General features: G+C 71.3%; 50 protein-coding genes (1 of these 50 cut by a window edge). 28 read left to right on the forward strand and 22 right to left on the reverse strand.

What is annotated here, in order from left to right:
- Nucleotides 1-97: 97 nt before the first annotated feature.
- Nucleotides 98-520, reverse strand: coding sequence for a SufE family protein (locus E8A49_RS17085; protein WP_293384139.1), 423 nt, complete (start codon nt 518-520; stop codon nt 98-100).
- 58 nt (nt 521-578) lie between these two features.
- On the reverse strand, nt 579-1,373 hold the full coding sequence (locus E8A49_RS17090; RefSeq protein WP_293384142.1) for a HAMP domain-containing sensor histidine kinase: 795 nt from the start codon (nt 1,371-1,373) through the stop codon (nt 579-581).
- Between the two features lie 247 nt (nt 1,374-1,620).
- On the opposite strand from E8A49_RS17090, the gene E8A49_RS17095 reads away from it, so the two are divergent.
- On the forward strand, nt 1,621-3,237 hold the full coding sequence (locus E8A49_RS17095) for a HAMP domain-containing sensor histidine kinase (RefSeq protein ID WP_293384145.1): 1,617 nt from the start codon (nt 1,621-1,623) through the stop codon (nt 3,235-3,237).
- Here the strand turns inward: E8A49_RS17095 and E8A49_RS17100 are convergent.
- On the reverse strand, nt 3,234-4,097 hold the full coding sequence (locus E8A49_RS17100; RefSeq protein ID WP_293384148.1) for a hypothetical protein: 864 nt from the start codon (nt 4,095-4,097) through the stop codon (nt 3,234-3,236). The genes E8A49_RS17095 and E8A49_RS17100 overlap by 4 nt on opposite strands.
- A gap of 136 nt (nt 4,098-4,233) precedes the next feature.
- Between E8A49_RS17100 and E8A49_RS17105 the strand changes: the two genes are divergently transcribed.
- The 8 genes from E8A49_RS17105 to E8A49_RS17140 all read left to right on the forward strand — a co-directional run bounded on the left by E8A49_RS17105 (nt 4,234) and on the right by E8A49_RS17140 (nt 11,379).
- A complete protein-coding gene (locus tag E8A49_RS17105; protein WP_293384151.1) occupies nt 4,234-4,566 on the forward strand; it encodes a DUF1491 family protein in 333 nt (110 codons plus the stop codon).
- 104 nt (nt 4,567-4,670) lie between these two features.
- Complete coding sequence (locus E8A49_RS17110) at nt 4,671-5,051, forward strand: hypothetical protein (RefSeq protein ID WP_293384154.1); 381 nt, start codon at nt 4,671-4,673, stop codon at nt 5,049-5,051.
- Nucleotides 5,052-5,113: 62 nt separating this feature from the next.
- On the forward strand, nt 5,114-5,515 hold the full coding sequence (locus E8A49_RS17115; RefSeq protein WP_293384157.1) for a VOC family protein: 402 nt from the start codon (nt 5,114-5,116) through the stop codon (nt 5,513-5,515).
- Between the two features lie 47 nt (nt 5,516-5,562).
- Nucleotides 5,563-7,170: a peptide chain release factor 3 gene (locus E8A49_RS17120; RefSeq protein WP_293384160.1), complete on the forward strand. Its 1,608-nt coding sequence runs from the start codon at nt 5,563-5,565 to the stop codon at nt 7,168-7,170.
- 5 nt (nt 7,171-7,175) lie between these two features.
- A complete protein-coding gene (locus E8A49_RS17125; RefSeq protein ID WP_293384163.1) occupies nt 7,176-8,081 on the forward strand; it encodes a class I SAM-dependent methyltransferase in 906 nt (301 codons plus the stop codon).
- A 23-nt stretch (nt 8,082-8,104) separates the two neighbouring features.
- Nucleotides 8,105-8,824: a 16S rRNA pseudouridine(516) synthase gene (locus E8A49_RS17130; protein ID WP_293384167.1), complete on the forward strand. Its 720-nt coding sequence runs from the start codon at nt 8,105-8,107 to the stop codon at nt 8,822-8,824.
- 399 nt (nt 8,825-9,223) lie between these two features.
- Nucleotides 9,224-10,609, forward strand: coding sequence for a hypothetical protein (locus E8A49_RS17135; RefSeq protein WP_293384170.1), 1,386 nt, complete (start codon nt 9,224-9,226; stop codon nt 10,607-10,609).
- 92 nt (nt 10,610-10,701) lie between these two features.
- Complete coding sequence (locus E8A49_RS17140) at nt 10,702-11,379, forward strand: TonB family protein (RefSeq protein ID WP_293384173.1); 678 nt, start codon at nt 10,702-10,704, stop codon at nt 11,377-11,379.
- Between the two features lie 18 nt (nt 11,380-11,397).
- Here the strand turns inward: E8A49_RS17140 and E8A49_RS17145 are convergent, their stop codons facing one another.
- The 5 genes from E8A49_RS17145 to E8A49_RS17165 form a co-directional block, all read right to left on the reverse strand.
- Nucleotides 11,398-12,156 (reverse strand): ABC transporter permease, encoded by a 759-nt coding sequence (locus E8A49_RS17145; protein ID WP_293384345.1) that lies wholly within the window; start codon nt 12,154-12,156, stop codon nt 11,398-11,400.
- 5 nt (nt 12,157-12,161) lie between these two features.
- On the reverse strand, nt 12,162-12,899 hold the full coding sequence (locus tag E8A49_RS17150) for an ABC transporter ATP-binding protein (protein WP_293384176.1): 738 nt from the start codon (nt 12,897-12,899) through the stop codon (nt 12,162-12,164).
- An 8-nt stretch (nt 12,900-12,907) separates the two neighbouring features.
- Nucleotides 12,908-13,903, reverse strand: coding sequence for an ABC transporter substrate-binding protein (locus E8A49_RS17155; RefSeq protein WP_293384179.1), 996 nt, complete (start codon nt 13,901-13,903; stop codon nt 12,908-12,910).
- Between the two features lie 509 nt (nt 13,904-14,412).
- Entirely contained in the window at nt 14,413-16,233 is a 1,821-nt protein-coding gene (locus tag E8A49_RS17160) for an ABC-F family ATP-binding cassette domain-containing protein (RefSeq protein WP_293384182.1), read from the reverse strand.
- A gap of 60 nt (nt 16,234-16,293) precedes the next feature.
- The gene (locus E8A49_RS17165; protein ID WP_293384185.1) at nt 16,294-16,632 is read right to left on the reverse strand and encodes a hypothetical protein; all 339 of its coding nucleotides are present in this window, start codon (nt 16,630-16,632) and stop codon (nt 16,294-16,296) included.
- A 93-nt stretch (nt 16,633-16,725) separates the two neighbouring features.
- Between E8A49_RS17165 and E8A49_RS17170 the strand changes: the two genes are divergently transcribed.
- Nucleotides 16,726-17,187, forward strand: a complete 462-nt coding sequence (locus tag E8A49_RS17170) for a YcgN family cysteine cluster protein (RefSeq protein WP_293384188.1) — start codon at nt 16,726-16,728, stop codon at nt 17,185-17,187.
- Here the strand turns inward: E8A49_RS17170 and E8A49_RS17175 are convergent.
- Nucleotides 17,184-17,624, reverse strand: a complete 441-nt coding sequence (locus tag E8A49_RS17175) for a DUF805 domain-containing protein (RefSeq protein WP_293384191.1) — start codon at nt 17,622-17,624, stop codon at nt 17,184-17,186. The two genes, E8A49_RS17170 and E8A49_RS17175, sit on opposite strands and share 4 nt — an antisense overlap.
- A 161-nt stretch (nt 17,625-17,785) precedes the next feature.
- On the opposite strand from E8A49_RS17175, the gene E8A49_RS17180 reads away from it, so the two are divergent.
- The 13 genes from E8A49_RS17180 to E8A49_RS17240 all read left to right on the forward strand — a co-directional run bounded on the left by E8A49_RS17180 (nt 17,786) and on the right by E8A49_RS17240 (nt 32,222).
- Nucleotides 17,786-18,733 (forward strand): DnaJ C-terminal domain-containing protein, encoded by a 948-nt coding sequence (locus tag E8A49_RS17180; protein ID WP_293384194.1) that lies wholly within the window; start codon nt 17,786-17,788, stop codon nt 18,731-18,733.
- Between the two features lie 108 nt (nt 18,734-18,841).
- Nucleotides 18,842-19,138, forward strand: coding sequence for a PepSY domain-containing protein (locus tag E8A49_RS17185; protein ID WP_293384197.1), 297 nt, complete (start codon nt 18,842-18,844; stop codon nt 19,136-19,138).
- Between the two features lie 13 nt (nt 19,139-19,151).
- Nucleotides 19,152-19,844, forward strand: coding sequence for a response regulator transcription factor (locus E8A49_RS17190; RefSeq protein ID WP_293384200.1), 693 nt, complete (start codon nt 19,152-19,154; stop codon nt 19,842-19,844).
- The gene (locus tag E8A49_RS17195) at nt 19,844-21,238 is read left to right on the forward strand and encodes a sensor histidine kinase (RefSeq protein ID WP_293384203.1); all 1,395 of its coding nucleotides are present in this window, start codon (nt 19,844-19,846) and stop codon (nt 21,236-21,238) included. The genes E8A49_RS17190 and E8A49_RS17195 overlap by 1 nt, the downstream gene beginning before the upstream one ends.
- A gap of 82 nt (nt 21,239-21,320) precedes the next feature.
- Nucleotides 21,321-22,727, forward strand: coding sequence for a hypothetical protein (locus E8A49_RS17200; RefSeq protein WP_293384205.1), 1,407 nt, complete (start codon nt 21,321-21,323; stop codon nt 22,725-22,727).
- A 79-nt stretch (nt 22,728-22,806) separates the two neighbouring features.
- Entirely contained in the window at nt 22,807-23,931 is a 1,125-nt protein-coding gene (ccmI, locus tag E8A49_RS17205; protein ID WP_293384208.1) for a c-type cytochrome biogenesis protein CcmI, read from the forward strand.
- A gap of 1 nt (nt 23,932) precedes the next feature.
- Nucleotides 23,933-24,448, forward strand: coding sequence for a cytochrome c maturation protein CcmE (gene ccmE, locus E8A49_RS17210; RefSeq protein WP_293384211.1), 516 nt, complete (start codon nt 23,933-23,935; stop codon nt 24,446-24,448).
- Nucleotides 24,445-26,508, forward strand: coding sequence for a heme lyase CcmF/NrfE family subunit (locus E8A49_RS17215; RefSeq protein WP_293384214.1), 2,064 nt, complete (start codon nt 24,445-24,447; stop codon nt 26,506-26,508). Before ccmE ends, E8A49_RS17215 begins: the two co-directional genes overlap by 4 nt.
- Entirely contained in the window at nt 26,505-26,957 is a 453-nt protein-coding gene (locus E8A49_RS17220; RefSeq protein WP_293384217.1) for a cytochrome c-type biogenesis protein, read from the forward strand. Before E8A49_RS17215 ends, E8A49_RS17220 begins: the two co-directional genes overlap by 4 nt.
- Nucleotides 26,958-27,104: 147 nt before the next feature.
- A complete protein-coding gene (locus tag E8A49_RS17225) occupies nt 27,105-28,694 on the forward strand; it encodes a Do family serine endopeptidase (protein WP_293384219.1) in 1,590 nt (529 codons plus the stop codon).
- 29 nt (nt 28,695-28,723) lie between these two features.
- Nucleotides 28,724-29,395, forward strand: coding sequence for a response regulator transcription factor (locus E8A49_RS17230; protein WP_293384222.1), 672 nt, complete (start codon nt 28,724-28,726; stop codon nt 29,393-29,395).
- Nucleotides 29,396-29,413: 18 nt separating this feature from the next.
- The gene (locus E8A49_RS17235; protein WP_293384226.1) at nt 29,414-30,814 is read left to right on the forward strand and encodes a HAMP domain-containing sensor histidine kinase; all 1,401 of its coding nucleotides are present in this window, start codon (nt 29,414-29,416) and stop codon (nt 30,812-30,814) included.
- Between the two features lie 106 nt (nt 30,815-30,920).
- Nucleotides 30,921-32,222 (forward strand): hypothetical protein, encoded by a 1,302-nt coding sequence (locus E8A49_RS17240; protein WP_293384229.1) that lies wholly within the window; start codon nt 30,921-30,923, stop codon nt 32,220-32,222.
- On the opposite strand, the gene E8A49_RS17245 is transcribed toward E8A49_RS17240, so the two are convergent.
- The 6 genes from E8A49_RS17245 to E8A49_RS17270 form a co-directional block, all read right to left on the reverse strand.
- Nucleotides 32,195-32,599 (reverse strand): response regulator, encoded by a 405-nt coding sequence (locus E8A49_RS17245; protein WP_293384232.1) that lies wholly within the window; start codon nt 32,597-32,599, stop codon nt 32,195-32,197. The two genes, E8A49_RS17240 and E8A49_RS17245, sit on opposite strands and share 28 nt — an antisense overlap.
- 12 nt (nt 32,600-32,611) lie before the next feature.
- Nucleotides 32,612-34,771 carry an ATP-binding protein gene (locus E8A49_RS17250; protein ID WP_293384235.1) on the reverse strand — a complete coding sequence of 720 codons (2,160 nt, stop codon included), beginning with the start codon at nt 34,769-34,771 and terminating at the stop codon, nt 32,612-32,614.
- A gap of 151 nt (nt 34,772-34,922) precedes the next feature.
- The gene (locus E8A49_RS17255; protein ID WP_293384237.1) at nt 34,923-35,543 is read right to left on the reverse strand and encodes a histidine phosphatase family protein; all 621 of its coding nucleotides are present in this window, start codon (nt 35,541-35,543) and stop codon (nt 34,923-34,925) included.
- Between the two features lie 103 nt (nt 35,544-35,646).
- Nucleotides 35,647-36,417 (reverse strand): SDR family NAD(P)-dependent oxidoreductase, encoded by a 771-nt coding sequence (locus E8A49_RS17260; RefSeq protein WP_293384240.1) that lies wholly within the window; start codon nt 36,415-36,417, stop codon nt 35,647-35,649.
- Nucleotides 36,418-36,474: 57 nt separating this feature from the next.
- Nucleotides 36,475-37,674: an arabinose transporter gene (locus tag E8A49_RS17265; RefSeq protein WP_293384243.1), complete on the reverse strand. Its 1,200-nt coding sequence runs from the start codon at nt 37,672-37,674 to the stop codon at nt 36,475-36,477.
- A gap of 67 nt (nt 37,675-37,741) precedes the next feature.
- Nucleotides 37,742-39,094 carry an amidohydrolase family protein gene (locus tag E8A49_RS17270; protein WP_293384246.1) on the reverse strand — a complete coding sequence of 451 codons (1,353 nt, stop codon included), beginning with the start codon at nt 39,092-39,094 and terminating at the stop codon, nt 37,742-37,744.
- Between the two features lie 124 nt (nt 39,095-39,218).
- On the opposite strand from E8A49_RS17270, the gene E8A49_RS17275 reads away from it, so the two are divergent.
- The gene (locus E8A49_RS17275; protein ID WP_293384249.1) at nt 39,219-40,124 is read left to right on the forward strand and encodes a LysR family transcriptional regulator; all 906 of its coding nucleotides are present in this window, start codon (nt 39,219-39,221) and stop codon (nt 40,122-40,124) included.
- A gap of 32 nt (nt 40,125-40,156) precedes the next feature.
- On the opposite strand, the gene E8A49_RS17280 is transcribed toward E8A49_RS17275, so the two are convergent.
- Together E8A49_RS17280 and E8A49_RS17285 are read right to left on the reverse strand one after the other, a co-directional pair.
- Nucleotides 40,157-42,085, reverse strand: coding sequence for an ATP-binding protein (locus tag E8A49_RS17280; protein WP_293384252.1), 1,929 nt, complete (start codon nt 42,083-42,085; stop codon nt 40,157-40,159).
- Nucleotides 42,086-42,206: 121 nt separating this feature from the next.
- Nucleotides 42,207-43,295 carry an alpha/beta hydrolase gene (locus E8A49_RS17285; protein WP_293384255.1) on the reverse strand — a complete coding sequence of 363 codons (1,089 nt, stop codon included), beginning with the start codon at nt 43,293-43,295 and terminating at the stop codon, nt 42,207-42,209.
- A 100-nt stretch (nt 43,296-43,395) separates the two neighbouring features.
- Here E8A49_RS17285 and E8A49_RS17290 point away from each other — a divergent pair, with 100 nt between their 5' ends.
- Both E8A49_RS17290 and E8A49_RS17295 read left to right on the forward strand, forming a co-directional pair.
- Nucleotides 43,396-44,391 carry an LLM class flavin-dependent oxidoreductase gene (locus E8A49_RS17290; RefSeq protein WP_293384348.1) on the forward strand — a complete coding sequence of 332 codons (996 nt, stop codon included), beginning with the start codon at nt 43,396-43,398 and terminating at the stop codon, nt 44,389-44,391.
- 145 nt (nt 44,392-44,536) lie between these two features.
- Nucleotides 44,537-45,568: an aldo/keto reductase gene (locus tag E8A49_RS17295; RefSeq protein WP_293384258.1), complete on the forward strand. Its 1,032-nt coding sequence runs from the start codon at nt 44,537-44,539 to the stop codon at nt 45,566-45,568.
- Between the two features lie 71 nt (nt 45,569-45,639).
- Here the strand turns inward: E8A49_RS17295 and E8A49_RS17300 are convergent, their stop codons facing one another.
- Nucleotides 45,640-46,920 carry an MBL fold metallo-hydrolase gene (locus tag E8A49_RS17300; RefSeq protein ID WP_293384261.1) on the reverse strand — a complete coding sequence of 427 codons (1,281 nt, stop codon included), beginning with the start codon at nt 46,918-46,920 and terminating at the stop codon, nt 45,640-45,642.
- 395 nt (nt 46,921-47,315) lie between these two features.
- Between E8A49_RS17300 and E8A49_RS17305 the strand changes: the two genes are divergently transcribed.
- Both E8A49_RS17305 and E8A49_RS17310 read left to right on the forward strand, forming a co-directional pair.
- Nucleotides 47,316-47,888, forward strand: coding sequence for a hypothetical protein (locus tag E8A49_RS17305; protein ID WP_293384264.1), 573 nt, complete (start codon nt 47,316-47,318; stop codon nt 47,886-47,888).
- An 80-nt stretch (nt 47,889-47,968) separates the two neighbouring features.
- Complete coding sequence (locus tag E8A49_RS17310; RefSeq protein ID WP_293384268.1) at nt 47,969-50,863, forward strand: bifunctional [glutamine synthetase] adenylyltransferase/[glutamine synthetase]-adenylyl-L-tyrosine phosphorylase; 2,895 nt, start codon at nt 47,969-47,971, stop codon at nt 50,861-50,863.
- Between the two features lie 9 nt (nt 50,864-50,872).
- Here E8A49_RS17310 and E8A49_RS17315 read toward each other — a convergent pair whose 3' ends face one another.
- The 4 genes from E8A49_RS17315 to E8A49_RS17330 all read right to left on the reverse strand — a co-directional run.
- On the reverse strand, nt 50,873-51,967 hold the full coding sequence (locus tag E8A49_RS17315) for a hypothetical protein (RefSeq protein ID WP_293384271.1): 1,095 nt from the start codon (nt 51,965-51,967) through the stop codon (nt 50,873-50,875).
- A 93-nt stretch (nt 51,968-52,060) separates the two neighbouring features.
- Nucleotides 52,061-53,926 carry an ATP-binding protein gene (locus E8A49_RS17320; RefSeq protein WP_293384274.1) on the reverse strand — a complete coding sequence of 622 codons (1,866 nt, stop codon included), beginning with the start codon at nt 53,924-53,926 and terminating at the stop codon, nt 52,061-52,063.
- 147 nt (nt 53,927-54,073) lie between these two features.
- On the reverse strand, nt 54,074-55,186 hold the full coding sequence (locus E8A49_RS17325) for a heparan-alpha-glucosaminide N-acetyltransferase domain-containing protein (protein ID WP_293384277.1): 1,113 nt from the start codon (nt 55,184-55,186) through the stop codon (nt 54,074-54,076).
- Between the two features lie 9 nt (nt 55,187-55,195).
- Nucleotides 55,196-56,182 carry the 3' end of an alpha-N-acetylglucosaminidase gene (locus E8A49_RS17330; protein ID WP_293384280.1) on the reverse strand. It continues 1,323 nt past the right edge of the window, so only the last 987 of its 2,310 coding nucleotides appear in the window; its start codon lies off the right edge, out of view; its stop codon occupies nt 55,196-55,198.

Here is a 56,182-nt window from a genome sequence, read left to right on the forward strand (position 1 = left end):
GGCCATGGACCGACGCTTACAACCTCACCCGACCCCACGCCGGCATCGCCGGCCTCACGCCCTGGGCCAGGGTGAACAACCTTCTTGGAAACGACACCTAGGCCGCGGCGCGCTCGGCGTCGGCGCGGATGCGGGCGACCATGGAGGCCAGGCCGTTTGAGCGCTGTTGCGACAGCGCGCCCTTCAGCCCCAGGGCCTCGAAGGCGGCCGGGGCGTCGAAGGCCAGGATCTCGGCCGGGCGGCGGCCGGAGAACAGCCTGAGCACGATGGCGATCAGGCCGCGCACGATGTGGGCGTCGCTGTCGCCGCGGAACCTGAGCGTCCCATCTGCCTGCGGCTCGGTCACCAGCCACACCTGGCTCGCGCAGCCGCGCACCTTGTTGGCGTCCGAATGCTCGGCGTCGGTGAGCGGGGCCAGGTCCTTGCCCAGGTCGATAACGTAGCGGTAGCGCTCCTCCCAGTCGCCCAGGACCTCGAACTCGGCGGCGAGTTCGGCGAGTTCATCTTCGATAGCGCCCATGGCCGGCGACTTAGGGGCCGCGCGGGATCAGCGCAACCGCGCTCGCGCCGCGAAAGGCTCAGGCGACCTTCAGGCTGACCTTGGCGACCAGGCCCTTACCCGGCTCGGAGCTGAGCGCCAGGCGGGCGCCCATGGCCCGGCAGGTGAGCTCGCAGATCGGCAGGCCCAGGCCCGCGCCCTCGACGCGGCGGACCAGCGCGTTCTCGCCCTGCTCGAAGGGCCGCATCAGGCGCGGCAGGTCGGCGGCGTCGACGCCGTCGCCATCGTCCTCCACGAAGAGGTCGACCCAGCCGTCGCGCGCCTCGGCGCGCAGCCGCACCTCGCCGTCGTCGGGGGAAAAGGCCGCGGCGTTCTGCACCAGGTGGGTCAGGACGGTGCGCAGGCCCCAGGGGTCGGCCAGCACCAGCGGCAGGTCGGGGCCCTCGATGATCCGCGAATGGACGCCGCGCACGAAGTCGCCGGCGGCGCCGAAGACGGCGGCCTCGAAGGCCGGCTCGATCGCCTCGGGGCCGACCTCCAGCTCGACGCCTTCCAGCCGCCCGATCTCCAGCACCTGGTTGACCAGCTTGAGCAGCTTCTTGCCGCTCATGCGGATGATCTCGGCGTACTCCTTGTACTGCGGCGCGCCCAGCGGGCCGTAGAGCTCGGCGGCGATGATCTCTGAAAAGCCGAGGATCGAGTTCAGCGGGGTGCGCAGCTCGTGGCTGACCAGGCGCAGGAAGGCGCGCTTCTGCTCCTCAAGCCCCGCCTGGCCGGTGCGCCGCCGCGCGCGCCGGGCGTCGCCGGCCGACTGGGCCAGCGAGGCCTCGGGCGGGGTTTCGGGCGCGTTGGCGGGATCGGCCGCTGGCGGCATGGGAGGCGTCGCGCCTTCGTTCCAGGAGGCCGCATTGTGGGCGCCCGCGCTTACGATTTCCTTTCGTTTGGCCACGGACGGCGAAGTGGAGGAATTCGCACTCCAGGCGAGCGCCCTTACGTGGACTCACCGCAGCCGCTACACTGGTCGATCATGGCCGGCGCACGGATACCTTGAGGTTTTGACGCTGACCCGCACCAGGAGGCGTCCGCGCGTTCGCGCGCCGGGGGCCGGGCGGCGGTTCGCCGTGAGCTGGCATCTGGCCTGGACCTTGGCCATGGCCGCCGCGGCGGGGGCGCTCGCCCTACGCGCGCCTGAGACCCCGATGAGCGCCCTGGCCGCCCTCGCCGCCGTTGGCGGAGCGGGCCTGCTGGGCGCCTTCCTGGCCGAGGTCGGCGAGGTTGGCGGCGCGGTCGTGGCGATCCTGGCCTGGGCGGTCGCGGGCGCGACCGCCTGCCTGCTCACCGGCGGGACCGGCGGGCCTTTGGCGGTCTGGTGCCTGGCGCCGCTGGCGGCCGGCGCGGCCTTCGGGCGGCCGAGGCTCCTGGCCCTGGGCGCGGCGACGGGCCTGGCGGCCGCGGCGGTGGCGGCCCTGGGCGGGGTCTTCGCCCCCCTTGCGCTCCCGCTGACCTCCGTGACGCCCGCGCCGCTGTCGTCCTGGCTCAGCCTGTTGGCGCTGGGGACCACGGGCCTCAGCGTCGCCGCCAGCCTGGTGGCGATGCAGGGCCGCGCGCTGGGCGACGACGCCCGGGCCCGCGAGGCGGAGCTGGCGCTGCGCGAGGCGCTGGACCACCAACCGCAACTGCTGATGGCCCTCTATCCCGGCGGCCGCATCCTGGAAGCCTTCGGCGAGGCGCCGATGGGGCTTTCCACCGCCGATCTGCCGATGCGCAACCTGGCCGAGCTGGTGGCGCACGACGATCGGGCGGTGGTTGAGGCGGCGCTCAGGCGTGCGTTCGACGAAGGCTCCGCCGAGGCGGCCTTCGTTCCGGCGCACGATCCGCGCGGCTGGTGCGTGCTGACCGCGCGGCGGATGAGCGCCACGCGCCTGGTGGCGGCCCTGCGCGACGCCCGCGCCCAGCGCAGCCGCGAGGCCGAGCTGGAGCAGGCGCGGCTGAAGGCCGAGCAGCAGAACGCCGGCAAGTCGCGCTTCCTGGCCAATATGAGCCACGAGCTGCGCACGCCGCTGAACGCCATCATGGGCTTCTCCGACATCATGCGGCAGCGGCTGTTCGGCCCGATGTCGGACCGCTACGCCGAGTACGCCGACCTGATCCACGAGAGCGGGTCGCACCTGCTGGAACTGATCAACGACGTGCTCGACATGTCGAAGATCGAGGCCGAGCGGTTCGAGCTGGCGCGCGAGGAGTTCGACGCCCGCGACGCGGTGGCCGCGGTGCTGCGCCTGATGCGCGGCCAGGCGGACCAGGCCGGCATCACCCTGCGCGGCGACCTGGCGCGCGAGCCGCTGGACGCCGAGGCCGACCGCCGCGCCGTCAAGCAGATCGCCTTCAACCTGATCTCCAACGCGCTCAAGTTCACGCCTAAGGGCGGGGTGGTCACCGTCTCGGCCCAGGCGGCCGAGGGCGGGATGCTGGAGATCGTGGTGTCCGACACCGGCGTAGGCATCGCGCCGGAAGATCTCTCCCGCCTCGGCCGGCCCTTCGAACAGGCGGGCGACGCGGAGCAGAAGCAGGCGGGCTCGGGCCTTGGCCTGTCGCTGGTGCGGGCCTTCGCGCGGCTGCACGGGGGCGAGATGGTCGCCGAGAGCACGCTTGGCGAAGGCACCACGGTCACCGTGCGTATGCCGGTGCTGATCCTCCCCGCCGAGCAGCCCATGCTGGGCCGCGCGGCGGAGGGCTAGCGGCCGGCGACCTGCAGGAAGGCGCGGCCGGCGGCGAAGTCGCCGACTTCCACATAGGCGCGGCGCACCACGTCGCCGGGGAACAGGAACTCCACGGCCACCGCTTCGCGCGGGTCGAGCGCCGCCAGTTCGGCCGCGGCGGCGTCGGGGAAGCGGAAGGCCCAGCCGGAGGTCGCGCCCTTGGGCAGCAGTTCGGGGTCGGCGGCGCTGCGGGCGGTGGCGGCGTAAGCCTTCTGGGCCAGCGGCGGCGGCAGGCGCTGTGGCAGCGGCAGGCCGGCGGTCGACCCCGCGCCATAGCGGGCGAGGTAGGGCTGGGCGGCGCGGGCGGCGTCGCGCAGCACCAGGCGCGCGGCGTAGGGCTGGGCTCCGTCGGCGAAGCTGGCGGCGGCGATCAGGCCCGCCGCGCCCTCGCGCCCCGCCAACCCGAACGCCATGCGGTCGGCGCCGAAGCTGGCGTCCTGCGACAGGCGCCAGCGGACCGCGCGGCCCAGGCCCCGGTCGGCTTCCCAGCCGGCCACATCCCCGGCGTAGGTCAACCGCGTTATCTTGGCGTAGCCGGAAAAGGCGCTCTTCACCCGCGCGGCGGCGGTGGCGATGTCGGCCGAGCGGCAGTCGGCGACCGCGGCCTTGGCCTGGGCGGCGCGCTCGGTCTGGCGCAGCACATCGTAGGAGGTCCCGGCGCGCAGGGCCGCGCCGCGCGCCTGGGCGGTGGAGGCGGCCAGCGCCGCGGCCACGTCGGGCGCGAACAGTCCGCAGCGCTGATCCGCCGCCGACATCACCGCACGCTCGTAGAACAGGTCCGCCGGCTGCGCTTGCGCGAAGCCGGGTGCGAGGCCAGCGAGGCCCCCGATCAACCCCATCCACCGAGACGCCGGCCGCGCTTTTCTGCGCGAGCTCTTCATGCGTCGTCCGTTCTCGTTCTGGTCACAGGACCAGCGGGCGTCTTAGGCCGGGGAGCGTTGCTATCGGGTGAACACGCCCGCATCTTGCGCGGGAATGCTGCTTTCCACCGACATCTGGGTCAGCGCCCTGATCCGCCGCGCCGAGCTCGCCGGGGCCTTCGGCATGGTGATCCGCAAGGGCGACGCGCGCGCCGGGGCGGTGCTGGTCAAGGTGCTGAACCGCCCGGAAGGCACAGCCAAGCTCTACGCCGAGGCCACCCGCATGGACGGCGAGCGGGTGTGGATGCAGCCGGCGTTGTCGGACCAGGAGCCCGATCTCGACGCCTATATCGAGCGCGCCGCGCGGGTGGACCCCGACGTCTGGGTGGTGGAGATCGACGACCGCCAGGGCCGCCACTTCCTCACCGAGCCGGTGGAGGCCGGCTGAAAAGACAGGATTTCGTCGATTAACCGCCTTCGTGAACGGCCACGAAAGCGTCGGCGTGCGACGGGATGGCCTTCCCGCGTCCCTGAAAGCCGGCCGCCGCCCGCATGATGTTCCTGCTCAACGATGTCGTGCTGCGCCTCGATGGGGTGGCCATGGACGCGCGGCTGGAGGGGCAGCGCATGCAGCGGCTGTCGTTCCCGGCGATCCTGCGCATGGGCCAGGAGCTGTTCTCCCGCGAGCCCCTGCTGCAACGGACCAATCCGGAGCGGGCGCGCCGGCTCTCGGCCCTGATCACCGCCAAGGCGCCGATGATCAACGCGGCCCTGTTCGTGGCGCCGTCCCTGGACTGCCCGCCGCACGAGGTCACGGTGCGCTTCGTCGCCTGCGAGTTCGAGGTGATGGCCGAGCTCGCCATCCTGCAGCGCGACGAGCGCCTGGACGCGGTCAGCGTCGACCGCAAGATCTGGCGGCGCCTGGCGGCCTAGGACGGCTGGCGAGAGCTCGCGGCGCGTGCTTCCCTCCGGCGCCGCGCCAACCGGAGGCCGCCATGGTCGATAAAGTCACCCCGTTCCTGATGTTCGAGGGCCAGGCCGAGGCGGCGCTGAACCTCTACCTGAACCTGTTTCCCGGCGCGGAGCTGAAGCGGCTGGACCGCTACGGCAAGGGCGAGCCCGGGAAGGAAGGGCAGGTGAGCCGGGCGCTGGTCAGCATCGCCGGCCAGGAGCTGATGGCCTTCGACAGTCCGGTCCATCACGCCTTCGGGTTCACCCCGTCGGTCTCGATGTTCGTCGACTGCGCGGATGAAGCGGAGATCGAGGCGCTGTTCGCGGGCCTTTCGGACGGCGGCGAGGTGCGCATGCCGCTGGACAACTATGGCTTTTCGCTGCGCTTCGGCTGGGTGGACGACCGCTTCGGCGTCTCCTGGCAACTCAACCTGCCGGCGGCCTGAAGCACGCGCATTTGCGAAACGGGGGCGCACAGGCTACCTGCGCGCCCATGACGACATCTCCCGCCGCCGAGGCCGCCAGGAGGCGGACCTTCGCGATCATCTCCCACCCGGACGCCGGCAAGACCACGCTGACCGAGAACCTGCTCTTGGCCGGCGGGGCGATCCGTGCGGCCGGCCAGGTGCGGGCCCGCGGCGAGAACCGCCGCACCCGCTCGGACTGGATGAAGATCGAGCGCGAGCGCGGCATCAGCGTCTCGGCCTCGGTGATGACCTTCGACCACGACGGGCTGATGTTCAACCTGCTGGACACCCCCGGCCACGAAGACTTCTCGGAGGACACCTACCGGACGCTCACCGCCGCCGACGCCGCGGTGATGGTGCTGGACGCGGCCAAGGGGATCGAGCCGCAGACCCTGAAGCTGTTCGAGGTCTGCCGCCTGCGCGACATCCCGATCGTCACCTTCATCAACAAGATGGACCGCGAGGCGCAGGACCCGTTCGAGCTCCTGGACGAGATCGCCTCCAAGCTGGCGCTGGACCCGTCGCCCCTCTACTGGCCGGCGGGCTCGGGCGGGCGGTTCAAGGGCATGCTGGACCTGCGCGCCGACAAGTTCCTGCCCTTCGCCAAGCGCACCGGCGGTGGGGCGGCGGAGGACGACGGCCACCCGCAGGCCATCGCCTTCAAGGGCAATGCCATCGTCAGCTACCTGGACCCGGACGAACAGGAGGAATTGCGGGACAACGCCGAGCTGGCGCAGGGGGGCCTGAAACCCTTCGATCCCCAATCCTTCCTGGAGGGCCACATGACGCCGGTGTTCTTCGGCTCGGCGCTGCGCCACTTCGGGGTCGACCAGCTCCTGGAAGGCCTGGGCGCCTACGCCCCGCCGCCCAAGGCGGTCGCGGCGGTGAAGGGCGGCGAGGCGATCCACGTGGCGCCGGGCGACCGCGAGGTCTCGGGCTTCATCTTCAAGATCCAGGCGAACATGGATCCGAACCACCGCGATCGGATCGCCTTCCTGCGGCTGACCTCCGGCGAGTTCGAGCGCGGCATGAAGCTGAAGGTGCAGAACACCGGCCGTCAGCTCAGCGTCAACGCGCCGATCATGTTCTTCGCTTCCGACCGCGAGCTGGCCGAGGAGGCCTTCGCCGGCGACGTGATCGGCATCCCGAACCACGGCGTCCTGCGCGTCGGCGACAGCCTGTCGGAGAGCGGGACCCTGCGGTTCGCCGGCCTGCCCAACTTCGCCCCGGAGATCCTGCAGCGGGTGCGGGTCAAGGATCCGCTGAAGGCCAAGCATCTGAAGAAGGCGCTGGAGGGCCTGGCCGAGGAGGGCGTCACCCAGCTGTTCCGCCCGATGATCGGCGCCGACTTCATCGTGGGCGCGGTGGGCCCGTTGCAGTTCGAGGTGATGGCCGACCGCCTGGCCAACGAATACCAGCTCGAGGTGCTGTTCGAGCCCAGCCCCTACGCCGAGGCGCGCTGGATCGTCGGCGACAAGGCCGACCTGGAGGACTTCCAAGGTAAGCACCGCCCGCAGATGGCCACCGACATCGACGATCAGCCGGTGTTCCTGGCCAAGAGCAGCTGGGAGACCGGCTACGTCGCCGAGCGCTACCCGAAGGTCGCCTTCGAGCGGTCGAAGGAACGGGCCTGAGCGGCATGACGGACCTGCTCTATGGCGCCCCGGCGCCGGGGCTGGTCGAGGTCCCGAAGGGCGCGCAGCAGCTCTCACCGCTGATCCCCGGCGCGGCGGACATCGCCAAGCTGCCGGACGCCGGCGCCGGCAGCGCCCTGGTCCTCGCCCCGCCGGGCACCCTGGAGCGCGACTTCGTCCTGGCCCAGGCCCTGCGCGTGCTGAGGCCCGGCGCGCCGCTGACCGCCTTTGCGCCCAAGGACAAGGGCGGCTCGCGGCTGAAGAAGGCGCTGGAGGGCTTCGGCTGCGTGGTGGGCGAGGACGCGCGCCGCCATCACCGCTTCTGCCACGTCCTGCGGCCCGCCAAACTCACCGGCCTCGCCGAGGCCATCGCGGCCGGCGCGCCGCGCATCGTGCACGCGCTCGGCCTGTGGTCACAGCCGGGCGTGTTCAGCTGGGACCGGCCGGACCCGGGCAGCCTGAAGCTGATCGAGACCCTGCCGGTGCTCGGCGGGCGGGGCGCCGACCTCGGCTGCGGCATCGGCCTCCTGGCGCGGGCGGTGCTGGCCGCGCCGGCGGTGACGGCGCTGGCCTGCGCCGATCTCGACCGGCGCGCGGTGGAATGCGCCCAGCACAACCTCGACGACCCGCGCGTCAGCGTGGCCTGGGCGGACCTGCGCAACCCGCCGGCGGGCGCGGCCGACCTCGACTTCGTGGTGATGAACCCGCCGTTCCACGATGGCGGGGCGGAGGATCGGGCGCTCGGCCAGGCCTTCATCGCCACCGCCGCGGCCATGCTGCGCCGGGGCGGCGTCTGCTGGCTGGTGGCCAACCGACACCTGCCCTACGAGGCGCCGCTGGGCGCGGCCTTCTCGTCGGTGACGCTGCGGGCGGAGGGCGGCGGCTACAAGGTCTATGAGGCGCGCAGGTGAACGGCGCCGGCCCGAAGCCTCTTATGGCGCGCCTCGACCGGCTGCTCGCCAACCTGGGCTACGGCTCGCGGCGCGAAGTGGCGGCGCTGGTCGCGCGCGGCCAGGTGGTGCTGGACGGCGCGGCGCTGAAGGATGCTGGGGCCAAGATCGCGGTCAGCGCCGACCTGCCGGGGCGGTTGACCGTGGCCGGCCAGCCGCTGGACCCGCCCGCGCCGCTGACCCTCCTGATGCACAAGCCGCTGGACGTGGTCTGCTCGCACCGCGAGGCGGGGCGCAGCGTCTATGAACTGCTGCCGCCGCGCTGGCGGGCGCGGGAGCCGGCGCTCTCGACCGTCGGGCGGCTGGACAAGGACACCACCGGCCTCCTGCTGATCACCGACCACGGGCCGTTCCTGCACCGGGTGATCTCGCCCCGCGCCGAGATCGCCAAACGCTATGTGGCGACCCTCGACCGGCCCCTGCGCGGCGACGAGGGCGCGGTGTTCGCCGCCGGGACCCTGATGCTGGAGGGGGAGAAGGCCCCGCTCGCGCCCGCCGGCCTGGAGCCGCTGGGGGACAAGACGGCGCGGCTGACCATCACCGAGGGGCGCTACCACCAGGTGCGGCGGATGTTCGCCGCGGTGGGCAACCATGTGCTGGCCCTGCACCGCGAGAGCGTCGGCGGGCTGATGCTGCCGGCCGATCTGGCGCCCGGCGATTGGCGCATCCTGACGGCCGAGGAACAGGCGGCGCTCTTCGCCTAGAGCGGACTCCCTTTCCCGTCGATGGGGAAAGGGCCGGGGATTGGGGCGCGCGTACGGCGTCGGGGTAACGGGTGCGTCCGGCGCCGACGTCACTTCTGGACCGATAGTCACCTCGGCGGTCACACCCCATCCCAACCCTTCCCCATCGAGGGGAAGGGCTAATTGCAACTGTGATTGTTCCAGAGGACCCGCACTCACCGCGGATCGAGCCAAAGGTTAACGAGTTCTCGGGGAACCGCCGATTCCGTCGCGCTTTACTGTGGACGGTAAGACACGATTAACCATACCTCGGAATTTAACCACTTGTTTACGATCCCGGCTCCGGCTTTGCTGCTGTCCGTCAAGGTCCGAGGCCAGCGTCTCATTGCGGGACGGCGGCCGGGCGGGAGCGGCGGCGGAATGTTCGAGCTGGGTCGGGAGTTCATGCGGATGTTCTCGGGCGAGCGCGTCCGGCCGCATTCGGACGGCCTGACCGGCGGCGACCCGACGCTTCTCGAACTCCTCGACCTCAACCTGCTGCGCCAGGAGGCGAAGTCCGCCGACGTGGCCGCCGGCCGCATCAGCGCCCAGGACAAGGCCCAGCGCCGGCTGGACGCCGCCGTCGTCTGGCGCGAGGTCGCCCGCCGCTCGGGCGACGCCGTGGCGCTGCGCAAGGCCGCCTGCGCCGCGGAGACCGCCTGCGCCGCCTTCGATCCGCACCGCCGTCCCGACGCCTGGGCCCGCGCCCGCTGCGAGCAGGCCTTGGCGGGCCTCCTGGGCGCGGAGCTGTTCGGCGATCCCGGCCTGGACGCCGCGGCCGGCGCCAGCTTCCGCGAGGCGCGCGGCGTGGCTCGCGGCGGGCTCTCCGCCGCCTTGGCCGACATCGGCCTGGCGCTGGTGGAGGCGCGCGGCCAGATGATGACCGGCGACGCCGAGGCCGCCTGGGCCGCCGCCGCCCGCTTCAACACCCCGATCGCCGCCCTCGACGCCCTGGCCCGCCGCTCCGCTGCCGGCCCCGCCCGTTCGCTGGCCGCCGAGGCGCGGCTGTGGCGCGCCGACCTGCTCTGCGGCTGGGGCGCGCAGCTGAAGGACGCCGCCCTGGTGCGCGCGGCCATCGACGACGCGGCCGCCGCCGCCGACCGGCTGGACCTGGCCTATGAGCCGCTGACCTGGGCCCGCGCCGAGGTGCTGCGCGGCCAGGGCCTGGCGCTGTGGGGCGAGGTGTCGGGCGACGTCGACGCCGTGGCCGCCGGCGCCACCACGCTCGCCGGCGCCCTCGACCACCTGACCCGCGACCACAGCCCCCTCGACTGGGCGCGCACCCACATTGCGCTGGCGCATGCCCTGCAATGCCTGGGCGAGGCCAGCGCCGACGAGCGCGCCTACGAGCAGGCCGTCACCTGCTACGACCGGGCGAACCTGGTCTTGAAGGACGCCCCGGCCACCCCGCTGCGCGGCCTGGCGGCGGGCCAGCGGGCCATGTGCCTTGCGCGCTCGGCGGAGCTCACCGGCGACCTGGCGGTGCTCGACACCGCCGAGGCGGCCCTGAAGCTGGAGCTCGCCGCCCTGCAGCCGCGCCGCGACCCGGTCGCCTGGGCGCTGGCCCAGCTGCACCTGGCGCGGCTCTACGAGGCGCGGGTGGACATCACCGGCAAGGACCGCGGCGAGCGGGCGGCCGGCGTCCTGGCGCTGGACGCGGCCCTGGACGTGTTCGGCGACCACGGCCTGCGCTCGCTGAGCATCATGGCCAGCGAGGCCCTGGAGCGCCTGCGCGCCGGTCCGGCGGCCAAGCGCACCGCCGTCTAGGCGGCCCAAGGTTTTCCCCGGGCGGGGCTCGGGGTTTTCAAACCCGCAAAACAGGTGGCAACATTCCTCTCGCAAGAGGGGAGACGCTCGCCATGTCCTGGAAGATCGCCGCGCTGCTGGCCTTCGGCGCCGGCGCCGCCGCGGCCCTGACGGCTTCCGCCACCACCCTGGTCCCGGCCATGCCGCCCTGGTCCGAAGCGCCGACGGTGGCCGACATGGCTGCGGCCTACCCCGCCCGCGCCAAGGCCGAGAACATCAGCGGCCATGTGGAGCTGACCTGCGAGATCGGCCCCAACGACCGGCCGCGCGACTGCAGCACGGTGATCGAGAAGCCCGGCAACTACGGTTTCGGCGCGGCGGCCCGCAAGCTGGCGGAGCAGATGAAGGTCGGCCAGTCGGGAAGCTACTACCACCAGAACGTCTTCATCCCGGTCACCTTCGACAAGGCGGTGCTGGCCGGCGCGCCCACCGTCACCAAGCCCGCCTGGGCCTCGATGCCGACGGCGCAGGACTTCCAGGCGACCTTCCCCAAGACGGAGAACGGGGTGAACGACGTGCGCGTGGTGCTGGGCTGCACGGTGGGCCATGACGGAGCGCTGGGCGGCTGCGCGGTCAACGAGGAGGACCCTGCCGGCCAGGGCTATGGCGCGGGCGCGCTGGCGCTGGCGGCGAAGTTCAAGGTGGGGCCCTGGAGTATGGACGGGGAGCCGACCGTTGGCGCGCGCATCAACCTGCCGATCCGCTACGAGCTGACGCCGGTCAAGCAATAGGGCCGGGCAGGCCGTAGCCTAACGTCCCCGCCACCAGGCCAGGCCCGCGCGTTCGGCCGCCTCCAGGATGGCGTGCAGGGCTGCGCCCATGGCGCCCAGCACTAGGACGGCGGCGAACATCTCGGCGGTCTGCATCCGGTGGCTGGATTCCAGGATGCGCCAGGCCAGGCCCTGCGCCTCGCCGGAGCCGGCCACGAACTCGGCCACTACCGCCCCGATCAGCGCCAGGCCCGCGGCGACCTTGTGGCCCTCCAAAAGGTAGGGCACGGCCGAGGGCAGGCGCAGACGGGTCAGCCGCTGCAGGCGGCTTGCGCCATATAGGTCGAACAGGAGCTCCAGGTCCGGATCGGCGGCCTTCAGGCCGGTGACCGCGCCCGAGAAGATCGGGAAGAAGGCCACCACGACGGCCAGGGCCACGATGGCGCGGCCGGCGTGGTCCAGCCCCGCCCAGATCACCACCAGGGGCGCGATGGCCACCACCGGCGTCACCTGCAGGACGACCGCCAGCGGCCGCACCGCCCGCTCCATGATCGGGCTCAGGCCCACCGCCAGCGCCAGGGCCTGGGCCAGCACGCTCGCGACCACTAGCGCGATCAGCGCCATGGAGAGCGTGTTCCACGCCGAGAGCAGCAGCGGCTTCCAGTCGGCGGCCAGCGCCTGGGCGATCGCCAGGGGCGGCGGCAGGAAGTAGAGCGGCACCGAGAGCGCGCGGCAGGCGATCTCCCAGCCAGCGAGCAGGACGGCGATCAGCACAAAGGGTGCGAGCGCGCGGGTCAGGCGGGTCATACCGGCGCCATCCCCTGGCTCAGCAGGGCGGAGACCGCCTCGACCTGGGCGCGGAACGCCGGCGTGGTGCGGAAGCCGGCGGCGCGGGGCAGGGCGGCCTCTGTCGCGACCTCGCCGGCGGTGCGGCCCGGGCCCTTGGTCATCACCACGACGCGGGAGGCCATGTAGACGGCTTCCTCCACATTGTGGGTCACGAAGACGATGGCCGGCCGCGCCTGCGCCCAGAGCGCCAGGACGTCGTCGGCCAGGGCGCGGCGGGTGATCTCGTCGAGGGCGGCGAAGGGCTCGTCCAGCAGCAGCAGCTTTGGATCGGTGACCAGGGCGCGGGCCAGGGACACCCGCATCGCCATGCCGCCGGAAAGCTGCGCCGGCCGGGCGGCCTCGGCGCCCTTCAGCCCCACCCGCGCCAAGGCGGCGTCTGCGCGGGCGGCGGCCTCGGTTCGGCCCACGCCGGCCAGCGCCAGCGGAAGCGCCGCGTTGGCCCGCGCCGACAGCCAGGGCGCCAGCGTCGGCGCCTGGAAGACCACGGCGGTCTCGCCCCGGCCCGGCGTGCGGGCGACCCGGCCGCGGCTGGGCGCCTCCAGCCCGGCCAGCAGGCGCATGGCGGTGGACTTGCCGCAGCCCGACGGCCCGACCAGGGCCACGATCTCGCCGGCCCCGATCTCGAGGCTGAACGGCCCCAGCGCCCGCCGGCGCGGATAGTCCACCTCGACCTCGCTGAGGGCGGCGATCAACCCCGCCTCTACTTCAGGAACTGCAGGGTGTAGCCCTGCTTGACGTCGAGGGTCTTGGGGTAGGCGCCCTGGCTGGCGGCGACGTCGAAGATGGCGTTCCAGCGGACGTCGGTCATCGTCCCGACACCGGCAGCCTTGGCGTCGCCGCCGTCGACGATGGCGTAGGACTTCAGCTTGTCGCGCGCCTGGTCCAGCACGTCCTGGGTCATCTCTGGATTGTCCTTCAGGATCAGGGCGTCGGCCGGCCTGGGATCGCCGTAGAGGTAGTCGCGCCAGCCCTGGGCCGTGGCCTCGACGAAGGCCTTCACGGCGGCCGGGTCCTTGGCGATCAGGGTGTCGGGGGCCAGGATCATCGAGGCGTAGCCGGGGTAGCCGTTGTCGGCCAGCAGGAAGACCACCGGCTTTTCGTGGGCCTGTTTCTCGATGGTGTAGGGCTCGCTGGTGACGTAGCCCTGTTGGGCGGCGCGCTTGTCGGCCAGGAACGGGCCGTTGTTGAAGTCGTACTTGCGCACCTGGCCGTCGGTGAAGCCGTACTTGGCCTTCAGCCAGACCCACAGGCCGGTGATCGAGGCGTCGTCCAGCAGGATCGGGTGGCCCTTCAGGTCGGCCAGGGCGGCCACCCCGGTTCCGGGGTGGGCGAGCAGCACCTGCGGGTCCTTCTGGAACTCAGCGGCCACCGCCTTCACCGGCACATGCGCCTGCACCAGATTCAGCACGATGAAGGGGTTGGAGCCGACGCCTAAGTCCACCGAGCCGGCGCCCAGGAGCTGCGGCACGTTCACGGCCGGGCCGCCCTGGACGATCTTCACGTCCAGGCCATGGCGGGCGTAGAGGCCCTCGGCCAGGGCTTCGTAGTAGCCGCCCTGTTCCGCCTCGGCCTTCCAGTCGGTGGCGAAACGGATCGGGGTGAGGCCGCCGGCTTTAGGCGCCTCGGCCTGCTTGGCCGGCGAACAGGCGGCCAGGGCCGCGGCGAGCGCGGCGGCGAGCGGAAGCAAGGATTTCATGCGCGTCCCCGGATGAGCCCGTGGAGGTTAAGGCGCTGCGCTCCGTGTTGGAAGATCGGCTTTCGCCTGCCCTGGTTGGCCTGCGGCGCATAGCAAGAGGGCGGCGCTCCGGTCGCCCGGGGCGTCGCCCTCTCATCCAGATCCGTTGGGGGATCTGTGCCTTCCAGGTCGATCGCGCCTTCGGTTCTCGGGCAAGCCCGATGGTTTTCCGTCGCGTCCGGTGTCTCAGGAAGTCCGTCCCGGGTCGCCCCGGTCCTCGCCTCTAGAAACCTCCTGCTCGCCTCTGCTTCTGGGTCCGCCGTTTCCGGCCTCTCCGTTCGCCCGCGCCGCAGTTCCTCTCGGCAAGGGAACGGTGCTCCCGATCCGGAAATCCGGCAAGCGGCGGAATCGCGAGGCTTGTGACTCAGCGGTCGAAAGCCTGTGGACGGACGGTTGATAAGCTGGGGTCCGTCACGGATTCCCTCAGCCTTTCCAAGGCCTGGATCTATCCACAGAAAGCCGCGGAACCGCTACCGGCCGGCCTCCAGCGCCTCGCGCCGCTCTTCCAGGGCCAGCCATTCCTCCTCGGCGGAGGTGAGCCCTGTGCGGACGGCTTCCAGCTCCTGGGAGCGCTGCTGGAAGGCCTTTGGATCGCGGGCGTAGAGCCCGGGATCGGCCAGGGCCGCTTCGAGCGCGCTGATACGGGCCGGCGCGCCGGCGATCAAGGCCTCAAGCTCGGCGAGGCGCCTCTGGTCCTTGTAACTGAGCTTCGCCGCCTTGGACGGTTCGGGTCGCGGCGGCGGGGCCGGCGCGGCCTTGGGAGCGGCGGTCCTGGGCGCGGCGAAGGCGGCCACCGGCAGGCGCGTGAAGAAGCCGGGGTTCTGGGAGATGAAATCCTGCCAGCCGCCCGGCGTCTCGATGACGTTCCCGCGGCCGTCGAGCCCGATGGTCGAGGTCGCCAGCCGGTCGATGAAGTCGCGGTCGTGGCTGACCAGGATCAGCGTGCCCTCGTAGTCGGCCAGCAGGTCCTCGAGCAGGTCTAGGGTGTCCATGTCGAGGTCGTTGGTGGGCTCGTCCAGCACCATGACGTTGGCCGGATTGGCCAGGGCCTTGGCGAGCAGCAGGCGGTTGCGCTCGCCGCCCGAGAGCGTGCGGACCGGCTGGCGCAGCTGGGCGTCGGTGAACAGGAAATCCTTGGCGTAGGAGGCGATGTGCTTGGGCTCGCCGCGGACCATGATCTGGTCGCCGCCCTTGGGCAGCAGGATGTCACGCAGGGTGGTCTCCGGCGACAGGTCCGCGCGCGCCTGGTCGATGTAGCTGATCTCCAGGTTGGTCCCGAGCTTCACCTCGCCGGAGTCGGCGGGGACCTCGCCCAGCAGCACCTTGACCAGCGTGGTCTTGCCGGCGCCGTTGGGGCCGACCACCGCCACGCGGTCGCCGCGCAGGATGCGGGTGGAGAAGTCCTTCAGCAGCACCTTGTCGCCGAAGGCCTTGAAGAGGTGCTTGGCCTCGACCACCCGCTTGCCGGAGACGCCCGAGCTCGCCAAGCCCATGTTCAGTTCGCTGCGGGTGTCCTTCAGCCGGTCGCGGCGGTCCTGGCGCAGGCTTTCCAGGCGCCGCTTGCGGCCCTCGTTGCGGGCGCGGCGCGCGGTGACGCCGCGGGCCATCCAGTGGGCCTCGCGCGCGATGAAGCGGTCGAGGCGCCGCGCCTCCTCGGCCTCCTGGGCGGTGATCTTCTCCGCCCAGGCCTCGAAGCCGGCGAAGCCCTCGTCCAGGCGTTTGACCTGCCGGTATTCCAGCCAGAAGCAGCGCTTGGTCACCCGCTCGAGGAAAGCGCGGTCGTGACTGACGATCAGGGCCGCGGCCTTGGAGGCGGCGAGCTCGTCCTCCAGGGTCTCGATGGCCAGGATGTCCAGGTGGTTGGTGGGCTCGTCCAGCAGGATGACGTCGGCGTCCTCGGCGAAGGCGCGGGCGAGCGCGGCGCGGCGGATCTCGCCGCCCGAGAGGCCTTGCGTCCCCTTGGCCGGGTCCAGGCCGAAGTCGGTGAGCCGCGCCTCGGCCTCATAGTCCTGGGCGCCCCCGGCGGTGACGTAGTCCAGCAGGGTCGCGCCTTCGATCTGCGGCTCCTGCGGCACGAAGGCGATGCGGGTCCCGGTGGCGATGTTGCGCTCGCCGCCGTCGGGCTCGATCTGGCCGGCCAGGATGCGCAGCAGCGTCGACTTGCCCGCGCCGTTGCGGCCGACCAGGCAGGCGCGCACGCGGGCGTCCAGCGCCAGGTCGACGCCGTCGAACAGCATCAGCGGCCCGTCCGCCAGGCGGACGTCCTTCAGGGCGAGGATCGGTGCGCGCATTGAGCGGCTGGAGATAAAGCCCCCAGCCGGCAATGCAAGACGGGCTGGGGGAAGACGGCCTTATGGCGCCTTGTCGCCGCTCGGGCTGTTGCCGCCGTTGAAGCGGCCGAACCGCTGCGACATGAGGACGGCCAGGATGAAGCCGCCGGCGAAGGCCGCGCCGGCGTCCAGCGGCGCCCGGATGTCGAAGGCGCCGATCTTGCCGAGCAGCAGCCAGGCCAGCGCCACGTTCGCCGCGCCCCACAGCGCGTTGGTGCGCGAGGTGGACAACCCCTGGCCCGGCGGATGCGCGAAGGGCGACTGGAACGGTTTGCCCTGCAGGCCGGCGACCAGGTGCGGCAGGGCGTTGGTCAGGAAGGCGCCGCCGAAGAAATAGGCGATCTCATGCAGCCAGTTCATGTGCGGGCTCCTCCGGCTTAGGCTTGGGCGGCGCGGACGGCCTCGGCCATCCCCCCCTCGACCCGCGCCGTCTGCGAGCCTAGATCAAGCCGCATGGCTGGCGAACCCTTCTGGCGACGCAAGACGCTCGAGCAGATGACCGCCCAGGAATGGGAGAGCCTCTGTGACGGCTGCGGCCTGTGCTGCCTGGTGCGTTTCGAGGAGGAGGACACCGGCGAGGTCGTGCCCACCCGCGTGCACTGCAAGCTGTTCGACGCGCAGGCCTGCGTCTGCACCGACTACGCCAACCGCCAGCAATATGTGCCCGACTGCGTGAAGCTGACCCCGGGCAACATCGAGACGCTGGCCTGGATGCCGCTCTCCTGCGCCTACCGCCGGCTGCACGAGGGCCGTGACCTGGCCGACTGGCACCCGCTGATCTCCGGCGATCCCGAGAGCGTCCACCGCGCCGGGGTCTCGGTGCGCGGCCAGACCCTCAACGAGGACGCCCTGGCCGAGCCGGAAGACGCCCTGGACTTCGCCGCTCCCGACCTGATCGCCGAGCGGGGGCGCTAGGCCGTCGCGGACCGCATGGCCTTGGGCGGATCGCCGTAGCGATTGGGTTGCGGGCTTCCCTTCAGGACGCCCACCGCCAGGAGGAACAGCAGGAGCCCCCAGAGCACCACATCTTCTGAAAGCAGAGCGCCGGTGGACCCTCGTCCAAATTCCGCTGCGGCGGCGGCGACCACCAACAACGCGACCGCCAATGGAAGGAGCATCCACCAACCGCTGCGACCCAGATCGTGCAGGCGTTTGGTCAAGCTAAAGACACTGACGACCCAGTTCGCCACGAAGAATGGCGCGAGCAGCAGCAACATGAGTTCGCTCGGAAACAGTGTTGCTGTCGCCTTGAGGCACGCCGCGAACACCCCCGTCAAAAGCTGCACGGTCCAGAAGGTGGTCCGGTCAACCCGGCCTTTGCCCGAAAACAGGCTTTTCCAATCGAGTGGCATGTCTGTCCCCCAAACAGTGCGGAACAAATTAAGAACCACCGCGCCCAGCTTGGCAATGGGCGCCTCTGTGTCTTTTGCGCCACACAAACCCTTGCGTGCGGAACCGAAGCGACCAATCTAAAGGTATCCGACCATCACGCGTTCAAAGGGCTGAATCCAAGTTGGCGAGCGACCCGTATCAGGTCCTGGGCGTCACGCGCTCGGCGAGCGCGGACGAGATCCGCAAGGCGTTCCGCAAGCTCGCCAAGGCCAACCACCCCGACACCAATCCGGACAACAAGGCCGCCGAGGAGCGCTTCAAGCAGGTCAGCGGCGCCTTCGACATCCTGGGCGACGCCGAGAAGAAGAAGAAGTTCGACGCCGGCGAGATCGACGCCGACGGGCGCGAGACCTTCGCGGGCTTCGGCCGCGGTCAGGGCGCCGGCGGTCCCTGGGGCCCGCCGCCCGGCGGCGGGGCCTATGGCGCGCACGGCGCGAGCTTCGAGGGCGTCGACCTGAGCGACATCCTGGGCGAGATGTTCGGCGGCGCGCGGGGCGGCGGGCGTCCCGGCGGCGGCCAGGGCGGCGGCTTCGGCGGCTTCTCCCAGCGCGGGGCCGACGTGCGCGCGCGCCTGGAGATCGACCTCGAGGAGGCGATCAAGGGCGGCAAGAAGCGCATCGCCTTCTCCGACGGCCGCACCATCGACGTGACCATCCCCAAAGGCGCCCTGGAGGGCCAGACGCTGCGGTTGAAGGGCCAGGGCTCGCCCGGCCGCGCCGGCCCCGGCGACGCCTTCATCGAGCTGGCCATCGCCCCGCACCCGGTCTTCCGCCGCGAGGGCGAGCTCCTGGTGATGGACGTGCCGGTGACGGTCTACGACGCCGTCCTCGGCGGCAAGGCCGAGGCGCCGACCCCCGACGGACCGGTGACGCTGACCATCCCCAAGGGCGCCAACACCGGGACCCGGCTGCGGCTGAAGGGCCGGGGCCTGGCCGATGCGCGCGGCGTGCGCGGCGACCTCTTCGCGCGCCTGGTGGTCACCCTGCCGGAAACGCCTGACGCCGCGCTGGAAGCCTTCGCCGAGGCCTGGCGGCGCGACCGGCCCTACGCCCCCAAACGGCGCGGCTGACCCGCGATCGCCGGCCCCCTTCAGAACCCGGCGTGACAGCCGCGGCGGCGCGTCCCATAAGCTCGACGTTCAGGCCCGGTTCAGTCCCGGGCGAACAGGGTCGACGCCATGATGCGCCCGCTTGTCCTCGCCGCCGCCCTCATCCTCAGCGCCGCGTCCGTGGGAGCGCCCTCTGCGTCGTGGGCCGGCCAGGAGCAGGCGGCGCACGAGGCGCCGGCCGGCGGCCAGGCGCCGCTGGCGCGGGTGCTGAAGGAGCTCGGCCAGCGTTACAAGGGTAAGCAGCTCAACACGACCATGGGCGAGGCGGCCGGCAAGCCGGTCTATCTCGTCCAGTGGCAGCTGCCCAACGGCCGGATCACGGTGTTCACGGTGGACGCCCACACCGGCCAGGTGCTGAGCCAGTAGAGGGAAGCGACCCATGCGCATCCTGCTTGTGGAAGACGATCCGGACCTGTCGCGGCAGCTGAAGCTGGCGCTGGCCGACGCCGGCTATGCGGTGGACCACGCCCCGGACGGCGAGGAGGCCCAGTTCCTGGGCGAGACCGAGCCCTATGACGCCATCATCCTGGACCTCGGCCTGCCCAAGGTGGACGGGGTCTCGGTGCTGGAGCGTTGGCGGCGCGAGAACATGGCCACGCCCGTCCTGATCCTCACCGCCCGCGGCGCCTGGAGCGAGAAGGTGGCGGGCTTCGACGCCGGCGCCGACGACTATCTGACCAAGCCCTTCCACACCGAGGAGTTGCTGGCCCGCCTGCGCGCGCTGCTGCGCCGCTCCGCCGGCCATGCGGCCCCGAACCTGTCCTGCGGCGGCCTCAGGCTGGATCCACGCGCCGCCCGGGCCAGCGTCAACGGCGAGCCCCTGCGGCTGACCTCGCTGGAGTACCGCCTGCTGCATTACATGATGATGCACCAGGGCCGGGTGATCAGCCGCACGGAGCTGGTCGAGCACCTCTACGACCAGGACTTCGACCGCGACTCGAACACCATCGAGGTGTTCATCGGCCGGGTGCGCAAGAAGATCGGTTCGGACCGCATCGAGACCATGCGCGGCCTGGGCTATCGCCTGACCTGCCCCGACGAGGAACGCGGCGGCGAGGCGCAGGCCTCCTGATGCGGCTGCCGGCGGCGCTGGGCGCGTCGTCGCTGGCGCGGCGGCTGGTGCTGCTGGCGCTGACCTGGAGCCTTGGGGCCCTGGTGGTCACCGCGCTGGTCATGGGCCTGTTGTTCCAGCGCGCCGCGATCCGCCGGGTCGACGAGACCCTGAGCGACCTGATCACCAACCTCGCCGCCTATTCCGAGGTCGGGGACGACGGCGAGGTCTTCGCCCCGCCGTTCACCGACCAGAAGGCGCTGCTCACCTACTCCGGCCGCTACTGGGAGCTGGCGGAGCCTACAGCGGACGGGCGCATCCAGCCGATCGCCGACCAGCGGTCACACTCCCTGTTCGACACGGTGCTCACGACCCCGGCGGACCTCGAGGCGCGGCTGAAGGCCCGGCCCGGGCGGACGGTGTCCTATGACACCCGCGGGCCGAAGGACGAGCCCCTGCGGGCGCGGGCGCAGCAGAACCTGCTGCCGGGGCGCAAGGCGCCGGTGATCTTCCTGGCGGCGGAGGACCGCAGTTCGGTCGACCGCGACGTCTCGAACTTCGTGGTCGCCACCTCGGCGGCCTTCCTGCTGCTGGCGGCCCTGCTGGTGGTGGCCATCGTCATCCAGGTGCGGGTGGGCCTGCGGCCGCTGTTCGACCTCCGGAACGAGGTGGCCGCCGTGCGCCGCGGCAAGGCCCAGCGGCTGGCCGAGACCTATCCCAGCGAACTGATGCCGCTGGCCCACGAGCTCAACGCCCTGGTGGCGCACAACCAGGAAGTGGTCGAGCGCCAGCGCACCCACGTGGGCAACCTGGCGCATGCGCTGAAGACCCCGATCTCGGTGATGGCCACAGAAGCCGCCCAGCGCCCCGGCCCGCTGGCCGAGGTGGTCACCCGCCAGGCCGACGCCATGCAGAAGCAGGTGGACCACCACCTGCGCCGCGCCCGCGCCGCCGCCCGCACGCAAGGGCAGGGCGAGCGCACCTCGGTGGCCGAGGTGCTGGACGAGCTGTCGCGCACGATCGGCCGCATCTTCCGCGACAAGATCGCCATCGACTGGGACGCCGACGAGGCGCTGTTCTTCCTGGGGGAGCGGCAGGACCTGATGGAGATCGCCGGCAACGCCATCGAGAACGCCTGCAAATGGGGCCGCTCCAAAGTGCGGGTCCGCGCCGACGCCGCCGGTCCCGAGCGCTTCCGCCTGCTGGTCGAGGACGACGGCCAGGGCCTGCCGCCCGACCGCCGCGCTGAGGTGCTGCGCCGCGGGACCCGGCTGGACGAGACCGCGCCGGGCTCGGGCCTGGGGCTCTCGATCATCGACGAACTGGCCCGGGCCTACGGCGGCGTTTTGTCGCTGACGGATTCGCCGCTCGGCGGCCTGCGCCTTGAGGCCGACCTGCCACGCGCAGAGGACTGAAAGATCAAGGCTTTCGTATAACCTTAACCCTCGCGGGCGCAGGTTCCAGCCTTGCGGAACGGTGTTCCGTGAGGAGGGTTCGATGGTCGCCCTGTCCGACCGCAAGCTGAAGATCGTCAGGACCCTGGTCGAAACCGCCCCCGACCGGATCGTCGGCGGCCTGCGCCTGGCGCTGGCGGAGTCGCAAGGCGACAGCGTGCTCTCCAGCGTCCGCCAGCTGGTGGAGGCCGAGTCCCGCGACCGGCTGCTGCGAAACGCCGTCTTCCAGCCGGTGACGCCGCTGTTCGTGGGCGACGGCTCCGACACCCATGGCCTGGTCTTCCCGGTCGCCGCCCTGACCGCGATCTGGCGCGGGCTGAGGGCGCTGGCGCCCGGGCAGATGGCGGCCGCCGCCAACGCCTGGGCCGCCGTCGCCGCCGCCGAGGCGGCCGAGCAGCAGCAGCGCATCCCCGATCCCGCCGCCGCCTTCAACGCCGTCGTCCAGGTGGCCGCCGGCGCCCTGCGTAGCGTCGACGTCGCCGAGTTCCACGCCGCCGCCGAGCTGTGCGACCGGGCCCGCCCCGGCGGCGCGGCGTCGCTCGCCGCCTGCCTGGACATCGCCCCCATCGTGCGCCGCGCCCTGCCGCGCCTCGACGACTGGATCGCCCAGAGCGGCGACGAGGTCAGCGCCCCGGCCCGGGTCGCCTACAAGGACGCGGTGGCGGTCTCCGAAGACGCCGGCCCGCGGTTCTTCGAGATGCTGGCCGGCCAGCTCGATCCGCCCTGGATGGTGCTCCGGATCATCTCGGCGATCATGGACAAGCCCACCGAACGCTACCTGGCGCAGTCCGAGCTGGGCGGCTTCCCCGAGCGGGTGATGGCGGCGATCGATGAATCCCTGACCGCGGTCGCCAAGCTGGACCTCGACGGCGGCCCGGAGGCCGGCCGGGCGGCCGGGCGGCGCGTCACCCTGGTGACCGAGCAGACCTTCGAGCTGGAGACCTGCATCGAGCTCACCCGTGACCACGGCTGGGGCCACCGCATCGTCGGCCAGAAGAAGGCGCTGGCCAGCGTGGTGGAGGGCCGGCTGCGGGAGGCGGAGAAGGCCGTGGCCGAGGCGCTGCCGATGCTGACGCCGGGCTTCTCGCGGCCGCGCAAGACCGGGCCGAAGCTGGACGAGCCGCCCCCGCCGCGCGCCGTGGGCCGAGCGGTGACCCTGATGAGCTTCGTCCACGAGATTCGGCTGTGCGCCAACTACGGCGGCTTCTCGGCGGCCTATACGAAGACCACGGAGAAGATCGCCACCGCCATGGACCACTATGTGGAGGAGGTGCTGGACCACCTACGCACCGGCGACGTGGCCGACGTGGGCCTGGCGCAGGGCTTCCTGGCGATCGCCGCCGACGTCACGGGCCTGGTGCGCGACGACAAGGCCGCCGAGCTGGTGCGCCGCCGCGCCGCCAGCGCCAGCCTCACGCCGCCGGACGCCCCCGTGATGCTCGACGCGTGACATTTCAGGGCAATGCCCCCGGGCTACGAAGCGGTATGACGCACTCGCGCTCCGCCCGGCTTTCGGCTACACGCGCCGGATGATCGCCTTCTGGGTCACGGCCGGCGTCCTTTCGGCCGCGGCGGCCATGCTGATGTTGTGGCGCGCCGCGGGCGCGGCCGCCCGTCCCGAGCCCACGGATGTCACCTCCATTTTCTACCGCCGCCAGCTGGCCGAGATCGGCGACCTGGCCGACCGCGGCCTGATCGAACCCGAGGAACGCAAGAGCGCCGAGGCCGAGGCCGGCCGCCGCCTGCTGGCCGCCGCCGACGCGCCGGTCGAGGCCTGGACGCCGGGCGTCGGGCGAGGGCCGGTGCTGGCCGCCGCCATGGCCGTCCCGGCGCTGGCGCTGGCGCTCTACATCGCCGTCGGCGCGCCCGGCTTGGCCGACCAGCCCTTCTCCGCGCGCCTGGCTAAGTGGCGCGCCTCCGACCCGCGCACGCTGGCGCCCGCCGAGATGGCCGCGGTCCTGGAAAAGCTCACCAGCGAACGGCCCAACGATCCGGAGGGCTTCCGCTTCCTGGCGCTGGCCGAGGGCGCCGCCCAGAACCCCGCCGGGGCGGTCCGCGCCCTGAAGCACGCCGTGCGGCTCGCTCCCGAACGCGGCGACCTCTGGGAGATGCTGGGCGAGGCCGAAGTCTACACCGCCGGCGGCGCGCTGACCGACGACGCCATCACGGCCTTCCGCCGCACCCTGGCCCTCGACCCCAAGAACATCGCCGCCCGCTTCCAGCTGGCGCGGGCGAAGATCAAGGCCGGCGACCGCGAGGGCGGCCTGGCCGACTGGCGCGCGCTCCTGGCTGACATGGCCCCCAACGACGCCCGCCGCGCCGACCTGCAATCCGCCATCGCCGAGGCCTCCGGCGCGCCGGCCCCCGTGCAGGCCCCGCCCATGGCTGAAGGTGGTGGGGCGGCGGGCGGCCTCTCCGCCGATCAGATGTCCGCCGTGCGTGGCATGGTCGATGGCCTGGCCGCCAAGCTGCAGGCCAATCCGGACGATCAGGAGGGCTGGGTGCGGCTGGTCCGCGCCTATGCCGTGCTGGGCGACGCGGGCAAGCGCGACGCGGCCCTGAAGGCCGCCCGCGCCCGCTACGCCGGCAAACCCGAAGTGCTGGACGCCCTGACGCAGGCGGCGGCCGCCGCGCCGATGAAGCAGGGTCAATAGGATGAGCTGGCTTCCAAAATCCCCCAAGGCGCGGCGGCGGCTGACCCTGGTGGCCGCCATCGCCCCGGTGCTGGCGCTGGCCGTTGGCCTGACGCTCTGGGGCCTCAGGGATTCGATCTCGTTCTTCTACACGCCGTCGCAGGCCGCCGCGGCGCATCCGCCGCCGGGGCGCTCGGTGCAGCTGGGCGGCATGGTGCGGATGGGCAGCGTCGCCAAGCACCCGGACGGCCGCGTCGACTTCGTGGTCGTCGACCGCACGGCCGAGGACAAGGTCAGCTTCCAGGGCGACCTGCCGGACCTGTTCCGCGAGGGCCAGGGCGTGGTGGCCGTGGGCGCCTTCCGCGGCGATGGCGTCTTCGAGGCCAAGCAGGTGCTGGCCAAGCACGACGAGAAGTACATGCCGCCCGATCTGCAGAAGGCGCTGAAGGCGCAGGGCGAGTGGCGCGGCGACGGCTCGACCCCCGACTACGCCAAGGCGCAGCCCCCGATGCAGCCCCAAAGCCAGCCCAAGACATGATCGCCGAATTCGGATCCTTCGCGCTTGTCCTGGGGCTGGCCTTCGCCGCGGCGCAGTTCGTGTTGTCGGCCGCCGCGCGGCTGCGCCGCTCCACGGTGCTGGCGGCGGCGGGCGAGGGCGCAGCGGTGGCGGCGTTCGCCGGCGTGGCCATCGCGTTCGCCTGCCTGATCCACGCGTTCGTCACCTCCGACTTCTCGGTGGCCAACGTCGCCGCCAACTCGCACACGCAAAAGCCGCTGCTCTACAAGGTGGCCGGGACCTGGGGCAGCCACGAGGGCTCGATCCTGCTCTGGTGCCTGATCCTCACCGGCTATGGCGCGGCGGCCGCCACGCTCGGGCGCGGCCTGCCGCGGGGCCTGAAGGCCTCGATGGTGGCGACGCAAGGGGCGCTGGGAACGGTGTTCCTGGCCTATACGGTCTTTGCCTCCAATCCGCTGGCGCGCCTGCCGCTGGACCGCATCCCGGTGGAGGGCAATTCGCTCAATCCGCTGCTGCAGGACCCCGCGCTCGCCATCCATCCGCCCTTCCTCTACTCGGGCTACGTCGGGATGAGCGTCGTATTCTCGCTGGCCGTGGCGGCGCTGATCGAGGGGCGCGTCGACGCGGCCTGGGCGCGCTGGGTCAGGCCCTGGGCGCTCGCCGCCTGGAGCCTGCTCACCGTCGGCATCACGCTGGGCGCCTTCTGGGCCTACTACGAGCTGGGCTGGGGCGGCTGGTGGTTCTGGGACCCGGTGGAGAACGCCTCGTTCATGCCCTGGCTGATGGCCACGGCCCTACTGCACTCGGCCATCGTCACCGAGAAGCGCGGGGCGCTGGCGGGCTGGAGCCTGTTCCTGGCGATCGGCGCCTTCACCTTCTCGATGCTGGGCGCCTTCCTGGTGCGCTCGGGCGTCTTGACCAGCGTCCACGCCTTTGCGGTCGATCCCAAGCGCGGGGTGCTGCTGCTGATCATCCTGGGCGTGACGGCGGGCTCGGCCTTCACCCTCTTCGCCTGGCGCGCGCCGAAGCTCAGCCGCGGCGGGGTCTTCGCCCCGATCAGCCGCGAGAGCGCCCTGGTGCTGAACAACATCCTGTTGGCCGCGGCCACCATGACGGTGATGCTGGGCACCCTCTATCCGCTGATCCGCGAGGCCATGACCGGCGAGGCGATCTCGGTGGGCCCGCCCTACTTCAACCTGACCTTCGCGCCCTTGATGGCCTGCCTGGGCCTGGTCCTGCCGGCCGGGCCGCTCTTGGCCTGGAAACGCGGCGACCTGGCGGGCGTGGCCCAGCGGCTGTGGGCCGCGGCCCTGATCGCGCTCGCCTGCGGCGTGGGCGCCTACGCACTGGTGAGCCCGCGCAAGGCCTTCGGCGCGCTCGGCATCGCGCTGGGCGCCTGGCTGGTGGCCGGCGCGCTCACTGAACTGGCCGAGCGCACGCGCGCCTTCCGCGTCTCCGCCGGCGACAGCTGGCGCCGGCTGACCGGCCTGCCGCGCGGGGCGTGGGGCATGACGCTGGCGCACCTGGGCCTGGGCGTCTTCGTCCTGGGCGCCTGCTGCGAGCTGGGCTGGCGGGGCGAGGCCGCCGAGGCCCTGCCGCTGGGCGGCTCGCTGGACGTGGCCGGCTATCACCTGACGCTCGAGACGGTTGGCCCGCGCGAGGGCAAGAACTTCGACGCCGAGCGCGCCCTGATTCGGGTGACCAAGGCCGGCCGCGAGATCTGCACCGGCGAGCCGGACCGGCGCTTCTACCCGGCCGGCGGCCAGACCATCTCCGGCATCGCGCTCTGCTACCGTGGCGCCTCGCACCTCTACATGGTGCTGGGCGAGCGGCGAACGACCGCCCCGGATTCTTCAGGAAGGGGAGGTATGCCGGTCTGGCTGATCCGCGCCTACTGGAACCCGTGGGCCAGCCTGATCTTCCTGGGTCCGGTGATCATGGCGCTGGGCGGGATCGCCTCGCTCTCCGACCGCCGGATGCGCCTGGGCGTGGGCCGCCGGCGCGAGGCGCAGGCCGCGCCCGCCACGCCGGACGCCCCGCCGCCGACACCGCTGCGTCCGGGGCAGGAGCAGACGGCGTGAGGCTGAAGGCGGTCGCGGCGATCTTCGCGGGCCTCCTCTGCCTGGCCGCCGCCGCCGACCCGGCCGACCGCCTGGCGGACCCCGCGCAGGAAGCCCGCGCCCGGGCGATCTTCCAGGACGTCCGCTGCCTGGTCTGCCAGAACGAGTCCATCGACGACAGCGAGGCGGAACTGGCCGGCGACCTGCGCCGCACCGTCCGCGAGCAGGTCAAGGCCGGGCGCAGCGACGCGGAGATCAAGCGCTTCCTCACCGACCGCTACGGTGAGTTCGTACTCATGACGCCGCGCTTTTCCTGGGTGAACCTGGCGCTGTGGGGCGGCCCTTTCGCGGTGGTCATTCTGGGGGCAGGCCTGCTGCTCACGCGCCTGCGGAACCGAACGGGCGAGCCGGAACTCTCCCCCGAGGAGGCGGAACGTGTGAGACGGCTGTCGCAAACCGATCCCACCTGACATGATCACGCCCTATAACGGTCGGATAGCCTTGGGCAGGCTATCCGAAAGGTAACTTGAGCGCGGTTGCGCTCTCGTGCATCGAGCCTAGGTTTACGGGGCGCGACCGCCAGGCAACGGCGGCGCGCAGAGGGAAACAGTAGTCCTATGACCTCCAAGAAGACCGGCTATCTCCTGGGCGCCATCGCGGGCGCCGGCGTCATGGCCGCCGCCGTCGCGGGGGCCGGCATGCGGTTGCCCGATGCGCACGCCGACGGCGCGCACCTGATCAAGGCTTCCACCGCCCCGATCTTCGCGCCGCCGCCCGGCGCGCCGATGTCCTTCGCCGACATCTTCGACAAGGTCTCGCCGGCGGTGGTTTCGATCAATGTGACCAGCCGGGTGGACGCGAGCGCCCTGCGCCGCATCCCGGGCTTCGAGAACTTCCCCGGCGGCCCTCCCGGCGGCGGCGGCGACGACGAGGACGGCCCGCCCCAGTCGGGCGGCGGCGGGGGCGGCGGGCGCACCGAGCGCGGCCAGCCGAAGCTGCCGACCCAGCAGTCCGCCGGCTCCGGCTTCTTCATCTCCGCCGACGGCTACATCGTCACCAACAACCACGTCGTCGAGAACGCCGAGACCATCAAGGTCGTCCTGAAGGACGAGACCGAGCTCGACGCCACCGTGGTCGGCCGCGACGAGGGCACGGACCTCGCGGTGATCAAGGTCAAGGGCGGCCGCGCCAACTTCCCGTTCGTCAGCTTCGAGAACGCCGGCAAGCCGCGGGTCGGCGACTGGGTGATCGCGGTCGGCAACCCCTTCGGCTTGGGCGGCACGGCCACCGCCGGCATCATCTCGGCCTATGGCCGCGACATCGGCGAGAACTTCGTCGACTACATCCAGATCGACGCCCCGATCAACCGCGGCAACTCCGGCGGTCCGACCTTCGACATCTATGGCCGGGTGATCGGGGTGAACACGGCGATCTTCTCGCCGTCGGGCGGTTCGGTGGGCATCGGCTTCGCCATCCCCGCCGACGTGGCCGACAGCGTCACCAAGCAGCTGATCAGCGGCGGCAAGATCCAGCGTGGCTACATCGGCGCCACGATCCAGAACTTCACCGCCGACATGGCCGAGGCGCAAGGCCTGGGCTCGCAGAAGGGCGCCATCGTCTCCGACACCGTGGCCGGCGGCCCCTCGGCCCGCGGCGGCCTGATGCCCGGCGACGTCATCGTCGCGGTCAACGGCGTGGCCATCAAGACCTCCATCGAGCTGACCCGCGAGGTGGCCAAGGCCAAGCCTGGCGACGTCATCAAGCTGGACGTGATCCGCGAGGGCAAGCACCGCGCCATCGAGATCCGCTCGGGCATCCGTCCGTCGGAGAAGGATCTGGCGCTCAACGACAACACCCCCGGCGGCGGCGATCACGGGCTGACCACTCCGCCCACCGCGCCGCATCCGTCGGTGCTGGGCATGGCGCTGGGCCCACTGGACGACGCCGCGCGCCGCCGGCTCAACGCTCCGCCTGAGGCCAAGGGCGTGGTCATCGAGAGCGTCGACCCGACCTCCGACGCCGGCCAGAAGGGCATCCGCCGCGGCGACATCATCGTCCAGGCGCCCCTGGGCCGCCAGGTGACCACGGCCGCCGAGGTCGAGGCCGCCGCGGCCGAGGCCAAGAAGGCGGGCCGTCCGGGCGTGGTGTTCGGCATCCTGCGCCAGGGCCGCACGACCTACCTCACCCTGAAGTTCGTGCCGGGCTAGGCCTTAGGTTTTCGGGGCGGGAACAGACGATGCGGATCCTGATAGTCGAGGACGACCTCGAGGCGGCGGAAGCCATGGACCGGGGGCTGAGCGAAGCGGGCAACGCCTGCGTCCGCGCGGCCGACGGCGAAGAGGGCCTGACCGCCGCGCGCGACGGCGAGTTCGACGTGATGATCGTCGACCGCATGATGCCGAAGATGAACGGCGTGCAGCTGGTCGAGACCCTGCGGCGCGAGGGCGACCAGACGCCGGTGCTGTTCCTCTCGGCGCTCGGCGAGGTCAACGACCGGGTGGCGGGCCTGCAGGCCGGCGGCGACGACTATCTGGTCAAGCCCTACGCCTTCGCCGAGCTGATCGCCCGGGTCGCGGCCCTGGCGCGCCGCCGCGAGACCGGCTCCGTGCAAACCCTGCTGAAGGTCGGCGAGCTGGAGATGGACCTGATCGGCCGCACGGTGCACCGCCAGGGCAAGGAGATCGACCTGCAGCCGCGCGAGTTCCAGCTCCTGGAATTCATGATGCGCCACGCCGGCCAGTCGGTGACCCGCACCATGCTGCTGGAAAAGGTCTGGGAGTACCACTTCGACCCGCAGACCAACGTCATCGACGTGCACATCTCGCGCCTGCGCTCGAAGATCGACAAGGGCTTCGACCGACCGATGCTGCAGACCGTCCGCGGCGCGGGCTACCGGCTGGACGCTTAGGGGGCGAGTGGCGCGCCCATGCGCCTGCCGCGCATATTCCGCACCACGCCGTTCCGGCTGACGCTGCTGTTCCTGGCGCTGTTCCTCAGCGCCGCCAGCGCCCTGCTCGCCTACATCTATGTGGCCACGGCCGGCGAGGCCTCGCGGCGCACCGACGAGGAGATCCGCCGGGAGATGCACTCCCTGGTGGCGGCCTACGACCGCGCAGGCGTCAGCGCCGTCAACCAGTCGCTGATCGAGCGCGCCGCCAGCGAGCGGCCGTTCCTCTACCTCCTGATGAACAAGGACCAGAAGCGGATCTCCGGCTCCATCGAGGAGAGCCCGGTGGAGAAGTTCAACGGCGATCCCACCTGGACCACTTTCCAGGTCACCGATGTCGACGCCGCCGGCCGCACGGTCAAGCACCCGGCGCGGGGCCTGCAGCAGCGGCTGAGCATGGGCCAGGTGCTGTTCGTCGGCGCCGACGTGGGCGAGGACGAGGCCTATGTGGCCCAGGTGGTCCGCGCGCTCTGGGGCGCCGGCGCGCTCACCGTGGTGCTGGGCCTCTGCTGCGGCCTTCTGATGAGCCGCAACGTCACCCGCTCGATGACCGGCCTGACCGAGGTGGTGGAGGCGGTGCGCAACGGCGACCTGGGCGCGCGGGCCCATGTGCGCGGCGCCCGCGATGAGTTCGACGAGCTGGCCGCCGGCATCAACGAGATGCTGGACCGGCTGGAGCGCTCGATGGCCGGCCACCGCCACGCCGGCGACGCCATCGCCCACGACCTGCGCTCGCCGCTCACCCGCCTGCGCGCCCGGCTGGAGGTGGCCTACCTCGACGTCGAGGCCGGCAAGGGCGACCCGACCCAGGCGCTGGCCCAGGCCCTGGAGGACACCGACGGCGTGCTGAAGACCTTCGCCGCGGTGCTGTCGATCGCCCGCCTGCAGGCCGCCGGCGCCGCGCCGGACCCGGTGCTGTTCGACCCCTCGGAGCTGGCGGCCAGCATCTCCGAGCTCTACGAGCCGCTCTGCGAGGACAAGGGCATCGATTTCGCCGCCGAGCTGGCCGACGGCCTGCAGGCGCGCGGCAACCGCGAGTTCCTGGCCCAGGCGCTGGCCAACATCCTCGACAACGCCGTGAAGTACACCCCCGCCGGCGGGGCGATCATGCTGCGGGTGCGCCGCCGCTCCTCCGGCGAGATCGAGTTCTCGGTGACCGACACCGGCCCCGGCGTCCCGGACGGCGACCGCGAGCGGGTGGTGGAGCGCTTCGTGCGCCTGGAGAACAGCCGCAACCAGCCTGGCGCGGGCCTGGGCCTTTCCCTGGTCGCCGCGGTGGCCGAGGCGCATGGCGGCCGCCTCGAACTCGCCGAAGGCCCCGGCAAGGTGGGCGAGATGGGCCCGGGGCTGCGGGTGGCGCTGATGTTGCCGCGGGCCTAGCGGCCGAGCGCCGTTAGGGTCCTGGGAACGACTTCCATGCGACAATGCGCCACATCTAGGGACCGTGCGAGGGGATCGTGCGGGTCTGGCAGACAGGAAGGGCCCGATGGGCGCCGGACTACTGAACTCGCTGGCCGAGGTGGCCAAGCGGCTGCTGCAGGATCGCGCGGAAGACCGTGGGCCCGGCGGAGTCTCTCGCCGTCGTTCCGCCGCCGGGCGGCCGGGCGAGGCGGCGGTGGTGCCGGTCAGCAGCTTCCGCATGGTGGGGCTAGCCGAGGTCCAGGGCAGGCTCGCCGACAGGTGGCCGGCCGTCGCCGAGAAGGTCCATGCCACCGCCCGCAGCGTCATTCAGCGGCACCTTGTGCGCGGCGACGTCTTCGATCAGCACGGCGACGACGGCTACCTCGTGTTGTTCGCGACGCTCGGGCCTGACGAGGCCGAGTTCAAGAGCCGCATCATCGCGCGCGAAATCGTTGAGCGCCTGCTGGGCGAGGACGAGGCCGCTGGCCTGAACATCGCCGCCCACTGCGCGGCGATCCCCGCGCAGGCCCTGGTGGACGGGGACGTGGCGTTCGTCCTGGACCAGGCGCTGGAGGCGGCGGAGAGCAAGTCCGCTCCTACCGCGCCGGTGTCGGAGGCTGCGTCGGCCCCCTGGGTTTTCGCCGCCGATGGGCCTGGGGCGGAAGGCGCGACACATGGCTATTCGCCGGTGTGGGACACTCGGCAGATGACGCTGCTGCACTTCCGGGCGCACGCGTCCCGGGCCTGGGCCGAGTTCGACGACCGGACGCGGGAGCTCCAGGCCTACAAGAGCGATATCGCCCTGGTGCGCGCGGTGGCCGTCGATCTGCGGGGGTTGGCCGCAGAGGGCCGCAGGCTTCCCGTGACGGTGGCGATCGAGCATTCAAGCCTGTCGGTAAACAGCCAGCGGGCCAGCGTGATCCAGGCCCTGGCCGTCATCCCGGGCGCGGCGCGCAAGATCCTGACGCTGGAAATCAGCGCCCCGAGCGACGGCTTCTGGACCTACGGCTGCAAGTCGTTCCTGGAGATGATCCGGCCGCTGGGCGTCGGGCTGGCGGCGCGGGTGCGCCTGGACGAGGCGCAGGCCATGCCGCCGGCCGGAGGATTGAAGTGCGTGGCCACGGACCTGGAGGGGCCGCCGCTGCGCGAAGCGGCCAGCCTGCGGCTGCTCACGGCCTTCGGCGGGCTGGCGCGGGCGCAAGGGCATGAGTGCGCGGCCTACGGGCTGAAATCCAGGGCCCTCGTCCTGGGGGCGATCGGCGCGGGGTTCCGCTACGTGGCAGGGCCGGCGGTGCATCCCGACGTGGGCGGCCTGTCCACCGCGCTGCGGTTCGAGCCGATCGACCTCTACGCCGACATTCAGCGCGCGGCGGCCCGCGCGTCGTAGCCGCCGGCCGCGGGCTGCAGGGCGGCGTCGACCGCCGCGATCAGTTCGGCCTGGCGGATCGGCTTGGTCAGGGTCGCCGAGGCGCCCAGCTGCTCCGCCAGGGTCAGGAACAGGTCGCCGCCGCGGCTGCCGCCGCCCGACATGGCGATGATCGGCGTCTGCGGCGCCCGGCGGCGAAGCTCGCCGATGGTCTCCACACCTTCGCGGTTGGGCATGATGATGTCGGTCAGCACGAGGTCGGGCATCTGGACGTCGAACTGCGCCAGGCCCTGGTCGCCGTCCTCGGCCTCCACCACTGTGTGCCCCGCCCGTTCCAGAAGGGCGCGCAGGGTGCGCCGCAGCATCTGCTCGTCGTCGATCACCAGGATGAGGGCCATCTTGCTTTCTCCTTACGCACTACGTCGGTCGGCGGCCGAAGCCGGCGGGTCCTGGGCGGGCGCGGCGTCGACCGCGAGCGCCTCGCGCAGCTTCGCGGCCAGCTCCGTCACCCGATAGGGTTTGCTGATCACCATGTCGGCGCCGGTGACCCGGTTGTTGTTGGCGGTGGCGGCGCTGGTGAAGCCGGTGGTGAAGAGCGCCTTCAGGTCCGGCCGGGTCTCGCGCGCGGCGGCGATCATCTCGATGCCGGTCATGCCGCCAGGCATCACGATATCGGAGAAGACCAGGTCGACGCCGTGGTCGGCGGCCAGCGCCTCCAGGCCCGCCGCGCCGCTATCGGCCTCGAGGACCTGGTAGCCGAGTTCGGTCAGCTGGCGCACCGCCACGCGGCGGACGTCGACGTTGTCCTCGACCACCAGCACCCGCTCGCCACGGCCCTTCACCGGGCCGGCGGCCGGGGCTTTCGCGGCTTCGATGGCCTCGTTGGAGCGCGGCAGGTAGAGCCGCACGGTCGTGCCATGGCCCACCTCGCTATAGATGCGCAGCTGGCCTCCCGACTGCTTTGCGAAACCGTAGATCATGCTGAGGCCCAGGCCGCTGCCCTGGCCCACGCCCTTGGTGGTGAAGAAGGGCTCGACGACCTTGGCCAGGAGCTCGGGCGGGATGCCGCTGCCGGTGTCGGAGACCGCCACGACGGCATAGTCGCCGGGCGGCAGTTCGGGATTGTCGGGATCGACGGTGGCGTTGGTCGTCTCGACCGTCAGCACGCCGCCGTCCGGCATGGCGTCGCGGGCGTTGATCACCAGGTTCAGCAGCGAGGATTCCATCTGCGCGGGATCGAGCTTGGTGCGCCACAGGTCCCCCGCGAGCGCCAGCTTGACGGTGACGGTCTCGCCCAGGGTGCGCCGCCACAAGGGGCCCATGCCCTCCACCAGGGTGTTCAGGTCCACCACCTTCGGGTCCAGGGTCTGGCGGCGCGAGAAGGCGAGCAGCTGCTTGGTGAGCTCCGAGCCCTTCAACGCGGCCTCCAGGGCGGTGTCGGCGAACTCCTTCTCGAGGGAGCCCGCCTGCAGATCGCCGGAGATCAGGTCGAGGTTGCCGATGATGACCGCCAGCAGGTTGTTGAAGTCGTGCGCGAGGCCGCCGGTGAGCTGGCCGACCGACTCCATCTTCTGGGCCTGGCGCAACTGGGCGGCGGCGGTTTCCCGGTCGGTGACGTCCTGGCAAAAGCCGATCAGGCCGACCGGCCGGCCGTCGGCGTCCAGCTCGGGGCGGCCTTCGACCCAGCAACACCGCTCGCTGCCGTCGGTGTGCTGCAGCCGCAGGCTGAAGCTGAAGGCTTCGGTGTGCTCGCCGGCGAGCAGCGACGCCAGCCGTTCCCGGCCGTCGTCGTCCAGGCGCTCCATCATCCGCTCCACCGCGGGCGGGCCGTCCGCCGCATCGAGGCCGAAGATCTCGTAGAGCTCGTCCGACCACTCCGGGCGCGCCCCTCCGAGCGGCTGGCGCCAAGAGCCGATCTTGGCGATACGCTGGGTCTCCTGCAGTGACGCCTCGGCGCGGCGGACGCCGGCGAGGGTGGCGTTGAGTTCCCGCCAGGCGGCCGACAGCTGCTGGCGCGCCGACCAGAACTCGATGGCCAGCATGGCGATCACGAAGGTCTGGGCGACGGCCCGCAACACCTGGCCCTCGTGCAGGGCCGTCCTGGCGAGGCCGACGCCCACAAGGCCCAGGATACCGACCCAGGGCACCAGGCTGGCGGCCAGGATGAGCGGAGACCGGTAGTGGCGCATCAGGACGTGCACCAGGGCCGCGCTGATGATTGCAAAGCCGAACAGCTTGTCGCCGCCCTGGCCCTTGGCGATCAGGGACAGGGCCGCGAGCGCGAAGAGGGTGGTCACCAGCACCCGCATGACGGCGGCCAGCCGGGCGCTGACCGGCGCGCCCGCGGGCGCGTTCGCGGCGCGCTCCAGCAGGCGGTCCTCAATCAGCGCGGCCACAGCGGTGGCGGCCATCCAGCCCGCCACCAGCCTCCCTGGAAGGGTCAGCATCGCCGTGAGGCCGATCATGCCGATGCCGAGCGCCTGGACGATCAGGTTCTGTACGCCATGGAAGGCGGATGGGGTCGTCCGCAAGCGCACGACGACAGAGGGCAGACGTTTCGCCAAAGCCATACGCGCCGCTCCTCTTCACAAAGTGAAGCCGAGCGCATCGTCGCTATATGATATTAATAATGCCTTCACGCCTGAGGGACGCGGCAGGCCCATTCGCGGTGGGACGGCCCTATCTCCCCGCCGCCACTCGTCCTGCTTGAGCCGGGAGGCGTTACACCGCTTCCAGGTGCTCGGTGGCGTTGACGCCCAGGACCTGAACGTGGCCGCCGGGGGCGTCGATCTCCGTGATGCTGCAGGGCGACATCACCAGGCGCCGGTAGGCCGAGAGCGGCTGGTCGAGCGCCTGCATCAGAACGGCGCGTCCGACGCTGTCGTGGGTGACCAGCACGAGCACCCGGCCCTCGCCTACGCCTTCGGCCGCCGCCAACCGCAGCGCGTCGCCAGCGCGCAGCACCAGGTCTTGCAGCGACTCCCCGCCCGGGAAGCGCACGCTGGCCGGCGCGGAATACCAGCGGTCATAGAGGTCCCGATCGGCCGCCCGCGCCGCCTCGTGGGTCAGCCAGGTCCAGTCGCCGTAGTCGAGGTCGTTGAGCGCCTCGACCACCCGCGCCTTCGCGCCGGTGGCCTCGGCGATCGCCCGCCCGGTCTCCACGCAGCGTTGCAGGGGGCTGGTCCAGACGGCCGCCACCTCCACGCCCGCCGCGATCCGCGCCGCCGTCGCCGCCGCCTGCCGTTGACCGAGCGCGGTCAGCGGCAGCTCGCGCCGCCCGCGGAACCGCGGCGGCTCGATCCCCTCCACGTGCCCGTGCCGAACCATCAGGATGCGCGTCATGTTCAGGCTCCGATCACTGCGCGTTGGTAGCCCGGACGCGGCCCACTTGTCGCGGACCGTCGGCCAGTCTCGGAGAACGACGAGCTCGCCGCGCCTCAGGCGCTCAACCTGGCAGCCCCACCCCCGAAATCTCGGCGCAGATGGCGAGGAGGCGGTCCTGCAGCGCCGGGTCTTGGGCCTGTGGGTTCGGCGCCATGCGCTTCAGGTGATAGAAATAGCCGCCGCTCACCTGCGCCTTCGGATCCTCGCCGGCGGCCAGCCAGGCTTGGGTGAGATGCGCCTGCGCCATGTCGTCGGGCGCCCCCGGGCCGCCCATCTTGGTCGGGACCCAGCCGGGTTCCAGGGCGTTGGACAACACCTGCGGCCAGCGCCGCGCCAGGGCGAAGGCGAGAATCGTATCGTGCAGCTTGCTCTCGGCGTAGGCCTGCGAGCCGTCCCAGCGGCGCGTCCGCCACAGGATGTCGTCAAGGTGGGCGTCGGCGTGGTGGTGCATGCCGGAGCTCAGGTAGACGAGCCGCTTCGGACGTTCGATCAGCGCGGTCAGGATGTAGGCCGAGAGCGTGTTGATCGCGAAGACGTGCGGCAGGCCGTCGGCCGTGAGGCGATGGCCTTCGCGATAGCCGACCGCCGCATTGTGGATCACCGCGTCGAACTGGCCGAGCGCGTTGACCTGGGCGGCCACATCCTTCGCGCCGGCGATGGTCTCGATGTCGCCGGTCACCACCGCCTCCGCCTGGGGCAGGGCGCGGCGGGCGTCCTCGGCGCGGTCGGCGTTGCGGGCGTGGAGGACGACCGCGTGGCCCTGGCTCGCCAGCCGTTCGCCGGCCATCAGGCCGAGACCCGTGGACGAGCCGGAAATGAAGATGCGTGACATGTTCTGTCTCCTTGAACGGGACCGGCGGACGATGGCCCGCCGGTCCAGGGTTGCGGATCAGGATTGCGGGCTGCGGGCGGTCACGACCAACGCGCCGCCCAGCAGGGCGCATGCGGCGCCGAACAGGTAGACCGCGGCGTAACCGAACTGCCCGGCGATGACGCCCGCCGCGGGACCGGACACGCCGTAGGCGATGTCGAGGAAGGCGACGAAGGCGCCCATGGCGCTGCCGCGGTTGGCGGGCAGCACACGCTTCAGGGCTTCCACACCGAGCGCGGGGAAGACCAGCGCGCAGCCCAGGCCCGTGACCAGGGCGCCGGCCAGCGCGACGGTCTCGACCGGGGCGCCCCACAGCATGACTTGGCCGACCGCCTCGATGACCAGCGACCAGAGCGCGACGCGATAGCCGCTCATCTTGTCCGGCAGATGCCCGAACACCATCCGGACCAGGATGAAGCCGGCGCCGAAGGCCGTCATGACCAGCCCGGCATGACCCCAGCTGCGCGCCGCGAAGTAGAGCGAGGCGAAGGCGGTGAGGCCCGAGAGACCGACACCCTGCAGCATCAGGCCCAGGCCCTCGCGCCAGATCTGGCCGATCACCCGGTAGAACGGCAGGCGCTGACCGGCCGGCGCGGTGTGGGCGGCCGCCTTAAGCGCGATGGCCGCCGCCACGAGCGGCGCGACGATGCAGGCGATCATGGCGGCCTGCAGCCCGTAGGCCTGATAGAGCCCCATGCCGATCGGCGCGCCGATGGCCAGCGCCGCGAACATCGCGATGCCGGTCCAGGACATGGACATGCCGGCGCGCTGCGGTCCGACGGAGGCGATCGACCAGGCGACGCAGCCGGTGACGAACTGGCTCTCGCCGACGCCGGCGGCCAGGCGCCCGGCGACCACGATGCCGAGGCTGAGCTGAGGCGACAACCCCGGCATGGCGGCGATGACATAGAGCAGCCCGCCCAGCGCGCACACGGCCGCGCCTTGCAGGGCCGAACGCTTGCCGCCGTGACGATCGGTCAGCCGTCCCGCATAGCCGCGGGTCAGCACCGTCGCCAGGAACTGGATCCCGATCACCAGGCCGACGACCAGATTGCCGAAGCCCAGCTTGTCGTGGATGAACAGCGGGATGACCGGCAGCGGCAGGCCGACGCAGAGATAGCCGCAGAACAGCGCCGCGATGATGCCAGGGGCGGGATGCGAGGGATGGGCAGGCGGAGCGTCGGCTCGGCGCGCACCGTTTACAGCCAATGCAGACATGACAGCCTCCATGCAGTTCGGTTGAGGGATTGCGGCGCCGCCTGTCGTTCCGGGCGGCGCCCCTTGATCAGGCCGCGCGCCCTGTGGGCGTGGACGTCTCGAACAGGTCCGGCCGATAGCCGCTCGCCTCGAGCAGATAGTCGCGCGAGGCGCTGACATCGGCCGCGAGCTTTGTCAGGTCGACGCCGATCAGCTTGCCGGCGCGCTTGCGGATCTCGCCTGCGACCATCACCAGCTCGACGTCCGAGGGGCCGACCGCCTGCACGATCGTGCCGATGGCGTTGGTGACCGGGAACACGGCCACGCCGTTGGTGCGCACCATGATGATGTCGGCCTGCTTGCCGGGCGTCAGGGCGCCGACCGAGCCTTCCAGGCCGGCTGCGCGGGCGCCGTTGACCGTCGCGGCTTCGAGCACCGCTTCGACCGAGATCGGCGCCGGCGCGTTCGCCTCGCCGCGGAACCGGCGATAGCGCATCGCCGAGCGCTGCTGTCCGAACAGGGCGTGCATCTCGCCGAACAGGTCGCTGCCGAAGGCGGTGTCGAGGTCGATGCCGAGCGCCGGCGTCAGGCCATGATCGATCGCCTGCTGGTAGGCGAAGCTCTCGTCGTCGAAGCCGAACAGCGCGTCGGAGCGCGGATTGACGGTGACGTTGACGCCCCCGTCCGCAAACAGCTTCCACGTCGCCTGCGGCACGCGCGTGCAGTGGTTGAAGATGTTGTGCGGGCCCAGCACGCCCGGCCCGGCGAATTCCGGGCCAAGCTTGGCCAGGTCGCCGATGAACTCGGTCAGGATGCGCATATCCAGGCCGCGCGCGGCCTTCCACCAGTCGAGGTTCAGCTGGCCGAACAGGCCGACCTGGACCAGGCCGCCGGCGCTGTTCCAGTTGTCGGCGAGGCGCTTGAGATCGCCGGGCAGGTGGTCGGTCGACGCGCCCTTGTCCATGGCGGCGCCGACCATATGCAGCGCGCGAATGCCCGCATGGTCCAGCGCGTCCAGGGCGGCGTCGGTGTGCTCCGGGCTGCGCGAGGAATGGCAGGCGTCGATGATGGTGGTGATGCCGGCGTCAAGCGACGCGGCCGCCGTCAGCTTGGTGCTCAAGTACATGTCGAGCGGGCGGTAGTGCGCGCCCAGTGTGTCGGCGACGACGTCGATGTAGGCGAAGAGGTCGTCGACATCGGGCATCATGCGCCGCATGACGCCCAACCACATGTGATGGTGCGCGTCGATCAGGCCCGGCATGACGATCGTGTCGCGGGCGTCGATCACCTCAGCGCCGTCGGCCTGGATATCGGCGCCGACGGCGACGATGCGCTCACCTTCAATCAGGACGTCGCCGGTCCCGAGGTTCGGGATATCGCGGTCCATCGTCACAACGGCGCCACCCTTGAAGAGGGTGCGGTGCGCAGGCTGCGTGCTCATCTTGGGGTCCTTCCGGATGCGGTTTCGAGCCGGTTCGGCTGCGAGCCCGGTTATCGCCCCACGCCGTCATTGAATTAAGTGATGTTGTGTCAGATACTCGATGACTGAAAATCACGAGTAGGCCATGGCGTTCGACGGCAGGATCTTGGCGGGCGTGGGCGTTCTGACGGCGGTCGTCGAAGGCGGCAGCTTCGTCAAAGGCGCCGAGCTGCTCGGCCTCACCGCGTCAGGCGTGAGCCGGGCGATCAGCCGGTTGGAAGTGCGGTTGGGGGCGCGGCTTCTCGACCGGACCACGCGCTCGGTCACCCTGACTGACGAAGGGCGGCGGTTCTATGAGGCGGCCAAGCCGCATCTTGCCGCGATCGAGGATGCGGCGGTGCTGGCGTCCGGCGCGGCGTCGGCGGTGCGCGGCCGGCTGAAGGTCGACATCGACCCCTTCTTCCTGCCGCTCGTGCTGGCCGGGCGGCTCGGCGAGTTCTGCGACCGCTATCCGGAGCTGTCGATCGAGTTCGTCTCGACGGAGCATCTGGGCGATCTCGTGTCCGAGGGAATCGACCTGGCGATCCGCTTCGGGCAGCCGCGCTTCTCGACGCTGGTCTCCCGCAAGCTGATCGAGGCGCCGATCCTCACCGTGGCGTCGCCGAAATACATCGCACGGCATGGCCGGCCCAAGCACCCTTCGGATCTCGCGGGACACCGCTGCCTGCAATTCCTCGATCCGCACTCGGGGCGGCCGTTCGAGTGGGAATTCATCAACGCCGAGCAGACCGTTCCCGTCGAAACGAAGGGGCCGCTGACCTTCACCGATCCGAAGTCGATGCTGACGGAGTGCCTCGCTGGAAGCGGTGTCGCGCAGATCATCGGATGGGGCGTTGGCGACTTGCTGAGGGGCGGCGATCTGATCGACCTGTTCCCCGAGTGGCACGGCGAACGCTTCCCGCTTTTGGCGTTTCACCCCTCGCGCAAACATCCGCCGGCGAAGGTCGGCGTTTTCACGGATTTCTGCCTCGAGATCGCGAGCACGCTGTGACGCCCGTGTTCCCTTTCGCCCGGAAGCGGCCGTCAGGAAGCCCGCATCTGTTCCAGACCGCTCGCCCGAACTAAGGGGCGCGCGGTCTTCGGATCTGGAACCCGCTCCGCCTCGGCCGCGAGCAGCAATTGCATGGTGTGCAGCAAGACTTCGAGATTGATCGGCTTGGCGACCAGGGCGTCCATTCCGGCCTCCAGGTATTCCGTCCTGTGGTGGTCCATCGCATTGGCTGTCAGAGCGATGATCGGCGTTCGAGCCAAGCCGCGTTCGCGTTCCATCGCTCGGATGCAGCCAGTGGCCTGAACGCCGTCCATGATTGGCATCTGGATATCCATGAGCAGCAGGTCCCAGGGGCCCGCCTTCCACTCCGCGACCGCGTCTTCGCCATTGGACACGATGACCACCGGGATGCCGCTGGCCTCGAGCAGGGTCCTGAGAACGACCTGGTTCATGGGATTGTCCTCCGCAGCGAGCACGCGCAGCCCATGGGCGACAGGGAGGGCGTCGGCCGCTTCGGGTTCGAACCCCGCGATCGCCCGCGGCGCGGCGAGCGCCGGTATTTTCACCGTGAACCTGGCGCCTGCGCCTTCGGTGCTGACGAGGTCGATGGTCCCTCCCATCAGGGCCACGAGGTCGCGGCAGATCGTCAGGCCAAGGCCTGAGCCGCCGTATCTGCGCGTGGTGGAGGCGTCGGCCTGGACGAAGGGTTCGAAGATCTGTTCCAGGCGTTCCGCGGCAATGCCGCGGCCTGTGTCCTCCACGGTCAGGAAGAGCGCCCCGCCGTCGTAGGAAATGACGACCGAAATGGCCCCTTGGTCGGTGAACTTGATGGCGTTCGAAACCAGGTTGTGCAGCACCTGCCGGACACGGGCGGGGTCGCCGATCCAGCCGCCGGACGCCTCGGGCGCGAGCGTGACCGAGAAGCTGACGTCCTTGTCCTGCAGGAGCGCGCGAAAGGCGTCGAGGCCCTCGACCAGGACCTCGGTATCGATGACGCCCGTCTCCAATTCGATTTTCCCGGCGTCGATCTTGGAGAGGTCGAGCAGGTCGTTGAGCAGGGCCAGCAGCGAGCCGCCGGCTGTGCTGATCATCCGCAGGCGGTCCCGCTGGGTCTCGGAGAGTTCATCCTTGTGCATCAGCTGGGTCATGCCCAGGACGCCGTTTAGCGGCGTGCGGATCTCGTGGCTCATCGTCGCGAGAAACTCGCCTTTCGCACGGTTTGCCGCCTCCGCGCGTCCCAGCGCTTCCGTCAGCCGCGCCTCGGCGATCTCCGAGCGCGCCAGCGCCCGCTGCATCTCGGCCATGGCTTCCAGCCGAGACGCGTTGGCGCGGTTCCACTCGGCGACGACCTTGCTGGTCCCCGATCCGATCAGCCAAAGGGCGAAGACCAGGATCAAGGTTTCGCAGAGCGCTCCCGCGCCTTCGGCGATCCCCATGGTTTCGATGACGCAAAGCGGAAGCACCACCACCGGCACGGCGACCATGGTGAGGAAGACCCGCTGCGAATTGCGGGCTGTCGACACCGCGAGCGCGGTGAGGCCCACGGCCTGCACGGCCACGAAAGCCAGGCCTGGGGGGCTGTGGTTGAGGATCGTGAACCCGGCGGGCGCCGCATACCAGAAGGCGCTCTTCGCCAGGACGAGCCAGCACAACCCGCTCAAACCGCGGCTGGACTCGACATGGGGCGACGCCGCCGTCAGCCGGCGGTACATCTGTTGAAGGGCCGCGTCAGCTGCGCACAAGCCCAGAGTCCACCCCAGGGCGACCCAGGGACCGGCGACCAGGCAGAACGCGAGGCCGACGGCGAGGTTGAACCCCGCCTGGCGGGGCCAGGAATAGGTCAGCGCCGCAAGCGTGAGCTCATAGGGTGTGGCCCCAGGGTCCACGGCTATTTGTTCGCTCCGCGCGTCGGAAGTCGGCAGGCAAGCTTGCATGGCGGCTCCTTCCTGCCAGAGGTTCACGAGCCCATTTCACTTGGCGGGTGCGCCTTAACGTCGGGGAAAAATAGCGGTCCCTGCGTCGGGATGACGCGGACCGCCCGGGTCCGGTCTTGCCGGCGCCCACGCCATGGATTTCCGGCCGCTACGCCGGCGTCGGCTCGGGCTGACGCGGCGCGGCCGCGGGAGACGGGGCGTGGGCGAGATGGGCGAAGCGCGCCAGGTCCGCGGCGGCGTCGCGGCTGATCTCCGGGCAGGCGATCGAGAAGATCTCCGTGCCGTGGATCGTGCCCATCGCCTGACGGCAGCGCGCCGGAACGCCGGCCCGCAGCAGCAGGCGGTAGAAGTTCACGCCTTCGTCGCGCAAGGGATCGCACTCGTTGACGCTGATGACGGTCGGCGGAAGGCCCTTGACGTCGGCCTCGGTGGCGAAGCTGGGCCAGGCCAGGGGGTCGCGCCATTCCAGGGCCTCGATGCCGTAGGCCATGGCGCCGTGGTTGTTGTGCAGGTCCAGCAGGATGCCGTTGTTCTCGACCGACGACGGACTGTCCGGGTGGGGCCAAAACCCCGCGATGTAGGGGCAGAAGGCATACAGCCCCTGGATCAGCCCGATGTCGCCGTCGCGCAGCAGTTTCAGCCCCGTCGCCAGGGTGAGATTGCCGCCGCCGCTTTCGCCCGCGACGACCAGGCGGTCCGGATCGATGTTGAGCGCGGCGGCATTCGCGGCGGCCCACTTCACCCCCGAGACGCAGTCGTTGAGCCCCGCCGGGAAGGGCGCGACCTCCGGGGCCGAGGACGGGCGAAGGGCGTTGCGGAAGTCCACCATGACGACGGCCACGCCCTGGGCGGCGATGATCCGGCCCCACGCCTGGTACATGCCGTTGAAGGCCGACATCGACTGCATGCCGCCGCCGTGGAGGTAGACCACGCAAGGGAGTCTCTCGGCGCTGTCGGGCCGGATGATCGCCACCTGGATCGTGTTGCCGTCGGGCGCGGAGACGAAGCTGTCGCGGCGGATCGACAGGCCGCTGGAGGGGGCGTTGGCCTCGCTGTCGCATGCGTCGAACAGGCCGCTCATCGCCGCCTCGGCCGCCAGCGCCTCCGGCGTGTTCGCTTCGGCGATCAGCACTTCGCGGTTGGCGATGTCCTTCAGCGGCGGCGAATCCGGCCACCCGCCGAACAGGGCCTTGAGACGAGGGTCGATGCGGGGATCGGCGGCGAGCTTCGAGGTCATGGCGGCAGGCTCCAGGCGCGTCGGCACGTTGCCATGGGTCAGAGGCTTGGGCCAGCGTCACCAGGGAGCGATACGAGGGCGGGGCTCCTATATGGGCGTCATGATCCCGCTGTCCGTCCTCGATCTTTCGCCCATCGTGCAGGGTGGCGACCCCGGCCAATCGCTCCGCGCCAGCCGCGATCTGGCGCGCGCGGCGGAGCGGCTCGGCTTCCAGCGCTATTGGCTGGCCGAGCACCACAACATGACCGGCATCGCCAGCGCCGCGACCGCCGTCGCCCTGGCGTTCGTCGGTGACGGCACCTCGACCATCCGCCTCGGCGCCGGCGGCGTCATGCTGCCCAACCACGCGCCGCTGATCATCGCCGAGCAATTCGGCACGCTGGACGCGCTCTACCCGAAGCGCATCGACCTCGGCGTGGGCCGGGCGCCGGGGACCGACCAGCTCACCGCCCGGGCGCTCCGCCGCAACCTGGCCGGCGGGGTCGACCAGTTCCCCCAGGACGTGCTCGAGCTGATGGCCTTCCTGGACGACCCGCAGCCCAACCAGGCGATCCGCGCCGTGCCCGGCTACGGGTCCAAGGTGCCGGTGTGGATCCTGGGCTCCAGCCTCTATGGCGCGCAGCTCGCCGCGGCGCTGGGCCTGCCATTCGCCTTCGCCTCGCACTTCGCGCCGGCGATGCTGGACCAGGCCGCGCAGATCTACCGACAGCAGTTCAGGCCCTCGCCCCAGGCCGAGCGGCCGCACCTGATGCTGGGGCTTAACCTGGTGGCGGGCGAGACGGACGCCGAGGCGCGGTTCCTGTTCACCTCGCTGCAGCAGGCGTTCGTGAACCTGCACCGCGGACAGCCTGGCCCGCTGCCGCCGCCGATCGACGATCGGAACGGCGAGCTGGCCGGGACCGTCGCCGCCGGATCGCCCCTCTCCAAGGCGGTGGTCGGCGGCCCCGAGACGATCCGCGCCGGCCTCGCGCAATTCGTCGCCCAGCATCGGCCCGACGAGATCATTCTGACCGCGCAGATTTTCGATCAGGCGAAGCGCATCCGCTCCCTGGAGATCGCCAGCGAGGCGCGCGACGCCCTCGCCGGGGCGGCCTGAAGCTCAGGCGGGCGGCGCCGCCGAACTTTGCGGCCTTCGCCTTGCGCTTCCGCGCCGCGCCCCCGAAGTAGCAGTCCGAGAACTCACCCCCCCCAAAGATGGCTGGCGCCGCCGTCGTCAGCCGCCGATCCTCCAGGAGGTCCCGATGGAATACCGTCAACTCGGCCGTTCGGGCCTGCGCGTGCCGGCGCTGAGCTTCGGCGCCGGCACCTTCAGCGGCGGCGGCAATCCGTTCTTCGAGAAATGGGGCGCGACCGGCCTCGACGCCGCCCAACGGATCGTGGACCTCTGCCTCGACGAAGGCGTGACCTTCTTCGACACGGCGGACGTCTACTCCAATGGTTCCTCGGAGGAGATCCTTGGCGCGGCGCTGAAGGGCAAGCGCGACAAGGCGTTGATCTCCAGCAAGGCCACCTTCCGGACGGGGAAGGGCGAGAACGACGTGGGCTCCTCGCGCTATCATCTGGTGCGCGCCTGCGAGGCCAGCCTCAAGCGGCTGCAGACCGACCACATCGACCTCTACTTCATGCACGGTTTCGACGCGGCGACGCCCGTCGACGAGACCCTTCGCGCGCTGGACGATCTGATCACCAGCGGCAAGATCGGCTACATCGGCGCCTCGAACTTCTCGGGCTGGCACCTGATGAAGTCGCTGGCGACCTCCGAGAAGCACGGCCTCGCGCGCTACGTCGCCTACCAGGGCTACTACTCGTTGATCGGCCGCGACTATGAATGGGAGCTGATGCCGCTGGGGCTCGACCAGGGCGTGGGCCTGATGGTCTGGAGCCCGCTGGGCTGGGGCCGGCTGACCGGCAAGATCCGCCGCGGCCAGGACGAGAGCGGGCGCATCGCCGCCGGCGGCGCGGCCGGCGGGCCGCCCGTGGACGACGAGCACCTCTACACAGTCGTCGACGCCCTGCAGGCGGTCGCCGACGAGACCGGCCGCACCGTGCCGCAGGTCGCCCTGAACTGGCTGCTGACCCGGCCGACGGTCGCCAACGTCGTCGTCGGCGCCCGCAACGAGGCGCAGCTCAAGGCCAACCTCGGCGCCGTGGGCTGGACGCTCACCCCCGACCAGGTCGCCCGGCTGGACGCCGCCAGCCGCCGGACCCCCGCCTATCCCTACTGGCACCAGACGGGCTTCGACGAACGCAATCCGAAGCCGACGAATTGGTGACACGCGCGCCACCGGCCGACCACCCAACGCTGGAGATTGCCGTCTTTGCGCGCCGTTCCCGCGGCTGGCGTCTACCGCGATTGATAGGGGCCGAACGATTTCAGGATCTTGGTCCCCGCGTCCTCGTCGCTGAGCATGAAGATCCGATAGCTTCCCCCGCCGGGGGCGACCCGCACGGCCACCGTGCCTCCGGCGGCCGTATAGGTCCGGTCGACAATCGCCCCGATCGCCCCGCGGGTTTCGTCGGCCAGGTGCGTGGCGAAGACGTCACGGGGCCCCGGCCAGATGGCCTGGTTGGCGAGGCGGCGCACCACCTCCCCGCCGGGCTGGTCTGACACCCAGGTCTGCTCAATGAGCACCCTGGGCTTCAGCGTCCGGAGCAGCCGCGCGTTCATCGCATCGCGGTTGCCATGATGGTCGAAGGTCATGACGTCCACCGGCCCGACCGAGGGGGCCATCCGGCTTTCGACGTCCACGCCGTCCAGGTCGTCCAGGCCGGACATGCCGGTGTTGTCGCCGCCGGTGAAATAGTCGAAGGCGCCGTAGGAGATCTTGATCGCCAGGCTTTCGGGGTTCTCGTTGAACGAGCCGTTCGAATAGCGGACGCCCGCCCGGGGAAACAGGCGCTTGACGCCGCCCGGGGTCCAAAGCTCCTCGCTCGACTTGATGTTGCGCACCCTGAAGGTCGGGAAGTCCGCACGCCCGGCCCGCAAGGCGATCTGGTCGGTGCGGCCTGGCGCCAGCCGCTGGAGTTTGACGCCGCGCACGAGCTCGGCCTGCTGGAAGGCCCGGTAGTTGGCGAAGGTCGGGCTCGCCATCTGACGGGCGTCCATGCGCTCGGCGTAGTCGGGGTAGGCCCGGTCGATCAGCGTCCCGATCGGAACCCGCTCGCCCACCTCGGTGATGCCGGTGAGCAGGTAGTCGCCGGAGGCCGACCGCGCGAGGCCAGGCCGCACCGCGCCGTAGTGGTCGTCGTGGAAGTGGGAGATCACCGCGTAGTCGATCCGCGGCGCGGCGCCGCGCGGCATGACCTTGCCGATGAAGGCGGCGATGGCCGCTCCGGGCGTCGTCTGGTCGGAGGGCCGGCGCGGGGCGATGACCAGCGGCCGGCTGCGCGCCACGGCCCCGGCGTGGTCGAAATCGCCGGCGTCGAACAGCATCGTCGTGCCATCGGGGAAGATGAAGAACGCCGCGTTCCCGCCGCCGGTGTTGATATGATAGATGTCCAGCTCGCCGCGCGACCACGGCGGGAGTTCCGCCGGGACGGTCGCGGGCAGGCTTGCAACGGCGCCGGAGGGCTCGGTCGCCGGGGCCGCCCCGCCGTGCGAAGCTCCCACGCAAACGGACAACATCGCGGCGATGGTCCAGGCGCTCAGGACAGGTCGCGAACCGCCGCGGCGCCGGGTGCGAACGGCCCCTGCCGCCTTGGCGGCGCGTCGATCGGGGCGGTCCGGCCGGCCATTCGGATTCTGATTGGCCATGATGCGGACGTCCCCTTGCGTGTGGCGCGCAGATGCTGCTGCTGAAAGCTTGCCGCAAGCTGGAAATCAAGGGGCCGCGGTCGCGGCGGGCACCAGCTTGATCGCGCCAATCGGGCTGCTGCTGCAGGCCTGGACGGCCCGCCCAGCGGGCGGGAATGCTGGGCGGCCGGAAGTTGCGAAGCACAATCCGATACCCCGGGATCGCGGCCCCGCGGCGCATCCATGAAAACTTGACTTTGGGCCTCACGTGTGTTCCTGTTTTGTTCATGCCGCGCAACACGGAGAAACAGGCCCGGGCGGAGGCCATGCTGGGTGAGCTCGCCGAGCTGGGCCTGATGCTGGCCCGCGATCTGGCGGTTCAGGCCCGTGCGGCGGAGGACCCCGAAGAGAAGGTCGCCCTGGTCGCGGCCTTCCAGAAGACCTCGCGCGCCGTGCGTCTGACGCTCGCCCTCGACTTCAAGCTGGGGCGCGAGGCCGCGTGTGAGGCGCGGCAGGATCAGGAGATCGCCGAACGCCGTGAGGCGGCGGCCCAGGCCGAGGCGGAGGCCTGCGCTCCGGAGGACCCCGTCGAACAGCACGGACGACGCGTCCGCGGCGTCCTCAATCGCCTGCTCTGGACGGAATCCGAGGGCGATGAAGAGGAATTCGACGTCCTGCGGCGCGACCTCGATGTGCGGCTCAGCGAAGCCGCCCGCTTGGAGGGCTTCACCGACATCCCCGTCGAGGTGCTGGCCCATCGGCTGAAGGCCGACATGCGGCTCGGCGGCGACCTGGTGGTCACCACCGCCGCCAGGCTGGCCGCCAACACCAGTGCGCCACCGCTGGCGGATACCGGCTGAATGTCTACCTCCCCCGTTTCACGGGGGAGCTAACGCTCCACTTTCTCCCGCAAGACGAGAAGGGGTGTTAGTTCATTCCCATGGCCCTCGCCGAGACCCTGACGCCCTGCGGCCCCGTCGTCGACGCGAAGGCGGCCGAACGGCTGCGCGAGGCCCTGGCCGAGGACCTCTGGACCGAACGCATGACGCGGGCCTGGCCGGCGCTGGCGCCGGTGTTCGCCGCCTCGCCCTATCTGGCCAGCCTGGCGCGGCGCGATCCCGCGCGGCTCGACGCCCTGCTGGCCGACGACCCCGACCCGCGGCTGGAGGACCTGCTGGTCCGCACCGCCGCGGCGGCGGACCTCAGTCACGATGCGGCGATGGTCGCCCTGCGCGAGCTGAAGGCCGAGCTGCACCTGATGACCGCGCTCGCCGACCTGGGCGGCGTCTGGGACCTGGACGCTGCGACCGGGGCGCTGACCCGCTTCGCCGATGCGGCGGTGGTCGCGGCCCTGGCCGTGGCCGCGCGCGGGGAGCTGGAGGCCGGGCGGCTCTCCCGCCTGGGCGAGGGCGGCGACGGGCCGGTCCCGGGGTGGTTCTGCATCGCCATGGGCAAGCAGGGCGCCTTCGAGCTCAACTATTCCAGCGACATCGACGTCTCGGTGTTCTTCGACCCCGACCGCCTGCCGCTGGCCGACGGCGTCGACGCCGAGAGCTTCGCGGTGCGGCTGACGCAACGGCTCTCCGACCTGATGCAGGCGCGTACGGCCGACGGCTATGTCTTCCGCATGGACCTGCGTTTGCGGCCCGACCCGTCCTCGACCCAGGCGGCGGTGCCGATCCCGGCGGCCCTCGACTACTACGAGAACGTCGGCCAGAACTGGGAGCGGGCGGCCTTCATCAAGGCCCGGCCCTGCGCCGGCGACCTGCCGGCGGCCCAGGCCTTCCTCGACGAGCTGCTGCCCTTCATCTGGCGCAAGAACCTCGACTTCGCCGCCATCGCCGACATCCATTCGATCAAGCGCCAGATCCACGCGCACAAGGTCGATGAGCGCATCTCGGCCAAGGGCGTCGACCTGAAGCTGGGCGTGGGCGGCATCCGCGAGATCGAGTTCTACGTCCAGACCCAGCAGTTGATCCTGGGCGGCCGGCATCCGGAGCTGCGCAACAGGCGGACCCTGGACGCGCTGGCCGCCCTCACCGAGGCCGGCCATGTGACGCCGCAGGCCTGTGCGGAGCTGACCGACGCCTACCGCTTCCTGCGCGCCGTCGAGCACCGGGTGCAGATGCTGGCCGACGAGCAGACGCACAAGCTGCCCGAGGCGGACGCCGATCGCCGCCGCGTGGCCGCGCTCGCGGGCTACGACGCCCTGCGCGGCTTCGACGCCGCCATCACCCGCACGCTGAAGGGCGTCAACGCCCGCTACGGCCAGCTCTTCCCCTCGGAGGAGCCGCTGTCCTCGCGCTTTGGCAGCCTGGTGTTCACCGGGGTCGAGGACGACCCGGCGACCCTCGCCACCCTGACGCGCATGGGCTTTTCCAACCCGCACCGGGTGGCGGCCACCATCCGCGCCTGGCACCACGGCCACATCCCCGCGACCGCCACCGAACGCGGCCGGGAGCTGTTCACCCGGCTCGCCCCGCGATTGCTGGATGCGGCCCAGGCCACCGGCGCGCCGGATGCGGCCTTCAACCGGTTCGCCGACTTCTTCTCAGGGCTCTCGAGCGGGGTGCAGCTGCAGTCGCTGTTCCTGGCCCAGCCGAACCTCTTCCAGCTCATCGTCCAGGTGATGGCCTTCGCGCCGCGCCTGGCGGCCACCCTGGCGCGGCGGCCGGCGGCGATCGACGCCATGCTGGATGGCGGCTTCTTCCAGCCCATCGACATCGCCGAGGACGGGGCGGCCATGCGCGCGGCGGTGGCGCGGACGGAGAGCTTCGAGGACGCCATGGACGCCGTGCGTGTCGTCCACCGCGAGCAGGCTTTCCGGGTGGGCGTGCAGGTGATGAGCGGCGCCGCGAGCGCGGCGGTGGCGGGCAAGGCCTTCGCTGACCTGGCCGACCTGTGCATCGAGGCCCTGGCGGACGCGGCGCTCGCCGAGACCGAGCGGCTGGGCGGCGCCTTCGCGGGCGAGGTCGCCGTGGTGGCGCTGGGCAAGTGCGGCAGCCGCGAGATGAGCGCCCGCTCCGACCTCGACCTGATGACCCTTTATCGCAGCGCCGGTGACGGGGAGGGCTCGGCGCTGAAGGGCTGGGACGGGGTCACGTTCTACGGCCGCTTCACCCAGCGGCTGATCGCGGCGCTCTCCAGCCAGACCGGGCAGGGCGGCCTCTACGAGGTGGACATGCAGTTGCGCCCCTCCGGCACCAAGGGGCCGGTGGCGGTGAGCTTTCCGGCCTTCGAGGGCTATTACGCCGCGCCCGGCGACTCCGGGGCCGAGACCTGGGAGCTCCTGGCGCTGACCCGCGCCCGGGTGGTCTGGGCGACCAGCGCCGCCTTCGCGGCCGACGCGCAGGGCGCCATCGAAGCGGCGCTGCGCCGCCCGCGCGACCGGGCCCGGACCGCCCTCGACGTGCGCGAGATGCGTGAGCTGATGGCCCGCGAACGGCCGCCGAAGGGCGACTGGGACCTGAAGCTCGGCCCCGGCGGCCTGGTGGACATCGAGTTCGCCGCCCAGTTCCTGCAGCTGGCCCATGCCGCCGCCGACGGGCCGCTGGAGCCCAACACCGCGGCGGCTCTGGCGGCCCTGCGGGCGGCGAAGCTCGCACCTGAACGGCCGGTGGAGGAGCTGGAAGCCGCCTGGCGGCTGCAACAGGACCTGACCCAGCTCCTGAAAGTGGCGCTGGACGACGATTCCGACCCGAAGGCCGAGCCCGCCGCCTTCCGCGCCCTCCTGGCCCGGGCCGGCGAGGCGCGGGACTTCCGCCAGCTCACGGCGCGGCTGAAGGCGGCCCAGGCCTCGGCGCACAAGGCCTATGAGACGGTCACGGGCGGCTAGGCGCCGAGACTATCGGCCGGCGGCGGCCGCCTCCGCCTTGGACTTGGCCGCCGCGGCCCGTTCCTCGGCGCGCGCCCCGCCCAGCACATCGGCGAGGGCGTAGTTGCCTTCGTGGCAGGCGTATTCGAGCACTTGCCCTTTCAGCGGGTGCATCTCGTACTCGCCGCCCCAGGGCCGGTCCCATATCGTCGGGTCGGAGACGGTGAAGCTGTAGCGGATGCGGTCGCGGGCCACCCGCGTGAACCGCTCGGTGACCGTCAGGTCCTTCCACGACCCGTTGTAGGCCTGGGCCTGCGGGATGTGGTTGGTCTCGACCACCAGGGTGTCGCCGTCCCACCAGCCGATGGAGTCGCCGAACCAGGGGCGCACGTCGTCGGCGCGGTGCCTGGCGTTCAGCCGGATATGGCGCACGTCGTGCACCATCTCGACGTCGATGGCGATCTCGGTCGGACCTTGGACGATGAGGTAGTTGTTGTTGTACCAGCCGTTGGGGAACATCGGCGGGCCGGCGCTGCGGCCGAAGGACAGCACGCACCGCTCGCCGAGCGCCCGGTTCTCCGGGTTGTCGAAGGAGCCGGCCCGGCCGACCTCCGCGGCGCCCTGAGCGGCGAACTGGTCGAATTCGGCCGCCTGCCGTGCGGCCTTCAGCCCGGCCTCGGCGGAGCCGGCGTCCGGCGGCAGGGCCTGCCTGGATTTGCCCCTGGCCGGCGGGACCTGGCCGTCCTCGGTGGTGATCAGCGAGGTGCGCGCTTCGCCGCCGACCCGCATGACGCCCGCGCCGGTGTCGATCCAGGCGCGGTCATAGGCGCCCACGTTGTCCGAAGCGCCCGCGGCGGCGCTGAGATCGACCTTGGCGTTGCTGGCGGCGGTCTTGGCGGCGTCCGCGCCTTCCAGGATGGCGATCTCCTGCGGCGTCAGGACCTTGCGGGTTCCGTAGAGGACGGGGCGGACCTGCGGCGTCAGCGTCGCGTTCGACCAGGCGCCGCCGAGGTCGGGCTGACCGAAGCCGTTGCGGGGCGTCTTATAGCCAGCGTCCGCGGCAAGCCCGGCGGCGGGAAGGCCGCAGACGAGGGCTGCAAAGCCCGAAATCCATGCGCGTTTCACGGTGTGCCACCCTCGCGTCTTTGCGCCATGATCCGCCGTTCGCCGAACGGACGCAATCGGCGCCGCTACGGAAGGCTCCGCGGTCGCTGGCGCCTAGCGCCCGGTCGCCACCGCGGCCAGGGCCACGCTGGCCTGCAGCACGGGGAGCGAGAAGGTGGCGCTGGTGCCCTGGCCGGGGGCGCTGCGCAGGTCGAGCAGGCCACCGTGCATCTCCACCAGCGACTTGGTGAGCGCCAGGCCCAGGCCCGTGCCCTGCTGGGTCTTGGCGTGCTGGCTCTCGATCTGTTCGAAGGGCCGGGCCAGGCGGGCCAGGTCCTCGGGCGGGATGCCGATGCCGGTGTCCTGCACGCTGATCCGCACCCGCTCGCCCAGCGGATCCTCGCGGCGCTCGGCGCGCACGGTGACCATGCCGCCGCGCGGGGTGAACTTGATGGCGTTGGAGAGCAGGTTCAGCAGCACCTGCTTGATCGCCCGGTAGTCGGCCTCGACCTCCGGCAGGTCGGAGAAGTCCAGCCGCAGCGCCAAGCCCGCGGCCTCGGCGCGGTTGCGGACCAGGCGCAGCGCGTCCTCCGCCACGTCCTCCAGCGCCACCGGCTCGAAGCGCAGGTTCATCTTGCCGGCCTCGATCTTCGACATGTCGAGGATGTCGTTGATCAGCGCCAGCAGGTGCTGGCCCGAGTTGAGGATATCGCGGGCGTAGTCCTTGTAGCGCGGGTCGCCGACCGGGCCGTACATCTCGGCGACCATGATCTCGGAGAAGCCGTTGATGGCGTTCAGCGGGGTGCGCAGCTCGTGGCTCATGTTGGCCAGGAACTCGCTCTTGGCCTGGTTGGCGCCCTCGGCGCGGACCTTCTCGTTCTCATACTTGCGGGCCAGTTCCGAGAGCTGCTCCTGGCTGCGCTCCAGGTTGCCCACGGCGCGGCGCAGCTCCTCCTCGTTGACCCGGCGCGCCTCTTCCTGGGCTTTGAGCGCGGTGATGTCGGCGGCGGTGACGACGAGGCCGCCCTCGGCGGTGGGGCGTTCGGAGATCTGCACCCAGCGGCCGTCCACCAGTTCGGCCTCACGGACGCCCTTGCGCCCGCCCAGCGCCGGGAACTCCTGGCGCACGGCCAGCCGCGCCTGGGCGTCGACCTCCTCGCGCGCGACGCCAGGCTTCAGCACCTGCGGCTCCAGGCGGAAGAAGCTGCGGTAGTTCTTGTTGCACATCAGAAGCCGGCCCTGGCGGTCCCAGAGTACGAAGGCCTCCGACACGCTCTCGATGGCGTCGCGCAGGCGGGTCTCGGCGGCCTGGGCGCGGGCCTGGGCCAGGCGCTCCTCGGTGACGTCCAGCGCCACGCCGATGATCCGGGCGTAGCCGCCTTCGGGGCTCTTGCCGAAGCCCTGGCCGCGGGCGTCGATCCACACCGGCCGCCCGCCCGACAGGCTGGGCACGCGGAACGAGACGTCGAAGCCGCCGTAGACCGCGGCGGTGGACAGCGCCTCGCGCAGGCCGTCGCGGTGGCCCTCGGAGACCCGCTCCAGCACCTGCTGGCCGTCCACCACCCCGCCGCGCCAGCCAAACAGGGCGGCGGTGACGTCGGACATGAAGATGCGGTCCTCGGTGAGGTCCCATTCCCAGATGCCGCAGCGGGCGGCTTCCACGGCCAGGCGGAAGCGTTGCTCGCTGTCGCTGTAGGCGGCGTGGGCGCGCTCCACCCGGCGGGATTCCATCAGCAACAGGACGCCCAGCGCCAGCGCGACGGCCAGGGGTATGGCCAGGGAGGCGATCTGCTCGGCCACGCTCAGCGGCCCGTGCATCAGGCGCGCGAAGGCGACGCCGGTGTAGACGGCGAGCAACAGGAGGGCGGCCAGGATCGCCACCCGCGCGAACCGCTGGGTCGGTGGCCCGGCCGCCGCCTGGGCGGCGGAACGGGCCGCGGCGTCCGCCGGGGCTGCGCTTTCGTTGTCGCGCGCCGTCAAGGCTCGCCAACTCCCAAGTCTGGCTGGGCAAATCACCCCGATCGGGCCGGAGTCTACGCGCGAAGGGTAAACAGCGTCACCGCCATTCGCCGGATTCCAGCGGCGAATTGTCCCGCTTGTTGGTTAATCCGCCGGTCGGGGCGGTTCCTAGAGACGCACGACGATCCGCCGCCAAGCGAGGACCAGGCCGAGCAGCCAGCAGGCGAGCGTGTAGGCGATGGCGCAGAGCAGCGCGCCGACCGGGCCGGGGACGGCCGCCTGGAAGACGTTGACGCCGATCCAGTCGTAGACGCCGACGTCGGGGGCGACCTCGATGGTCTGCAGGGTCGTTACGAAGAGTTCCGAGAACAGGTAGATCACCAGCGGGTTCAGCCCGAACACCTGGAAGAAGCGGGTCACCGGGTTCGGCGTCCGGCCTTCCAGGACGGCAGCAAGGCCCGCCAGCAGGACGAGGTCGGTGCCGACGGTGAGCAGGACGAAGCTGCCGGTCCAGAGCTTCTTGGCGACGGGGAAGAATGGGCTCCAGGCCAGGGCGGCGACGGTCAGGGCGACGCCAACCAAGGCCATGCGGATCAGGGCCGGTCGACCGGCCGATGTCCTGAGGTATCGCGCCGCCAGATAGCCCCCGATCACGTTGACGCTCGCCGGCAGGGTCCCGAGAAGGCCCTCCGGGTCGAAGCCGCCGTCGCGCCGATAGAGGTGGCGCGGGCCGAGTACGAGGAGGTCGAGGCGGGTCCCGGCGTTGCCGAGCTTGGAGAACGGATCGGCGGGGTCGAAGGCGACGAGGACGCTCCAGTAGGCCAGAAGGATCAGTGCGCTCAAGGCGGCCAGCCAGCGGGGCGAGAGGTAGCGCACCGCGAAGGCGGCCAGGGCGTAGCAGAGCGCGATCCGCTGCAGGACGCCCATCACCCGGGTGTCGGCGAAGGGGTTGAGCGCCCAGCCGCCGTCCACGCGGTGGATGAAGGGGTACCAGTACATCAGGAAGCCAAGCAGGAAGATCAGCGCCGCCCGCCGCAGGACTTTCAGCGCAAAGGCGCCGGCGGTCGGCCGCTCGGCGAAGGCGAAGGCCATCGAACAGCCCACCGCGAACAGGAAGGACGGGAAGACCCAGTCCGCGCCGGTGAAGCCGAACCACTTGGCGTGGACCAGCCACGGGAAGGGATGCGCGCCCGGCCCCGGCGTGTTGACGACGATCATCAGGGCGACGGCGAGCCCGCGGAACACGTCCAGCGACAGGAAGCGGGCGGCGGGCTTGTCCATCGTGGGGCCTTAGGGCTGGCCGAGGCGGGCGAGGAGAGCCCGCGCTGCGCTCACCGGATCGGCGGGACGCTGGCGGACGTAAGCCGTGTCGCGCTCGATCCAGTCTTGCTCCCAGGCGCCGATGGCGCGCTCCGCGGCGGGTTCGTCGAAGGCGCCGGCGCCGGCGGCGCGCAGGGCGTCCAGGAGCCGGGTCCAGCGGGGCAGGTAGTAGTCGCGGTAGAGGCCCTGCCACACCTTCGACGCGTAGTCGGAAAGCCCGCCGTCGCCGCCCCAGACCGTCACCTGGGCCTTGGCGTTGAGGACATAGGCACGGGCGTCGACCGGGTCGTCGGCATAGGCGCGGGCCGCGTCGATCCAGGTCGAGAGCGTGTCGGGTTGCGCGCCCAGCAGCCCATCCAGCGCCACGGCCAGGTCTTCGACCCCGCGCCGCGCCCGGTCGCCGGCCGCGAGGTCGCCGCGGCGATAGGCGGCGACGGCGGCCTGCAGCCGGACGTCGATCTCCTCGCTGACCAGGTGGCCTGTGAAATCGACCAGGTCGTGGACGAACAGCGGCTCGCCGGCGAAGGCCGGGGCCAGCCGCGCCAGCTCGCCCACGGCGGTCGCCAGCTTGGCGCGGTCGCCGGGCGGGCCCGGGAACTCGACGATGGTCGCCGTCGGCCGCTTGCAGAAGAGGCAGGCGCCGGCTCGGCCATTCCACCAGCGCGGCGTCCAGTAGCGGGTCGTGTAGGCGGCCTCGACCAGCTGCCGAAGCGCCGCGTCTAGCTCGGGCGTCGTGCGGCCATAGCGGGACCTCGCGTAGCCCGAGAGCCACGCGTCCAGCGACGCGCCGCCGGCGCCCCAGGCCAGGTCGTAGGCCTCCTCATAGACGATGGAGTTGTTGTCGAGGCCTTCCGGGAACAGGCCGAAGCCGCTCAGCCGCCCGGCCTGTGGGTCGGCGAGCACCGCCGCCACGTCGCGCCGGTAGCCGCCAAGGTCGCCATAGACCGGATTGCTGGC

It is taken from the genome of Phenylobacterium sp. (assembly GCF_004799515.1).
Lineage (GTDB): Bacteria > Pseudomonadota > Alphaproteobacteria > Caulobacterales > Caulobacteraceae > Phenylobacterium.

Bases quoted from the DNA above. Each gene is read 5' to 3' on its own strand.
- E8A49_RS17085 (WP_293384139.1), bottom strand. From the start codon at position 520: ATGGGCGCTATCGAAGATGAACTCGCCGAACTCGCCGCCGAGTTCGAG.
- E8A49_RS17090 (WP_293384142.1), bottom strand. From the start codon at position 1,373: ATGCCGCCAGCGGCCGATCCCGCCAACGCGCCCGAAACCCCGCCCGAG.
- E8A49_RS17100 (WP_293384148.1), bottom strand. From the start codon at position 4,097: ATGGGGTTGATCGGGGGCCTCGCTGGCCTCGCACCCGGCTTCGCGCAA.
- E8A49_RS17105 (WP_293384151.1), top strand. From the start codon at position 4,234: ATGCTGCTTTCCACCGACATCTGGGTCAGCGCCCTGATCCGCCGCGCC.
- E8A49_RS17110 (WP_293384154.1), top strand. From the start codon at position 4,671: ATGATGTTCCTGCTCAACGATGTCGTGCTGCGCCTCGATGGGGTGGCC.
- E8A49_RS17115 (WP_293384157.1), top strand. From the start codon at position 5,114: ATGGTCGATAAAGTCACCCCGTTCCTGATGTTCGAGGGCCAGGCCGAG.
- E8A49_RS17120 (WP_293384160.1), top strand. From the start codon at position 5,563: ATGACGACATCTCCCGCCGCCGAGGCCGCCAGGAGGCGGACCTTCGCG.
- E8A49_RS17125 (WP_293384163.1), top strand. From the start codon at position 7,176: ATGACGGACCTGCTCTATGGCGCCCCGGCGCCGGGGCTGGTCGAGGTC.
- E8A49_RS17130 (WP_293384167.1), top strand. From the start codon at position 8,105: ATGGCGCGCCTCGACCGGCTGCTCGCCAACCTGGGCTACGGCTCGCGG.
- E8A49_RS17135 (WP_293384170.1), top strand. From the start codon at position 9,224: ATGTTCGAGCTGGGTCGGGAGTTCATGCGGATGTTCTCGGGCGAGCGC.
- E8A49_RS17140 (WP_293384173.1), top strand. From the start codon at position 10,702: ATGTCCTGGAAGATCGCCGCGCTGCTGGCCTTCGGCGCCGGCGCCGCC.
- E8A49_RS17155 (WP_293384179.1), bottom strand. From the start codon at position 13,903: ATGAAATCCTTGCTTCCGCTCGCCGCCGCGCTCGCCGCGGCCCTGGCC.
- E8A49_RS17160 (WP_293384182.1), bottom strand. From the start codon at position 16,233: ATGCGCGCACCGATCCTCGCCCTGAAGGACGTCCGCCTGGCGGACGGG.
- E8A49_RS17165 (WP_293384185.1), bottom strand. From the start codon at position 16,632: ATGAACTGGCTGCATGAGATCGCCTATTTCTTCGGCGGCGCCTTCCTG.
- E8A49_RS17170 (WP_293384188.1), top strand. From the start codon at position 16,726: ATGGCTGGCGAACCCTTCTGGCGACGCAAGACGCTCGAGCAGATGACC.
- E8A49_RS17175 (WP_293384191.1), bottom strand. From the start codon at position 17,624: ATGCCACTCGATTGGAAAAGCCTGTTTTCGGGCAAAGGCCGGGTTGAC.
- E8A49_RS17185 (WP_293384197.1), top strand. From the start codon at position 18,842: ATGATGCGCCCGCTTGTCCTCGCCGCCGCCCTCATCCTCAGCGCCGCG.
- E8A49_RS17190 (WP_293384200.1), top strand. From the start codon at position 19,152: ATGCGCATCCTGCTTGTGGAAGACGATCCGGACCTGTCGCGGCAGCTG.
- E8A49_RS17195 (WP_293384203.1), top strand. From the start codon at position 19,844: ATGCGGCTGCCGGCGGCGCTGGGCGCGTCGTCGCTGGCGCGGCGGCTG.
- E8A49_RS17200 (WP_293384205.1), top strand. From the start codon at position 21,321: ATGGTCGCCCTGTCCGACCGCAAGCTGAAGATCGTCAGGACCCTGGTC.
- ccmI (WP_293384208.1), top strand. From the start codon at position 22,807: ATGATCGCCTTCTGGGTCACGGCCGGCGTCCTTTCGGCCGCGGCGGCC.
- ccmE (WP_293384211.1), top strand. From the start codon at position 23,933: ATGAGCTGGCTTCCAAAATCCCCCAAGGCGCGGCGGCGGCTGACCCTG.
- E8A49_RS17215 (WP_293384214.1), top strand. From the start codon at position 24,445: ATGATCGCCGAATTCGGATCCTTCGCGCTTGTCCTGGGGCTGGCCTTC.
- E8A49_RS17225 (WP_293384219.1), top strand. From the start codon at position 27,105: ATGACCTCCAAGAAGACCGGCTATCTCCTGGGCGCCATCGCGGGCGCC.
- E8A49_RS17230 (WP_293384222.1), top strand. From the start codon at position 28,724: ATGCGGATCCTGATAGTCGAGGACGACCTCGAGGCGGCGGAAGCCATG.
- E8A49_RS17235 (WP_293384226.1), top strand. From the start codon at position 29,414: ATGCGCCTGCCGCGCATATTCCGCACCACGCCGTTCCGGCTGACGCTG.
- E8A49_RS17240 (WP_293384229.1), top strand. From the start codon at position 30,921: ATGGGCGCCGGACTACTGAACTCGCTGGCCGAGGTGGCCAAGCGGCTG.
- E8A49_RS17245 (WP_293384232.1), bottom strand. From the start codon at position 32,599: ATGGCCCTCATCCTGGTGATCGACGACGAGCAGATGCTGCGGCGCACC.
- E8A49_RS17250 (WP_293384235.1), bottom strand. From the start codon at position 34,771: ATGGCTTTGGCGAAACGTCTGCCCTCTGTCGTCGTGCGCTTGCGGACG.
- E8A49_RS17255 (WP_293384237.1), bottom strand. From the start codon at position 35,543: ATGACGCGCATCCTGATGGTTCGGCACGGGCACGTGGAGGGGATCGAG.
- E8A49_RS17260 (WP_293384240.1), bottom strand. From the start codon at position 36,417: ATGTCACGCATCTTCATTTCCGGCTCGTCCACGGGTCTCGGCCTGATG.
- E8A49_RS17265 (WP_293384243.1), bottom strand. From the start codon at position 37,674: ATGTCTGCATTGGCTGTAAACGGTGCGCGCCGAGCCGACGCTCCGCCT.
- E8A49_RS17270 (WP_293384246.1), bottom strand. From the start codon at position 39,094: ATGAGCACGCAGCCTGCGCACCGCACCCTCTTCAAGGGTGGCGCCGTT.
- E8A49_RS17275 (WP_293384249.1), top strand. From the start codon at position 39,219: ATGGCGTTCGACGGCAGGATCTTGGCGGGCGTGGGCGTTCTGACGGCG.
- E8A49_RS17285 (WP_293384255.1), bottom strand. From the start codon at position 43,295: ATGACCTCGAAGCTCGCCGCCGATCCCCGCATCGACCCTCGTCTCAAG.
- E8A49_RS17290 (WP_293384348.1), top strand. From the start codon at position 43,396: ATGATCCCGCTGTCCGTCCTCGATCTTTCGCCCATCGTGCAGGGTGGC.
- E8A49_RS17295 (WP_293384258.1), top strand. From the start codon at position 44,537: ATGGAATACCGTCAACTCGGCCGTTCGGGCCTGCGCGTGCCGGCGCTG.
- E8A49_RS17300 (WP_293384261.1), bottom strand. From the start codon at position 46,920: ATGTTGTCCGTTTGCGTGGGAGCTTCGCACGGCGGGGCGGCCCCGGCG.
- E8A49_RS17305 (WP_293384264.1), top strand. From the start codon at position 47,316: ATGCCGCGCAACACGGAGAAACAGGCCCGGGCGGAGGCCATGCTGGGT.
- E8A49_RS17310 (WP_293384268.1), top strand. From the start codon at position 47,969: ATGGCCCTCGCCGAGACCCTGACGCCCTGCGGCCCCGTCGTCGACGCG.
- E8A49_RS17325 (WP_293384277.1), bottom strand. From the start codon at position 55,186: ATGGACAAGCCCGCCGCCCGCTTCCTGTCGCTGGACGTGTTCCGCGGG.